At 72.7% G+C, this 49,419-nt stretch carries 49 protein-coding genes and 2 pseudogenes; 31 read left to right on the top strand and 20 right to left on the bottom strand.

Features of this window, described 5'->3' with window-relative positions; translation table 11 throughout:
• Window positions 1-73 precede the first annotated feature (73 nt).
• Both ACNAW0_RS20815 and ACNAW0_RS20810 read right to left on the bottom strand, forming a co-directional pair.
• On the bottom strand, window positions 74-748 hold the full coding sequence (locus tag ACNAW0_RS20815; protein ID WP_416289609.1) for a response regulator: 675 nt from the start codon (window positions 746-748) through the stop codon (window positions 74-76).
• Window positions 745-2,403, bottom strand: coding sequence for an ATP-binding protein (locus ACNAW0_RS20810; protein ID WP_416289608.1), 1,659 nt, complete (start codon window positions 2,401-2,403; stop codon window positions 745-747). Before ACNAW0_RS20810 ends, ACNAW0_RS20815 begins: the two co-directional genes overlap by 4 nt.
• Window positions 2,404-2,502: 99 nt before the next feature.
• Here ACNAW0_RS20810 and ACNAW0_RS20805 point away from each other — a divergent pair, with 99 nt between their 5' ends.
• Genes ACNAW0_RS20805 through ACNAW0_RS20785 form a run of 5 tightly spaced genes read left to right on the top strand, consistent with a single transcriptional unit; the run spans window position 2,503 to window position 7,302 of the window.
• Window positions 2,503-3,510 (top strand): Bug family tripartite tricarboxylate transporter substrate binding protein, encoded by a 1,008-nt coding sequence (locus ACNAW0_RS20805; RefSeq protein ID WP_416289606.1) that lies wholly within the window; start codon window positions 2,503-2,505, stop codon window positions 3,508-3,510.
• A complete protein-coding gene (locus ACNAW0_RS20800; RefSeq protein ID WP_416289605.1) occupies window positions 3,507-4,229 on the top strand; it encodes a tripartite tricarboxylate transporter TctB family protein in 723 nt (240 codons plus the stop codon). The genes ACNAW0_RS20805 and ACNAW0_RS20800 overlap by 4 nt, the downstream gene beginning before the upstream one ends.
• On the top strand, window positions 4,229-5,731 hold the full coding sequence (locus tag ACNAW0_RS20795) for a tripartite tricarboxylate transporter permease (RefSeq protein WP_416289604.1): 1,503 nt from the start codon (window positions 4,229-4,231) through the stop codon (window positions 5,729-5,731). Before ACNAW0_RS20800 ends, ACNAW0_RS20795 begins: the two co-directional genes overlap by 1 nt.
• The gene (locus ACNAW0_RS20790) at window positions 5,728-6,120 is read left to right on the top strand and encodes a universal stress protein (protein ID WP_416289603.1); all 393 of its coding nucleotides are present in this window, start codon (window positions 5,728-5,730) and stop codon (window positions 6,118-6,120) included. The genes ACNAW0_RS20795 and ACNAW0_RS20790 overlap by 4 nt, the downstream gene beginning before the upstream one ends.
• Before the next feature lie 15 nt (window positions 6,121-6,135).
• Window positions 6,136-7,302, top strand: a complete 1,167-nt coding sequence (locus ACNAW0_RS20785; protein WP_416289602.1) for an MFS transporter — start codon at window positions 6,136-6,138, stop codon at window positions 7,300-7,302.
• A gap of 48 nt (window positions 7,303-7,350) precedes the next feature.
• On the opposite strand, the gene ACNAW0_RS20780 is transcribed toward ACNAW0_RS20785, so the two are convergent.
• Both ACNAW0_RS20780 and ACNAW0_RS20775 read right to left on the bottom strand, forming a co-directional pair.
• Window positions 7,351-7,506 carry a hypothetical protein gene (locus ACNAW0_RS20780; protein WP_416289600.1) on the bottom strand — a complete coding sequence of 52 codons (156 nt, stop codon included), beginning with the start codon at window positions 7,504-7,506 and terminating at the stop codon, window positions 7,351-7,353.
• A 37-nt stretch (window positions 7,507-7,543) separates the two neighbouring features.
• Window positions 7,544-8,353, bottom strand: a complete 810-nt coding sequence (locus ACNAW0_RS20775) for a hypothetical protein (RefSeq protein WP_416289599.1) — start codon at window positions 8,351-8,353, stop codon at window positions 7,544-7,546.
• Between the two features lie 74 nt (window positions 8,354-8,427).
• On the opposite strand from ACNAW0_RS20775, the gene ACNAW0_RS20770 reads away from it, so the two are divergent.
• A complete protein-coding gene (locus tag ACNAW0_RS20770; protein ID WP_416289598.1) occupies window positions 8,428-9,372 on the top strand; it encodes a Ppx/GppA phosphatase family protein in 945 nt (314 codons plus the stop codon).
• Between the two features lie 76 nt (window positions 9,373-9,448).
• Entirely contained in the window at window positions 9,449-10,255 is an 807-nt protein-coding gene (locus tag ACNAW0_RS20765; RefSeq protein WP_416289597.1) for a sugar phosphate isomerase/epimerase family protein, read from the top strand.
• Window positions 10,256-10,301: 46 nt separating this feature from the next.
• Here ACNAW0_RS20765 and ACNAW0_RS20760 read toward each other — a convergent pair whose 3' ends face one another.
• From ACNAW0_RS20760 to ACNAW0_RS20750, 3 genes are read right to left on the bottom strand one after another with little or no spacing between them, the layout of a single operon-like run.
• A complete protein-coding gene (locus ACNAW0_RS20760) occupies window positions 10,302-10,877 on the bottom strand; it encodes a CGNR zinc finger domain-containing protein (RefSeq protein WP_416289596.1) in 576 nt (191 codons plus the stop codon).
• A gap of 19 nt (window positions 10,878-10,896) precedes the next feature.
• Entirely contained in the window at window positions 10,897-12,063 is a 1,167-nt protein-coding gene (locus ACNAW0_RS20755; RefSeq protein ID WP_416289595.1) for a glutathionylspermidine synthase family protein, read from the bottom strand.
• A 1-nt stretch (window position 12,064) separates the two neighbouring features.
• Window positions 12,065-12,322 (bottom strand): hypothetical protein, encoded by a 258-nt coding sequence (locus tag ACNAW0_RS20750; RefSeq protein ID WP_416289594.1) that lies wholly within the window; start codon window positions 12,320-12,322, stop codon window positions 12,065-12,067.
• Between the two features lie 155 nt (window positions 12,323-12,477).
• On the opposite strand from ACNAW0_RS20750, the gene ACNAW0_RS20745 reads away from it, so the two are divergent.
• On the top strand, window positions 12,478-13,398 hold the full coding sequence (locus ACNAW0_RS20745; protein ID WP_416289593.1) for a proline dehydrogenase family protein: 921 nt from the start codon (window positions 12,478-12,480) through the stop codon (window positions 13,396-13,398).
• 1 nt (window position 13,399) lies between these two features.
• Here the strand turns inward: ACNAW0_RS20745 and ACNAW0_RS20740 are convergent.
• Window positions 13,400-13,561, bottom strand: a pseudogene (locus ACNAW0_RS20740) (VOC family protein); the annotation flags it as partial.
• A gap of 40 nt (window positions 13,562-13,601) precedes the next feature.
• On the opposite strand from ACNAW0_RS20740, the gene ACNAW0_RS20735 reads away from it, so the two are divergent.
• From ACNAW0_RS20735 to ACNAW0_RS20700, 8 genes are all read left to right on the top strand, one after another.
• The gene (locus ACNAW0_RS20735; protein WP_416289592.1) at window positions 13,602-14,960 is read left to right on the top strand and encodes a hypothetical protein; all 1,359 of its coding nucleotides are present in this window, start codon (window positions 13,602-13,604) and stop codon (window positions 14,958-14,960) included.
• 48 nt (window positions 14,961-15,008) lie between these two features.
• Window positions 15,009-16,400 carry an efflux RND transporter periplasmic adaptor subunit gene (locus tag ACNAW0_RS20730; protein ID WP_416289591.1) on the top strand — a complete coding sequence of 464 codons (1,392 nt, stop codon included), beginning with the start codon at window positions 15,009-15,011 and terminating at the stop codon, window positions 16,398-16,400.
• Window positions 16,397-17,212 (top strand): ABC transporter ATP-binding protein, encoded by an 816-nt coding sequence (locus ACNAW0_RS20725; RefSeq protein ID WP_416289590.1) that lies wholly within the window; start codon window positions 16,397-16,399, stop codon window positions 17,210-17,212. Before ACNAW0_RS20730 ends, ACNAW0_RS20725 begins: the two co-directional genes overlap by 4 nt.
• Entirely contained in the window at window positions 17,209-18,393 is a 1,185-nt protein-coding gene (locus ACNAW0_RS20720) for an ABC transporter permease (RefSeq protein ID WP_416289589.1), read from the top strand. The genes ACNAW0_RS20725 and ACNAW0_RS20720 overlap by 4 nt, the downstream gene beginning before the upstream one ends.
• A gap of 235 nt (window positions 18,394-18,628) precedes the next feature.
• Entirely contained in the window at window positions 18,629-18,838 is a 210-nt protein-coding gene (locus ACNAW0_RS20715; protein WP_089005106.1) for a helix-turn-helix domain-containing protein, read from the top strand.
• A 220-nt stretch (window positions 18,839-19,058) separates the two neighbouring features.
• Window positions 19,059-19,160 (top strand): 30S ribosomal protein bS22, encoded by a 102-nt coding sequence (locus tag ACNAW0_RS20710; RefSeq protein WP_007465623.1) that lies wholly within the window; start codon window positions 19,059-19,061, stop codon window positions 19,158-19,160.
• 120 nt (window positions 19,161-19,280) lie between these two features.
• On the top strand, window positions 19,281-20,354 hold the full coding sequence (locus ACNAW0_RS20705) for an NAD-dependent epimerase/dehydratase family protein (protein ID WP_416289588.1): 1,074 nt from the start codon (window positions 19,281-19,283) through the stop codon (window positions 20,352-20,354).
• A gap of 230 nt (window positions 20,355-20,584) precedes the next feature.
• On the top strand, window positions 20,585-21,466 hold the full coding sequence (locus tag ACNAW0_RS20700) for a lysophospholipid acyltransferase family protein (RefSeq protein ID WP_416289613.1): 882 nt from the start codon (window positions 20,585-20,587) through the stop codon (window positions 21,464-21,466).
• A 161-nt stretch (window positions 21,467-21,627) separates the two neighbouring features.
• Here ACNAW0_RS20700 and ACNAW0_RS20695 read toward each other — a convergent pair whose 3' ends face one another.
• The 3 genes from ACNAW0_RS20695 to ACNAW0_RS20685 all read right to left on the bottom strand — a co-directional run bounded on the left by ACNAW0_RS20695 (window position 21,628) and on the right by ACNAW0_RS20685 (window position 24,792).
• Window positions 21,628-22,509, bottom strand: a complete 882-nt coding sequence (locus tag ACNAW0_RS20695) for an HAD family hydrolase (RefSeq protein WP_416289587.1) — start codon at window positions 22,507-22,509, stop codon at window positions 21,628-21,630.
• 103 nt (window positions 22,510-22,612) lie between these two features.
• A complete protein-coding gene (locus tag ACNAW0_RS20690) occupies window positions 22,613-23,482 on the bottom strand; it encodes a DUF5667 domain-containing protein (RefSeq protein WP_416289612.1) in 870 nt (289 codons plus the stop codon).
• A 293-nt stretch (window positions 23,483-23,775) separates the two neighbouring features.
• The gene (locus ACNAW0_RS20685) at window positions 23,776-24,792 is read right to left on the bottom strand and encodes an ECF subfamily RNA polymerase sigma factor, BldN family (protein ID WP_416289586.1); all 1,017 of its coding nucleotides are present in this window, start codon (window positions 24,790-24,792) and stop codon (window positions 23,776-23,778) included.
• 545 nt (window positions 24,793-25,337) lie between these two features.
• Here ACNAW0_RS20685 and ACNAW0_RS20680 point away from each other — a divergent pair.
• Together ACNAW0_RS20680 and ACNAW0_RS20675 are read left to right on the top strand one after the other, a co-directional pair.
• Window positions 25,338-25,595: a glutaredoxin family protein gene (locus ACNAW0_RS20680; RefSeq protein ID WP_416289585.1), complete on the top strand. Its 258-nt coding sequence runs from the start codon at window positions 25,338-25,340 to the stop codon at window positions 25,593-25,595.
• A 20-nt stretch (window positions 25,596-25,615) separates the two neighbouring features.
• Window positions 25,616-26,266 carry an HAD family hydrolase gene (locus tag ACNAW0_RS20675; RefSeq protein ID WP_416289584.1) on the top strand — a complete coding sequence of 217 codons (651 nt, stop codon included), beginning with the start codon at window positions 25,616-25,618 and terminating at the stop codon, window positions 26,264-26,266.
• A gap of 47 nt (window positions 26,267-26,313) precedes the next feature.
• On the opposite strand, the pseudogene ACNAW0_RS20670 reads toward ACNAW0_RS20675, so the two are convergent.
• Together ACNAW0_RS20670 and ACNAW0_RS20665 are read right to left on the bottom strand one after the other, a co-directional pair.
• Window positions 26,314-26,974 (bottom strand): annotated as a pseudogene (locus ACNAW0_RS20670) (response regulator transcription factor).
• Between the two features lie 51 nt (window positions 26,975-27,025).
• Window positions 27,026-28,330 carry a sensor histidine kinase gene (locus tag ACNAW0_RS20665; RefSeq protein WP_416289583.1) on the bottom strand — a complete coding sequence of 435 codons (1,305 nt, stop codon included), beginning with the start codon at window positions 28,328-28,330 and terminating at the stop codon, window positions 27,026-27,028.
• Between the two features lie 376 nt (window positions 28,331-28,706).
• Between ACNAW0_RS20665 and ACNAW0_RS20660 the strand changes: the two genes are divergently transcribed.
• The 5 genes from ACNAW0_RS20660 to hemB are packed head-to-tail and all read left to right on the top strand — an operon-like array spanning window position 28,707 to window position 34,437.
• On the top strand, window positions 28,707-29,477 hold the full coding sequence (locus ACNAW0_RS20660) for a redox-sensing transcriptional repressor Rex (RefSeq protein WP_416289582.1): 771 nt from the start codon (window positions 28,707-28,709) through the stop codon (window positions 29,475-29,477).
• Window positions 29,474-30,868, top strand: a complete 1,395-nt coding sequence (locus tag ACNAW0_RS20655; RefSeq protein ID WP_416289581.1) for a glutamyl-tRNA reductase — start codon at window positions 29,474-29,476, stop codon at window positions 30,866-30,868. The genes ACNAW0_RS20660 and ACNAW0_RS20655 overlap by 4 nt, the downstream gene beginning before the upstream one ends.
• On the top strand, window positions 30,865-31,860 hold the full coding sequence (gene hemC, locus ACNAW0_RS20650; RefSeq protein WP_416289580.1) for a hydroxymethylbilane synthase: 996 nt from the start codon (window positions 30,865-30,867) through the stop codon (window positions 31,858-31,860). The genes ACNAW0_RS20655 and hemC overlap by 4 nt, the downstream gene beginning before the upstream one ends.
• Window positions 31,857-33,437, top strand: coding sequence for a uroporphyrinogen-III synthase (locus tag ACNAW0_RS20645; protein WP_416289579.1), 1,581 nt, complete (start codon window positions 31,857-31,859; stop codon window positions 33,435-33,437). The genes hemC and ACNAW0_RS20645 overlap by 4 nt, the downstream gene beginning before the upstream one ends.
• Before the next feature lie 16 nt (window positions 33,438-33,453).
• Complete coding sequence (gene hemB, locus ACNAW0_RS20640; RefSeq protein WP_416289578.1) at window positions 33,454-34,437, top strand: porphobilinogen synthase; 984 nt, start codon at window positions 33,454-33,456, stop codon at window positions 34,435-34,437.
• Between the two features lie 70 nt (window positions 34,438-34,507).
• On the opposite strand, the gene ACNAW0_RS20635 is transcribed toward hemB, so the two are convergent.
• Together ACNAW0_RS20635 and ACNAW0_RS20630 are read right to left on the bottom strand one after the other, a co-directional pair.
• A complete protein-coding gene (locus ACNAW0_RS20635) occupies window positions 34,508-35,515 on the bottom strand; it encodes a GNAT family N-acetyltransferase (RefSeq protein ID WP_416289611.1) in 1,008 nt (335 codons plus the stop codon).
• A gap of 72 nt (window positions 35,516-35,587) precedes the next feature.
• On the bottom strand, window positions 35,588-36,670 hold the full coding sequence (locus tag ACNAW0_RS20630; RefSeq protein ID WP_416289610.1) for a lytic transglycosylase domain-containing protein: 1,083 nt from the start codon (window positions 36,668-36,670) through the stop codon (window positions 35,588-35,590).
• Window positions 36,671-36,726: 56 nt separating this feature from the next.
• Between ACNAW0_RS20630 and ACNAW0_RS20625 the strand changes: the two genes are divergently transcribed.
• The gene (locus ACNAW0_RS20625) at window positions 36,727-36,945 is read left to right on the top strand and encodes an FmdB family zinc ribbon protein (protein WP_416289577.1); all 219 of its coding nucleotides are present in this window, start codon (window positions 36,727-36,729) and stop codon (window positions 36,943-36,945) included.
• A 154-nt stretch (window positions 36,946-37,099) separates the two neighbouring features.
• Window positions 37,100-39,856, top strand: coding sequence for an ATP-binding protein (locus tag ACNAW0_RS20620; RefSeq protein WP_416289576.1), 2,757 nt, complete (start codon window positions 37,100-37,102; stop codon window positions 39,854-39,856).
• Here the strand turns inward: ACNAW0_RS20620 and ACNAW0_RS20615 are convergent.
• The 3 genes from ACNAW0_RS20615 to ACNAW0_RS20605 form a co-directional block, all read right to left on the bottom strand.
• Complete coding sequence (locus ACNAW0_RS20615) at window positions 39,787-41,442, bottom strand: glycoside hydrolase family 10 protein (protein WP_416289575.1); 1,656 nt, start codon at window positions 41,440-41,442, stop codon at window positions 39,787-39,789. The genes ACNAW0_RS20620 and ACNAW0_RS20615 overlap by 70 nt on opposite strands.
• Before the next feature lie 270 nt (window positions 41,443-41,712).
• Window positions 41,713-42,438: a methyltransferase domain-containing protein gene (locus ACNAW0_RS20610; protein ID WP_416289574.1), complete on the bottom strand. Its 726-nt coding sequence runs from the start codon at window positions 42,436-42,438 to the stop codon at window positions 41,713-41,715.
• Between the two features lie 106 nt (window positions 42,439-42,544).
• On the bottom strand, window positions 42,545-44,182 hold the full coding sequence (locus tag ACNAW0_RS20605) for an ABC-F family ATP-binding cassette domain-containing protein (RefSeq protein WP_416289572.1): 1,638 nt from the start codon (window positions 44,180-44,182) through the stop codon (window positions 42,545-42,547).
• A gap of 89 nt (window positions 44,183-44,271) precedes the next feature.
• Here ACNAW0_RS20605 and ACNAW0_RS20600 point away from each other — a divergent pair, with 89 nt between their 5' ends.
• From ACNAW0_RS20600 to ACNAW0_RS20590, 3 genes are all read left to right on the top strand, one after another.
• Window positions 44,272-45,042, top strand: a complete 771-nt coding sequence (locus ACNAW0_RS20600) for an ROK family protein (protein WP_416289571.1) — start codon at window positions 44,272-44,274, stop codon at window positions 45,040-45,042.
• A gap of 91 nt (window positions 45,043-45,133) precedes the next feature.
• Window positions 45,134-45,505, top strand: a complete 372-nt coding sequence (locus ACNAW0_RS20595; RefSeq protein ID WP_416289570.1) for a tetratricopeptide repeat protein — start codon at window positions 45,134-45,136, stop codon at window positions 45,503-45,505.
• Complete coding sequence (locus ACNAW0_RS20590; RefSeq protein WP_416289569.1) at window positions 45,502-45,756, top strand: Smr/MutS family protein; 255 nt, start codon at window positions 45,502-45,504, stop codon at window positions 45,754-45,756. Before ACNAW0_RS20595 ends, ACNAW0_RS20590 begins: the two co-directional genes overlap by 4 nt.
• 238 nt (window positions 45,757-45,994) lie before the next feature.
• Here the strand turns inward: ACNAW0_RS20590 and ACNAW0_RS20585 are convergent, their stop codons facing one another.
• Window positions 45,995-46,336, bottom strand: a complete 342-nt coding sequence (locus tag ACNAW0_RS20585) for a hypothetical protein (protein ID WP_416289568.1) — start codon at window positions 46,334-46,336, stop codon at window positions 45,995-45,997.
• 561 nt (window positions 46,337-46,897) lie between these two features.
• A complete protein-coding gene (locus ACNAW0_RS20580; RefSeq protein WP_416289567.1) occupies window positions 46,898-47,581 on the bottom strand; it encodes a hypothetical protein in 684 nt (227 codons plus the stop codon).
• 217 nt (window positions 47,582-47,798) lie between these two features.
• On the opposite strand from ACNAW0_RS20580, the gene ACNAW0_RS20575 reads away from it, so the two are divergent.
• From ACNAW0_RS20575 to ACNAW0_RS20565, 3 genes are all read left to right on the top strand, one after another.
• Window positions 47,799-48,398 carry a TetR/AcrR family transcriptional regulator gene (locus tag ACNAW0_RS20575; protein WP_416289566.1) on the top strand — a complete coding sequence of 200 codons (600 nt, stop codon included), beginning with the start codon at window positions 47,799-47,801 and terminating at the stop codon, window positions 48,396-48,398.
• A complete protein-coding gene (locus ACNAW0_RS20570) occupies window positions 48,395-48,865 on the top strand; it encodes a methyltransferase family protein (protein ID WP_416289565.1) in 471 nt (156 codons plus the stop codon). Before ACNAW0_RS20575 ends, ACNAW0_RS20570 begins: the two co-directional genes overlap by 4 nt.
• A gap of 268 nt (window positions 48,866-49,133) precedes the next feature.
• Window positions 49,134-49,419, top strand: a 286-nt coding sequence (locus ACNAW0_RS20565) for a hypothetical protein (RefSeq protein ID WP_416289564.1), incomplete at its 3' end; no start/stop codon positions are given.

Below are 49,419 nucleotides of genomic sequence, written 5' to 3'. Positions count from 1 at the left end.
CTGAAACGCTGGCCGGCACCCCACCACGGGTGCCGGCCAGCGGCGTCTCCAGACCAGCCCAGACAGAAGCAGGTCACGCCACCCAGGCGTACCGCCGCTCGGGCCGGCCGGCCGCGCCGTAGCGCAGGCTCACCTCGGCACGTCCCGTACCCGAGAAGTGCTCGAGGTAGCGACGGGCGCTGACCCGGGAGATGCCCACCCGGTCGGCGCACTCGCTGGCTGACAGGGTGCCGTCGTGCTCGCGCAGGGCGCGTTCCACCAGCTCGGCGGTCTCCGGGCTGAGCCCGCGCGGCAGGGCCGGGGCGACGGCCAGCGAGCCGCTGCGGGAGAGTACCCGGTCGACGTCGGCCTGGTCGGCGACCACCGCCGCACGCAGCGCGGCGCGGCGGGCGGCGTACTGCTCCAGCCGGGCACGCAGCTCGTCGAAGCCGAACGGTTTGAGCAGGTAGTTGACCGCACCGTAGCGGACCGCCCGGCGGACCGTCTCGGCCTCCCGGGCGGCGCTGATCACCAGGATGTCGCAGTCGTGTCGGGCGGCCCGGAGCCGGGTCACCACGTCCAGGCCGAACATGTCGGGCAGGTAGAGGTCGAGCAGGACCAGGTGGGGCCGAAGCTCGTCGACCGCGGCTACGGCCTGCTCGCCGGTGCTGGCGGTGCCGACCACCCGGAAGCCGTCGATCCGCTCGACGAAACCGCGGTGGATCCGGGCCACCATGAAGTCGTCGTCGACGACGAGCACGTCGATCATCGCGCTCCCTCCAACACGCTGGGCAGCACCGAGATCCGCGCGGTGAACATCGCGCCCTCTTCGGTGTTTGCCACCGCGACCTCGCCGCCGCGACGGTGGCAGACCAGGCGGGTGAGCGCCAGGCCGATGCCCCGCTCGCCGCCCTGGGCCGCCTTGGTGGTGAAGCCGTGGGTGAAGACCTCCTGTGCCAGCTCCGGCGCGACCCCGGGGCCGCTGTCGCGTACGACGATCTCCACCGAGGCGGCGTCCTGGCGCAGCTCGACCTCCACCCAGGCGGGGCGCTCCGCCGGGTCGCCGGCCGCCTCCCGGCCGCCCGCCACCGCCTCGAGCGCGTTGTCCACCAGGTTGCCGAGCACCGTGGCGACGTCCGCCGACAGCTCCGCCGACATCCGGTCCAGCCCGGTCCGCTCGGAGATCCGCAGCTCCACCCGGCGTTCCGCGGCCACCGCCGACTTCGCCATGAGCAGCGCCGCGATCGCCGTGTCGTGGATCCGGCTGGTGACCGTCAGGTCGAGCGACGCCCGGTGCCGGCTGAGCGCGTCCACGTACCGGACCACCTCGTCGTACTCGCCGATCTGTATCAGCCCGGAGATGGTGTGCAACTGGTTGGCGAACTCGTGGGTCTGGGCTCGCAGCAAGTCGGTGGTGCTACGGAACGAGCCGAGCTCCTGCTCCAGCCGGGCCAGCTCGGTACGGTCCCGCAGGGTGGTGACCGAGCCGAGCCGACGGCCGTCCTTGCGGACCGTCATCCGGTTCATCACCAGCACCCGGCCGCGCCGGACCACCACCTGGTCCCGGGCCTCCGGGCCGCTGCCGGTGCCGGCCAGCACGTCCCGCAGCCGGCCGTTGATCCGCAGCTCGCGGAGGCTGCGGCCGAGGCAGTCCTCGGGCAGGTCGAGCAGCCGCCGGCCCACCGCGTTGACCAGGGTGACGCGCTGCTGCGGGTCCAGCGCGATGACCCCCTCGGCGATGCCGTGCAGCAGTGCCTCCCGGTGCTCGGCCAGCCCGGCGATCTCCCGGGGCTCCAGGCCGAGGGTCTGCCGCTTGATCCGGCGGGCGAGCAGCCACGATCCGATCACCCCCAGGCCGCTGGCGATGCCGAGGTAGGTGAAGAGGTACGACGAGGCTCCGACCAGTCGCTGCGACCAGGTCGGCGATGCCTCGCCGACGACCACCACGCCCAGGTACCGTCCGAGGTTCTCCCCCTTCCGGTCTCCGAGCACCGGCACCTGGGCCACCAGCTCCTGCGACCCGTCGACCTCCAGCTCGCCGAACCAGCTCCGGCCCTGCGCCACCTGGGGATCGCCGAGTAACACCGGGCTGCCGACCAGGGTCGGGTCCGTCGAGCTGACCACCCGGCCGCGGTCGTTCGCCACGGTCACGGTGGTCACCCCGGACCGGATCCGCGTGTTCTGCAGCAGCGGGGCGATCGCCTCGCCGGGCGCGGGCTGGTTGAGCCAACCCCGGAGCAGGGCATTGCTGGCCAGCTCCTCGCCGAGGGCGGCGACCCGGCGACCCTCGACGCGGTTGAAGGTGGCCGCGGACTGGGCCAGCGAGACGGCAGCCACCGCCACCAGCACCACGACGATGATCGCGAGCTGGAGCACGAGCAGCTGCCCGGCGAGCGTACGCCGCCGGGACGTGACCGCGACCACAAAGACCTCAACTTCCGCTGGTGACACAACGCAGACAGACGACCTGCTCGGAGGCCACCATCTTGCCGCCGGACTCATTCGAAACGGAAGAGAAACATGATGGCAAATAGGAGAAACCTGCTGGTCATGGGCGTGGCCGCCGCCACAGCGCTCGCCCTGGGCGCCTGCGGTGCCACCGCCGACAAGGGTGGGGCCGGCTCCGGCGCCGACGGCAAGCCGGTCACCGGACTGCGGATCATGGTCCCGAACAGCCCCGGCGGCGGGTACGACACCACGGCCCGCACCGCCGCGAAGGTGATGGAGGACGCCAAGATCGCCACCGGCGTGCAGGTGTTCAACCTGCCCGGCGCGGGCGGCACGGTCGGCCTCCAGCGGACCGTGAACGAGAAGGGCAACGGCAAGCTCGCCATGCAGATGGGGCTGGGCGTGGTCGGTGCCTCGTACACCTCCAAGTCGGCGGCGACGCTGACCCAGACCACCCCGCTGGCCAAGATGATCGAAGAGGCCGGCGCGATCGTGGTGCCGAAGGACTCCCCGTACAAGAACATCAACGATCTGGTCGCGGCCTGGAAGGCCGACCCCAAGAAGATCGCGGTCGGTGGCGGCTCGTCGCCCGGCGGCCCGGACCACCTGCTGCCCATGCAGCTCGCCAAGGCCGTCGGCATCGACCCGCGCCAGGTCAACTTCGTCTCGTACGACGGCGGCGGCGAGCTGCTGCCGGCCCTGCTCGGCGGCAAGGTGGCCTTCGGCGCCAGCGGCTTCGGCGAATTCCTCAAGCAGGTCGAGGCCGGCCAGATCCGGGTCCTCGCGGTGACCAGCGAGGCGCCGATCGAGGTGCTCAAGGACGTGCCGACGCTGAAGTCCTCCGGCATCGACCTGGTCTTCACCAACTGGCGGGGCATCGTCGCGCCGCCCGGGATCAGCGACGCGGACAAGAAGGTCTGGATCGACGTGCTGACGAAGATGCACGAGTCGGAGGAGTGGAAGGCCGAGCTGAAGAAGCGTGGCTGGACCGACGCGTTCGTCACCGGTGACGAGTTCGGCACGTTCCTGACCGAGCAGGACAAGGCGGTTGCCGACATCCTCAAGCAGCTCGGGTTGGCATGACCGACAGGACGACCCGACCGGACCGGGGCGGCGACCAGCCGCCCCGGCCGGCCGCATCAATCGTGCCGGACCAGGCGGCGCCGCCGGACCGGGAGATGGGCGGCCTGCCCCCCGTGCCCGCGCCGGCCGCGGAGCCGCCGCCTGCCGCTACGGCGGGGCAGCGCGCCGGAGCGGTGGCACCCGCAGGCGACGTGCCGGACGGTGACGGGCCGGCGGTCGAGAGCCCAACGCCCAGGCGGGACCGGGCGCAGTACGGGATGTGCGCGTTCCTGGCCCTGGTCGGCGCGCTGGTCATCTTCGACGCGACCACGCGCATCGGGCGGGCGATCAACAGCGCGGACCCGATCGGCCCGAAGCCGGTGCCGATCCTGCTCGGCGTGCTGCTGCTCATCGTCGCCGCGGTCTACGCGGTGGACGTGGCCCGCGGCGGCGCCGGTGAGCCGGAGGCCGGCGAGGACGTCGACCTGAGCACCCGGATCGACTGGCGTACCGTGCTGCTGCTGATCGGGGCGTTCCTGGTCAACGCGGTGCTGATCGACCGGCTCGGCTGGGTGATCAGCGGGACGATCCTCTTCTGGGGTTCGGCGTACGCGCTCGGCAACCGCCACTACTTCCGGAACCTGCTGATCTCCGTCGCGCTGTCGCTGATCACGTTCTACGCCTTCGCCATCGGGCTCGGTGTCAACCTGCCCGCCGGCGTACTGCAAGGGATCCTGTGATGGAAAACCTGGGCAACCTGCTCGACGGGTTCGGTCATGTGCTGACCCCGATGAACCTGCTGATCGCGCTGCTCGGCGTGACCATCGGCACCGCGGTCGGTGTCCTGCCCGGCATCGGCCCGGCGATGACGGTGGCGCTGCTGCTGCCGGTCACCTACAGCATGGGGCCGACCTCGGCGCTCATCATGTTCGCCGGCATCTTCTACGGCGGCATGTACGGCGGCTCGACCACCTCGATCCTGCTCAACACCCCCGGCGAATCGTCCTCGGTGGTGACCGCCATCGAGGGCAACAAGATGGCCAAGGCCGGGCGCGCCGCCCAGGCGCTGGCCACCGCCGCGATCGGCTCGTTCGTCGCCGGCACCATCGCCACGTTGCTGCTGGTGGTGGTCACCCCGCCGGTGGTGTCGTTCGCGGTCAGCCTCGGCGCGCCCGACTACTTCGCGGTGATGCTGCTCGCGTTCGTGGCGGTCACCGCAGTGCTCGGCGCGTCCCGGGTACGCGGCTTCGCCTCGCTGCTGCTCGGCCTGACCATCGGCGTGATCGGGGTCGATCAGACCGGTCAGCAGCGGCTCACCTTCGGGATCCCGCAGCTCATCGACGGCATCGACGTGGTCGTGGTGGCGGTCGGCATCTTCGCCGTCGGCGAGGCGCTCTGGATCGCCGCCCACCTGCGCCGCAAGTCCGGTGAGGTGATCCCGGTCGGCCAGCCCTGGATGGGCCGGGAGGACTGGAAGCGGTCCTGGAAGCCCTGGCTGCGCGGCACCGCGTTCGGTTTCCCGTTCGGTGCGGTGCCGGCGGGTGGGGCGGAGATCCCCACCTTCCTGTCGTACATCACCGAGAAGAAGCTCTCCAAGCACAAGGGGGAGTTCGGCCGGGGCGCGATCGAGGGCGTCGCCGGGCCGGAGGCGGCCAACAACGCCTCGGCCGCCGGCACCCTGGTGCCGATGCTGGCGATCGGCCTGCCCACCAACGCCACCGCCGCGGTGATGCTGGCCGCCTTCGAGCAGTTCGGCATCCAGCCCGGGCCGTTGCTCTTCGAGCAGGAGTCCACGCTGGTCTGGACGCTGATCGCCAGCCTCTTCATCGGCAACCTGCTGCTGCTGGTGCTCAACCTGCCGCTCGCCCCGGCCTGGGCGCGCCTGCTGCGGATCCCGCGCCCGTACCTGTACGCCGGGATCATCTTCTTCGCCTCGATGGGCGCGTACGCGGTCAACGCCCAGCCGTTCGACCTGTTCCTGTTGCTCGCCCTGGGCCTGCTCGGCTTCGGCATGCGCCGCTTCGGCCTGCCGATCCTGCCGCTGATCGTCGGCATCATCCTCGGCCCGCGCGCCGAGCTGCAGGGCCGGCGGGCGCTGCAGCTCTCCGGCGGCGAGCTGCACGGCCTGATCGGCGGCTGGGTGTCCTGGGTGATCTACGCCGCCGTCCTGGTGGTGCTGCTCTGGCCGCTGATCGGTCGGTTCGTGGTCCGGCCGCTGCGGGGAAGGTTGGTGACCGGATGACCATCCTGGTGGGTTACGTGCCCTCGCCACTCGGCGAGGCGGCCCTGCGGGCCGCGATCGAGCAGGCGCGGTTCCGCGACGAGCCGCTGCTGGTGGTGAACACCTCGCGCGGCGACGCGTACGCCGACCCGCGCCTCGCCCAGGAGGCCGACCTGGACCGGGTGGTCCGCGAACTGGTCGCCGCCGGGGTACCGCACAACGTGCGGCAGCTCATGCGGGGGCGGGACGCGGCCGAGGAGATCGTCGAGATCGTCGAGGCGGAGGACGTGTCGCTGGTGGTGATCGGCATTCGGCACCGCACCCCGGTCGGCAAGCTGATCATGGGATCGACCGCGCAGGAGATCCTGCTCCGGGTGCCCTGCCCGGTGCTCGCGGTGAAGGCCGGCTGAGTGGCGCCCGGGGGCTTGACGGCTCCCGGGCGCGCCCAGACCACCCTGCTGCTCACGCACACCATCGTGGTGCAGGCGGTCACCTTCATGCTCCGGCCGGCGTCCGCGTACCGGGCGCTGGAGCTGGACGTGCCGGGGGCCTGGCTGGGCGTGCTCGGGGCCAGCTTCGCCGTCGTACCGCTGGTGCTGGCCGTGCCCAGCGGGCACGCGGTCGACCGGTTCGGCGAGCGCCGGATCGCGCTCGCCGGGTCGGCCCTGCTCGCCGCCGCCGGCTTCGGCTTCGTGCTGCTCGCCGGCTCGGTGGCCGGCCTGGTGGTGGCCAGCATGCTGCTCGGTACCGCGCACCTCTGCGCGGTGGTGGCCCAGCAGGCACTGGTCGCCAACCGCACCCCGGCGCACCGGTACGACGCGGCGTTCGGCTACTACACCTTCGCCGCCTCGTTGGGCCAGGCGCTCGGTCCGGCCCTGATCGTGGTCTTCGGCGGCGACCGTGCCATCCCGGACACCCGGGGCATCTTCCTCGGCGCCACCGTGCTCGCGGTGCCGCTGCTCGCCGCCGCGGCGCTGCTGCGCCCGTCCGGGCATCACCGGCGGGCGACCGGGCCGGCGGCGGGCGGGATGCGGGAACTGCTCCGCCAGCCCGGGCTGGTCCGCGCCCTCACGGTGAGCTGCGTCGTCCTCGCGGCGGTCGACATCACCCTGGTCTACCTGCCCGCGCTCGGGGCGGAACGCGGCATCGCGGCCGGTTCGATCGGCGTCCTGCTCGGCGTACGGGCCGTCGCCTCGATGGCGTCCCGGCTGCTGCTCGGCCGGTTGGTCGCGGCGATCGGCCGGCGGGCGCTGCTCATCGGCACCGTGGCGCTCTCCGCCGCCGGGCTCGGCCTGCTGCTGCCGCCGCTGCCGTTCTGGGTGATGGCGGTGGTGGTCACCGTCGCCGGCCTCGGGCTCGGCGCGGGCCAGCCGCTGACCATGTCGTTCCTGGCCGAGGTGGCCTCGCCGGGGCTGCGCGGCCGGGCGATGTCGCTGCGGCTGACCGGCAACCGGCTCGGGCAGGTGCTCATCCCCAGCGCCGCCGGCGTGTTGGCGGCGGGAGCCGGCGCTGCCGGCGTCCTCGCCTGCACCGCCGCGGGCCTGGCCGGCGCGGCCATGGCCGCCACCGGCCTGCACCGCCACCGGCCCTGATTGAGCGAAGAGGACAACCATGAAGACTGCTGATCTCGCCTCGGCCCGTCACCTCATCAGCCCGGCGAGCAGTGGCGCGTGCCGTTCGATGATCTCGTCAGTGACCCCGTCCCACCGCTCGGCGTACTGATCGGCCGCCGACTCCTCGGCGTCATCCGTCCGGGGCGGCACGTCCTCGTGCGCGAAGTCCGGCTGTTGCACCATGCGGCGACGGTAGCAACGGCACCCGGATCTTTGCGGCTTATTCCTCGCTGGCCGGGTGGGGGGCGACCTGGCCCTGGCGCAGGCGGGCGGCGCACAGCTCGGCCAGCTTCGCGTACGCGGGCGCGCCGATCAGCGCGGCCAGCTCCGGGGCGTACGAGACGTACATCGGCTCGGCACCGACGTGCGCGTCCGTGGAGGAGGTGCACCACCAGTCGAGGTCGTGCCCGCCCGCGCCCCAGCCGCGCCGGTCGAACTCGGCCAGCGTGGAGATCAGCACCTTGGTGTTGTCCGGCCGCTTGTGCCAGTCCTGGTCCCGGCGGATCGGCAGCTGCCAGCAGACGTCCGGCTTGTGCTCCAGCGGGTGCACCCCGTCGCGCAGCGCCTGGGCGTGCAACGCGCAGCCACCCCCGCCGGGGAAGTCGGCGTCGTTGAGGAAGACGCACGGCGAGTCGGTGTCCCGGGTGGCCGTACGCCGGGCCGGGTTCTTGCCGTCGACGGTGTCGTTCTCGGTCCAGTTCTTGAAGCCCTTGCGGAAGTGCTGCCAGGTCTCCGGGGTGAGCCGCTTGACCGCGGCGCGGACCCGCTTCTCGTCGTCGGAGTCGGTGAAGAACGCCCCGTGCGAGCAGCAGCCGTCCGCGGCGCGGCCGGCGATGATGCCGTGGCAGCCCTTGCCGAAGATGCAGGTCCACCGGGAGAGCAGCCAGGTCAGGTCGGCGCGGATCACGTGTTTCTCGTCCGCCGGGTCGACGAACTCGATCCACTCCCGGGGGAAGTCCAGCTCCACTTCCCGGCTGCGCGGGTCGTCGGGGTCGTCTACCAGCACATGAAGCTCGATCTGGCCTGTCACCCGGACCAGCGTACGCGGGGTGAGCTGGCCTGGCCGGCGAGCCGACGAAACGTGTTGGCCCTAGGCTCGCCAGCATGCGACTGGGTGTCCTCGACGTCGGTTCCAACACGGTGCACCTGCTGGTGGTCGACGCCCACCACGGCGCCCACCCCTGGCCCGCGCACTCGGAGAAGGTGGTGCTCCGGTTGGCCGAGCAGATCGGCCCGGGCGGCGCGCTCACCGAGGCGGGAGCGGACGGCCTGGTCAAGGCTGTCGGCATGGCCCGCACGGCGGCGGACGGGCTGGATGTTGAGGATCTGCTCGCGTTCGCCACCAGCGCGGTCCGCGACGCCACCAACGCCGGCGAGGTGCTGGCCCGGGTCCGCGCCGAGACCGGCGTACGCCTGGAGGTGCTCTCCGGCGCGGACGAGGCGCGGATGACCTTCCTCGCGGTGCGGAGGTGGTTCGGTTGGTCCGCCGGCCGGCTGCTGGTCGTGGACATCGGCGGCGGCTCGCTGGAGCTGGCCGCCGGCATCGACGAGGACCCGGAGGTGGCGATCTCGCTGCCGCTGGGCGCCGGTCGGCTGAGCCGCGAGTGGCTACGGGTCGACCCGGCCGGCACCGTGCCGCCGTCCGCCGAGGCCGTCGACGAACTGCGGGAGTACGTCGACACGCTGCTCGAGCCGGCGGCGAAACAGCTCGCCGAGGTGGGCTGGGAGCGTCCGGTGGCCACCTCGAAGACGTTCCGGATGCTGGCCCGGCTGGCCGGCGCGGCGCCCTCCGGGGCGGGTCTGTGGGCCCCGCGCAGCCTGACCCGGACCGGGCTGCGGCAGGTGCTCGGCTTCATCCGGCACATCCCGCCTGGGCAGCTGCACGAGTTGGAGGGGGTGAGCACCGGGCGGGCCCACCAGCTGCTAGCCGGTGCGGTGGTGGCCGACGCGCTGATGCGCCGGCTCGATGTGGACCGCCTGGACATCTGCCCGTGGGCGCTGCGGGAGGGGGTCATCCTCTGCCGGCTTGATCAGCTCGCGCCGATGTGATCACGAGAGGTCGGTCTGGGCGCTTTGCGGCTGCTCGTCCCAATGCCCGGTGACGGGGGCGGCTACCCTGAGGGGTGTGACTACCCGCGTCCCGGTGCTCCTGTCCAGTTCCTCGGTCTTCCCAGAGCGGACCGCGGCGGCGTTCCAGATGGCCTCGGCGCTCGGGTACGACGGCGTCGAGGTGATGGTCTGGACCGACGTGGTGAGCCAGGACCCGGGCGCGTTGCGCGGCCTGGCCGACCACTACGGCGTCCCGGTCCTCTCGGTGCACGCGCCCTGCCTGCTGGTCACCCAGCGGGTGTGGAGCTCCGACCCGTGGGAGCGGCTGCGCAAGGCCGCCGAGCTGGCCGAGACGTTGGAGGCCCCGACGGTGGTGGTGCACCCGCCGTTCACCTGGCAGCGGGACTACGCGCGCAACTTCGCCGAGGGCCTTGACCAGATCGCCGGCCAGTTCGGCGGGCTGCGTTTCGCGGTGGAGAACATGTACCCGGTGCGGATGGCCGGCCGGCAGTTCGTCCCGTACGTGCCCGGCTGGGATCCGACCGACACCGGCTACGCCTCGTACACGCTGGACCTGTCGCACTGCGCGGCCTCGCACACCGACGCGCTGGCGATGGCCGACCGGATGGGGTCCGCCCTGGCGCACGTGCACCTGGGCGACGGCACCGGCGAGGGGCGCGACGAGCACCTGGTGCCCGGGCGCGGCGGCCAGCCCTGCGCGGAGCTGCTCCGTTCGCTGGCCGGCCGGGGCTTCACCGGCTCGGTCGCGGTGGAGGTGACCACCCGGGGCGCGAAGAGCCGCGCGGTCCGCGAGGCTGACCTCCGCGAGGCCCTTGAGTTCGCCCGCGCCAACCTCACCGCCCCCTCCCCGGTCGACGCCTGACCGCGCCGGCCCCCGCCCGCCGGCTCCAGCGGGCGAGGCGGGGTGGTCAGCTGACCGGCGTGAGGGGTTCGGGCTGGGCGGGGACCGGGAGTTGGTCGCCGACCGCGGCGCGCTTTCGGGCCCGGTGCGCGGCCACGTGGGAGCGGGTGGCGCAGCGCTCCGAGCAGAACCGCCGACAGCAGTTCGAGGACGTGTCCAGGTAGACGTTGCCGCAGCGCTCGTCGGCGCAGACGCCGAACCGGGCGCTGCCGTACTCGCAGAGCCAGACCGACAGGCCCCAGACCGCGCCGGCCAGGTATTCCGACGAGACCGAGGCGCCCCGGCTGGTCACGTGCATGTGCCAGTCGCTGGAGTCGTGGCCGGAGATGCGCGGCTGCACCGGGAACGCCTCCAGCAGCGCGTTCAGCTCCGCCACGGCCTCGGCGTCCCGCCCCGAGGTGCCGTACTCGAAGACGTCGCGCAGGCGCTTCTGCGCTCGCCGGAAGATTGCCAGGTCCCGGTCCGCGACCTCTTCGCGCATCCAGGCGTTGTCGTCGGGAATGAGGGCCCGCAGGTCGTCGAGGTCGTCCAGGCGGGCGTTGACGAGGTCAACGCCGGTCCGGGCGTACGCGTCGAAGTTCACGACACCAACGGTAGACGACTCACGCGCTCCGCGGCGCGTCGATGTAGTGGGGGAGAAACCGCGCATAACCGTCCGTGATGAGGCTCGCGCTCTCCCGTACACCGGCGCCGGCGGATTCGCCGTCGATGATCCAACTGCCCAGCACCATGTGGTGCCCGGCGAATTCGGGCAACGCCCGGAACTCCTGGTAACAGAAGCCCTCGTCGCCATAACTCCCCGGATTGGCGATCTCGGTGCCAGCGGTGACGATACGTACCGAAGCTCCCTCCCGGCCGAGCAGTGGCTTCGCCACGTACTCGGTCATCCCGCGCGGCGAGTCCAGGTACGCCGGCAGCAGGTAGTCGTGGCCCGGGTACAGCTCCCAGAGCATCGCCAGCAGCGCCTTGTTCGACAGCAGCAGTTTCCAGGCCGGCTCGATCCAGGTCGTCGGGGTGCCCGGTGCCAGCGCCGGCGGCCCGTACGGCTCGGCCAGCATCCACTCCCAGGGATAGAGCTTGAAGCAGGTGTTGATCGGCCGGTCCGCGGCGTCCACGAAGCGCCGCCCGTCCCAGCCGATTTCCTGGATCGGCATGAGGGTGACGTCCAGCCCGGCCTGACGGGCCGTCTCGGCCAGATAGCCGGCGGTGATCTGGTCCTCGCCCGACTCCTCCTCGTCGGACCAGACCACGTGCACCCGCCGGTCATGCAGGCCGGCGTCGATCTTCGCCCACGCCCCGACCAGTCGCTCGTGCAGGCTGTTCCACTGGTCCGCCGCGGGCCGGGTGTGCTCCAGCCAGTACCACTGCACGATGCTCGCCTCGACCAGCGCGGTCGGGGTGTCGGCGTTGTACTCCAGCAGCTTCGGCGGCCAGCTGCCGTCGTACCAGAGGTCGAAGCGGCCGTAGAGGGTCGGCGGGGCCTCGCGCAGCGACCGGGCAACCGCCTCGGCGGCCCAGGCGGGGATGCCGAACTCGGCGTACCGGTTGCGGGCCACCACGTGCTCGGCGGCGGCCACCGCCATCCGGTGCAGTTCCTCGGTCGCCTCCTCCAGCCGGAGCACCTCGTCCAGCTCGAAGGCGTACGCGGCGGTCTCGTCCCAGTACGACATCACCCCGCCGTCGGGCAGCTCGGTGTCGACGTACACCAGGCCCTGGGAGCGGATGGTGGCGTCCCAGTCGGGGCGCTCGGTGCTCGCCTCGCGCCGCACATCAGCCGCCGCACGAGGCGAGGTGGGTGCCGAAGCCGCCCCGTTCGGGCAGCGCGGCGACCGGCGCGGGCTTGTCCCGGGCGGCGGCCGGACCGGGAACCCGGAGGGCCAGCGCGACCGTGTCGCCGCCGCCCCCGGCCGCGCCACGGGCACAGTCGTCATCATCGTTGTTGCAGGCGGTGAGGGTGAGCGCCAGCGCGGTCAGCGCGCCGAGCTGCACGGTGGCCGACCGGAACCGGCGTCGAGGGTGTCGTTCCACGTGCTCGTTGTAGCCCATCCGCGCCAGCCACCCGGCTGCAAGGAGGAGGCGTTCGTGAGCCGCTATGGGTTCTTCCTTTTCCCTTGTACGGGATGGAGCGTGACGTTGGCCGCCGCGCCCGGCGTGGGTCGGCGGACGGGCGTTACGCTCGGCCCATGCTCCGTTCCGTCATCCTCGCCGCCGCCCGGTCATCCCAGGTCGAGCGGCTCGTCGCGACGGCCCCGTTCACCCGGGACGTCGTCCGCCGGTTCGTCGCCGGCACCGGCACCGACGACGCGCTGCGCGCGACCCGCGAGCTCGTCGCCGACGGCCTCGTGGTCACCCTTGACAACCTCGGTGAGGACACCGTCACCCCGGAGCAGGCGAACGCCACCCGGGACGAATACCTCAAGCTGCTGCGGCTGCTCGCCGCCGCGGGGCTCACCCCGGCCGCCGAGGTCAGCGTGAAGCTCTCCGCGCTCGGCCAGATGTTCGACGAGCAGCTCGCGTACGACAACGCGCGGGCGATCTGCGCGGCGGCGGACGCGGCGGGCAGCACGGTGACCCTGGACATGGAGGACCACACCACCACCGACTCGACGCTGGACATCCTGGCCAAGCTGCGCAAGGACCACCCGTCGACCGGCGCGGTGCTCCAGGCGTACCTGCGGCGTACCGAGTCGGACTGCCGGGAGTTGACCGGTGCCGGATCCCGGGTACGGCTCTGCAAGGGCGCGTACAAGGAGCCGGAGTCCGTGGCGTTCCAGTCCGCCGTTGAGGTGGACAAGTCGTACGTGCGCTGCATGAACGTGCTGATGTCCGGCGACGGCCACCCGATGCTGGCCACCCACGACCCGCGCCTGATCGCCATCGGCGAGGACCGGGCCCGCTGGTTCGACCGCGACCCGGACCGCTTCGAGTTCCAGATGCTGTACGGCATCCGCCCGGAGGAGCAGAAGCGGCTGGTCGGCGAGGGGTACACGGTGCGCACCTACGTCCCCTACGGCGACCAGTGGTACGGCTACCTGATGCGCCGCCTGGCCGAGCGCCCGGCCAACCTGATGTTCTTCGGCCGCGCGCTCGTCTCCAAGAAGTGACTCAGCCGTTCGACCAGGCCCGGGTGCTCAGCACCAGGCGGTAGCCGTCCGGGTCGGCGAACGTCACCCCCCAGCGGTCCCAGTACGGGCCGGCGGAGACCCTGGTCCCGCCGGCCCGTTCCAGTCTGTCGACCAGGTCGTCGTCGACCGGCCCGTCCAGGTGGGCTCTGGCCGGATCACCCGATTGGTCGTACCCTTCGCCGGTGACCGACGGTGACGAGCAGGCCCCCGGCCCGGCGGGAAGCAGCCGAGAACAACCGGCCCGCCCACCCGCAGCCGACGAGCCCGCCGCGCCGAGCGGCGCAGCGTCGCGTCCCCGCCGGCGTTGGCCGCTCTGGACCGCGCTGGCACTGGTGCTCGCGCTGGTGGCGTGCGGTGTTCCCGGCGTACTCCTGCTCGGGTTGGTGGGGGATGCGGCCGGGCGGCCGGCGGCGGGCCGGAAGGACGACGCGGCCACGGCGGCGGCGCGGCGCCTCGGCGCGCGGATGACGGCGCAGCTCGACCGCCAGGCCACCGCGCTGCTCGGCGGCGACCCGGCCGGCTTCCTCGCCGTCGCCGAGCCGGCCGCCCGCCCCGCCCTCACCCGCCGGTACACCGCGCTGCGGGCGCTCCGGGTCACGGTATGGCGGCCGGAGGCGGACGACGTGCCGACGGCGGTGGACGGGCGACCGGGGGAGTGGCGGCTGACGGTGACCGTCGGTTACTGCTTCGTGGTGCCGGACTGCACGCCGAGCACGGTGGCGATGGGCACCCGGTGGCGGCTGGTCGGGGCGGAGCCCCGGCTGGTCGCCGTCGAGGAGTCCCGGGTGACGTCGGCCGGGGCCCGGCCCTGGGAGGTGAGCAACCTGGCCGTGGCGGTGGGGAAGCGGACCCTCGTGGCCACCACGCCCGCGCTGCGGGCCAAGCTTCCCGGGCTGCTCGCCCAGGCCGACGCCGCCGCCCAGGTCGCCGACCGGTACGCGGTCACCGGCACCCCGCCGGACCGCTACCTCGTCTTCTACGCCGGGCAGGCCGAGTGGCAGCGCTGGTACGGCGGCGGCCGACCGAAGTGGACGGCCGGGTACGCGGTCGACGTCGGCGGCGGACACTACGACGTGGTGCTGAACGCGCGGAGCGTCACCCCGAGCGGAGTGGACGAGCTGCTCCGGCACGAGCTGACCCACGCCGCGTCGCTGCCCGACGGGGGCTATTCCGACCGGTCCAACTGGTGGCTGGTGGAGGGGCTGGCCGAGTACGCGGGCGCGGACGGCCAGCCGATGAACCGCTACGAGGGCCTGGCCGAGGTGCGGAAGCTCGTCCGCGGGGGATGGGACGGCCGGCTCGACTCCCTGACGCCCGCCGACGACGCGGCCGACGACCGGGTCGGCGGCGCCTACGGCGTCGGCTACCTGGCCGTACGCCACCTGGTCGACCGGTACGGCGAGCAGCGGATGCTCGACTTCTTCCGGACCGTGGTGCACGAGCACCGGTCCCTGGACGACGCCGCCGACCAGGTGTTCGGCGACCCCTGGCCCGCTCTGCACGACGACTGCGTCGACTACCTCCGCGCGGTCGCCGGCTGAACAGGCGGCCCGTTACCGTCGGGTCGGTCGTGGTCGACGGGTCGTAGCATGGGCCGGGTGGCCCGCCCCCACCCGCCGCGACTGCCCGCGGCCACCCGCCCCCGCCTGCTCACCGCGTTCCTCGCCGTCGTCGCCCTGACCGGCACCACCGCCGCCTCCTGCGCGGACGACAAGTCTGGTGTCACCCTGGCCCAGGTGGGCCGCTCCGAAGTCGTGGAGGTGATCGACGCGCCGGCCACCGTGAGCGCCCGGGCCGCCGCCACCCTCACCGCGCCCGCCGACGGCACGCTGGCCAGCCTGCGGGTCCAGCCCGGTCAGCGGGTCGCCCGAGGTCAGGTGCTCGCCGTGATCGACTCGCCGTCCGCGCAGGACCGGCTGAAGCAGGCCCGCGAAGCGCTGCGCGCGGCCAAGCGGGCCGGCCGGGGCGTCGGCGTGGGCGACCTGAGCGGGCACCGGCGCGGCACGGACCAGGCCGCCGCCGAGGCGTTCGACGCCGCGCGCCAGGCCGCCGGGAAGATCGCCGACCCCCAGTTGCGGTCCGCGCTGCTGCTCCAGGTCGATTCGGCGCAGCAGCAGTACGAGTCCGCCGCCCGCGCCGCCGACCGGGCGGTCGCCGCCGTGCAGCGCGGGGTGGCCGGGCTGAACAGCGCTGTCGGCGCGCTGTCGACCGCGCAGCGCCTCCAGGCACAGCAGGCGTACGACCTGGCGAAGGCGACCGTCGACGCGTTGACCCTGCGCGCCCCGATCGCCGGGGTGGTGCAGCCGGGCGGCACCCGAACCGCCCCGACCGACCTCACGAACCTGCTCGGCGCGGCGGGCGGCGGCGCGGCGGGACTCGGCCCGTCGGCCCTCGGTGCCGGCGCACAGGGCGGCCCGCCGCCCGGGGTGGACGACGCGGTGCCGGCGGGCGGCCGGGTCACCGCCGGTACCCCCGTGCTCACCATCGTGGACCTCGGCGAACTCGGCCTGCTCGCCGAGGTCGACGAGACCGACGTGCTGCTGGTCCGGGTCGGCCTGCCCGCCTCGGTGGAGCTGGACGCGGTGACCGGCGCGAGCTACGACGCCACGGTCCGCTCGGTGGACGTGCTGCCCACCAGCTCCGCCCGCGGCGGCGTCACCTATCGGGTCCGCCTCAGCCTCGGCACCGGGCGGCTGGGCGAGGGCGAACCCGCCCCGGCTCCCCGCCCCGGCATGAACGCCGTGGTCCACCTCCGGGTACGCGAGGCCGCCGACGCGGTGGCCGTACCCGCCACGGCGCTCTTCTCCGCCGACGGCCGGGACGCGGTGTGGGTCCTGCGGGACGGGAAGGTCGACCGGGTGCCGGTGACGGTCGGCGTGCAGGGCCAGGACCTGGTGCAGATCGTCAGCGGGGTGCAGGCCGGCGACCGGATCGTGGTGCGCGGCACCGACCGGGTCCGCGACGGGCAGGAACTGAAATGATCCTGCCGGCCGGGGTGCCGGCGATCGAGGCGGTCGACGTGTCCCGGACGTACGAGCTGGACGGCGTGTCCGTGCCCGCCCTGCGCGGCGTGTCGCTCACCATCGCCCCCGGCGAGCACGTGGCGGTGATCGGGCCCTCCGGCTCGGGCAAGTCCACCCTGATGCACCTGCTCGGCGGGCTGGACCGGCCGACCGGCGGCCGGCTGGTGATCGGCGGCCGGGACGTGGCCACGCTCACCGCGCCCGAGCTGGCGACGCTGCGCAACGCGACCATCGGCTTCGTCTTCCAGGCGTTCCACCTGCTGCCCCGGACGTCCGCGGTGGACAACGTCGCGCTGCCGCTGGTCTACCGGGGGATCGGGGCACGGCAGCGGCGGGAACACGCGGCGGCGATGCTCGGCCGGGTCGGGCTCGGGCACCGGCTCGACCACCGGCCCAACCAGCTCTCCGGCGGTGAGCAGCAGCGGGTGGCCATCGCCCGTGCCCTGGTCACCGACCCGGCGGTGCTGCTCGCCGACGAGCCCACCGGCAACCTGGACACCGCCACCGGCGAGGCGGTGCTGGAGCTGCTCGAACGGCTGAACGCCGAGTCCGGGGTGGCCCTGGTGATGGTGACCCACGACCAGGATGTGGCGGCCCGGGCACGCCGGCGGATCGCCGTACGCGACGGCCTGATCTGGTCCGACACCGATCATGATCGACCGCTGTCCGGCGCTGTGGGTGGACCTGCGACACTGGACGACGCTCCCAGCGCGGGGCCCCGGTCCGCGTACGTCAGCGGCCCGGGGTGCCCGTCCGGGGGCGGGTCGTGAGGATCACCGAGGCCTGGCGGGTGGCGTCGGACGCGCTGCGGGCCAACCGGATGCGCAGCGCGCTGACCATGCTCGGGGTGATCATCGGGGTTGCCTCGGTGGTACTGCTGGTGGCCATCGGCACCGGCACCAAGCAGAAGGTCGAGCAGCAGGTGGAGGGCCTCGGCTCCAACCTGCTCCTGGTGGTCCCCGGGAAGCTCGAGGTCGGCACCGCCCCGGTGGTCTCCCCGCTGGATCTGAAGGACGTGGACGCGGTCTCCCGGGTGGTGGGCGACCCGGGACGGGTGGCCGTCACCGTCACCTCCGGCGCGACCGTCCGCGCCGGCACCCGCTCCGACTTCAGCACCGTCCAGGGCGTGCTGGAGACCACCCCGGCGGTCTTCACCCGCTCGCTGGCCCGGGGCCGCTACCTCAGCGGGGCCGACGTGGACACCAGCCGGCGGGTCGCGGTGCTCGGGGCGTCCGTGGCCCGGGCGCTCTTCCCCGACCGGGACCCGCTCGGCCAGCAGCTCGCCCTGTCCGGGGTCCGGTTCCGGGTGGTCGGAGTCTTCGCCCCGCTCGGCCAGAGCCTCGGCGTGGACCGGGACGACGAGGTGCACATACCGGTCACCGCCGCCCAGCGGCTCTGGGGCACCCAGCGGATCGACGGCATCGCGGTCAAGGCTCCCGACCGGGAGGGGATCGAGCAACTCGGTGAGCGGATCGTCGCGGAGCTGTCCCGCCGGCACCCGGACACCGAGTTCAGCGCCGTGACCCAGCAGCAGATCCTCGGCGTGCTCGGCGACATCCTCGGGGTGCTCACCGGCGTACTGGCCGCGATCGCCGGCATCTCGCTGCTGGTCGGCGGGGTGGGGGTCTCCAACATCATGCTCGTGTCGGTACGCGAGCGGACCCGCGAGATCGGCCTGCGCAAGGCGGTTGGCGCCCGGCCCCGGGACATCGGGGTGCAGTTCCTGCTGGAGGCGGTGCTGCTCACCTCGCTCGGCGGGCTGACCGGGATGGCGCTCGGGGTGGGTACCGCGCTGCTGGTCGACGCGGTCTCGCCGATCCCGGCCGCGATCACCTGGTGGTCGCTGGCGCTTGCCTTCGGCGTCTCGGCCGCGGTCGGCATCGTCTTCGGGGTGGTCCCGGCGCAGCGGGCCGGTCGGCTCGACCCAGTGGTGGCGCTGCGGGCCGAGTGACGCACCGACCGGCCGCTGTGCGGGCACGCACCCGGAACCGGACGTGGCGCCCTTACGGGTGGAAAACGCCAGGTCAACAGCGGGGAAACGGTGGCCGATCCATGATCAAACGCAAGAAGGGATCGCGCCGGTCACAGCCGCCCCGCTACCGTACTGGTAACACGCGCGTCGCTCGTCGCGACGGGAGCAACCCGCCCGGCGGCACGCGCCGGGCATGGGATTGGGTTGGTGAGCCATGGCCGGGTCGCAGTCCGACGGTCGACTGTCGGATGTCAGGTTCTTGACCGTCGCCGAGGTGGCGACGGTGATGCGGGTGTCCAAGATGACGGTCTATCGCCTCGTGCACAGCGGTGAGTTGACCGCGGTACGGGTCGGCCGATCGTTCCGGGTGCCTGAGCACGCCGTGCACGAGTACCTGCGGGGCGCGTTTCAGGAGACCGCCTGACACGCCGCCGGCCAGGCCGTCGAGTGCGACGTAACGGGCATCGACGGGGGCGCGTTGGTCCTGCTGACACGCTCCCGCTACCCTGGACCCCGATCGTGACCGCACGCCGGTGCGCCCTGCCCGCCACGCTGGTCCGGTCCGTTGTCCGCAAGCGGTCACCGGCGCCACCCGCGGTGGTGTCACCTGGTCCGCCCCGCACGTTGCATCGAAAGGCTGTCGTATGGGCTCGGTGGTCAAGAAGCGCCGCAAGCGCATGGCTAAGAAGAAGCACCGCAAGCTGCTGCGCAAGACCCGCGTCCAGCGTCGCCGTCTCGGCAAGTGACCGGGGCCGGGCTCCGGCCCGGCACCCGGCATCACTTGCCAACTGTCGACCCTCGGAGGCACAGGTGATCAGGCCGTGGACGTCCCGGCTCGATCCCGCTTGCCGGGCAAGGCGCACGACATGACCCCCGGTGGCACCTCCGGTGCTCCGGGGGTTGTCGTCGTGACCGGGGTCGGCCGCTACCTCGGCGCGCACGTCGCCGCCCGCCTCGCCGCCGACCCGCGCATCGAGCGCGTCATCGGGGTCGACCCGGCGGCGCCCGTCCCCGAGTTCACCGATCTGCTCGACGGGATCGAGCGGGTCCGCCTCGACGTCGACTCGCTCGGCGGCCTGCTCATCGACCTCGACGTCGACGCGGTGGTGCACCTGGCGCTGGTCACCGCACCCGACCCGCAGCACGGCGGCCGGGCGGCGATGAAGGAACAGAACGTCATCGGCACCATGCAGCTGCTCGCCGCCTGCCAGCGGGCGCCGCGGCTGCGCAAGCTGGTGGTCCGGTCCTCGACCGCCGCGTACGGGGTGTCGTTCCGCGACCCTGCCGTCTTCACCGAGGAGACCGAGCCGCGCGAGGTGCCGCGCGGCGGTTTCGGCCGGGACATCCTCGACATCGAGGGGTACGTCCGCGGGTTCCGCCGCCGCCGGCCCGACGTCACCGCGACCGTGCTGCGCTTCGCGCCGTTCATCGGCTCCACCGCGGACACCACGCTGACCCGCTACTTCTCGCAGCCGGTGGTGCCCACCGTCTTCGGGCGCGACCCGCGGCTCCAGTTCGTCCACTTCGACGACGCCCTGGAGGTGTTGCACCGCTCGGTCGCCGAGGAGCATCCGGGGACGTACAACGTCGCCGGTCCGGGGGTGCTCTCGCTGTCGCAGGCGATCCGTCGGGCGGGCCGGGTGGCCGTACCGGTGCTGGAGCCGGGGCTTTCCGGAGCCGTCGCCATCGCCCGCAGCCTGGGCTTCGGCCGCTACGGGTTGGACCAGGTCGACCTCTTCGTGCACGGCCGGGTGGTGGACACCACCAGCCTCGAGCGGGAGTTCGACTTCACGCCCCGCTCGACCGCCGCTGCCTTCGACGACTTCATCCGTGCCCACCACGGCGGCGTGGTGGTGACCCGGGACCACCTCGCCGCCGCCGAGCAGTTGGTGCTGCAGGGCATCCGGCAGGTCCGGTCCGCCGTACGGGAGCGGTCGTGAGCGGGGCCGACGAGCGGGGCGTGGCCCGTTACGACGTACCACTGACCGTGCCGGGGCCGGACGCGGAGCCGGCGCGGCGCAACGGACACCGGCGCACCTCGGCGGCCGCCGCCGACCCGGCGCCGACCGACGAGCCGGACACCTCCGCTGACGAGCCGGCAGCGGAGCCGGGGACAGAACCGGTGGCGGAGCCGGGGACAGAGCCGGCAGCGGTGCCGGAGGCCGGCGTCGTGGTCGCGCCGCCCGCGCCAGCGGTGGTGGACCGGCCCGGGGACCACTGGGACCGCAAGGTCGCCAAGGGTCTCGCCTTCCTGCGGCGGCGGCTCGCCGGCGACTACGAGGTGGACGAGTTCGGCTTCGACCCGGACCTGACCGACGCGGTCTTCCACCCGCTGATCCGGCTGCTCTACCGGGACTGGTTCCGCACCGAGGTCAGCGGCGTGGAGCACGTGCCGGACTCCGGGCCCGGCCTGGTGGTCGGCAACCACTCCGGCGCGGTGGCGTTGGACGCGCTGGTGCTGTCCACCGTGCTGCACGACCAGCACCCGGCGCACCGCTACCTGCGGCTGCTCGGCGCCGACCTGGTCTTCCGGATGCCGGTGGTCTCCGAGATCGCCCGCAAGACCGGCGGCACGGTGGCCTGCAACACGGACGCGGAACGACTGCTCGGCAACGGTGAGCTGGTCGGCGTCTTCCCGGAGGGGTTCAAGGGGGTCGGCAAGCTCTACGCCGACCGCTACAAGCTCCAGCGGTTCGGTCGGGGTGGCTTCGTCTCGGCGGCCCTGCGTACCGGCACGCCGATCGTGCCGGTGGCGATCGTCGGTGGCGAGGAGATCTATCCGATACTCGCCGACATCAAGCCGCTCGCCCGGCTGCTCAAGCTGCCCTACTTCCCGATCACGCCGACGTTCCCCTGGCTCGGGCCGCTGGGCATGGTGCCGCTGCCCAGCAAGTGGCTGATCGAGTTCTGCCCACCGATCCCCACCGCGCACCTGCGCGACTCGGCGGACGACCCGCTGGTCGTGTTCAACCTCGCCGACCAGGTGCGGGAGACCATCCAGCAGACCCTGCACAAGCTGCTCGAACGCCGCCCCGACCCGTTCGGCCCCTGACCAACCCGATACGGCACGGGCTGCGCCCACGTCGGCCCAAGGTCCGCGCAACATCGGGGAACCTGCTGGGAACCTGCTGCCTCCTGCGGCCGGGGAAGCAGCAGGTTCCCCGAAGTTGTCGCCTCCCACGAGGCAGGGCGGCGGTCGAGGAGGCGCGGCGGTCAGCCGGCGCGGTGGCGGCGGCGGTGCAGGGCCAGGCCGGCGGTGACCGCGCCGGCGAGCAGCCCGGCGACGGCGGTCGACGGTACGGCGATCCGGACCACCCGGCGCCCGGTGCGGAAATCGTGGATTCCCCAGCCGCGTCGGCGGGCCTGCCGCAGCAGCGCCGGATCGGGGTTGACCGCCACCGGGTGACCCACGACGGAGAGCATCGGCAGGTCGTTGGCAGAGTCGCTGTAGGCGGCGCAGCGGCCCAGGTCCAGCCCCTCGAACGCGGCGAGCTGGGCCACCGCCTCGGCCTTGGCCGGGCCGTGCATGAGGTCGCCGGCCAGCCGGCCGGTGTACGCCCCGTCGACCACCTCGGCGACGGTACCGATCGCCCCGGTCAGCCCGAGCCGGGCCGCGATCACCCGACCGATCTCCACCGGGGCGGCGCTGACCAGCCACACCCGCTCACCCGCGTCCAGGTGCCGCTGCGCCAGCCTGCGGGTGCCGGCCCAGATCCGCGGGGCCATCAGCTCGTCGAAGATCTCCTCGGCGAGCCGCTCCACGTCCTCGACCCGCCAGCCGTTGATGAAGGCGAGCGCGGCCTCCTTGGCCTGCGACATGTCGCCGGCGTCCTCGGTGGCGAACAGCCGGAACCTGGCCTGCTGCCAGGCGAACCGGGCCAGGTCGCCGGTGGTGAAGTACTTCCGGGCGGCCAGCCCCCGGGCGAACCAGTAGATCGACGCGCCCTGCATCATCGTGTTGTCCACGTCGAAGAAGGCGGCGGTGGTGGTGGGACCGGGTGCCGAGGCCGCCACCGTCGCCTCCGGAGTCTCCGACCAGCCGGCGGTGTGGCCGCGAGCGTCGGTGCTGGCCGTCACCTTCCGGGTCCGGGCCATGCGACCTCCTCCCTCGACGACCGCGTGCCTCCCCCACCGGCGAGCCTATCCGGTGGTGTGCGACGGGCGGCTGTCCGCGCGGCCGGAAGTGCGCCGTGGACGGTCAGCGGTCGGCGGGGCAGGCGTCCGGGGTCGGGCCGAGAGCATCGCTGGCCACCGGTGCCGGCAGTCCACACGCGATCGCGGCGCGGATCCCGGCAGCGCGGCTCGCCACGTCGTCGAGAAGGGCCAGTGACCGGTGGGTGCGGTCCCGCTCGACGTGGTCGGCCCGGTCGAGCAGCCCGCTGACCGCCCGCCGCTGGCCGGTGAGGAACCCGTCGATCGCGTTCAGTCCGGCCGGATCAGAGCGCTGGGTGGCCACAGTGGTCAGCAGGCGTACGCCCCGCCGGATGTCGGCGTCCATGTCGTCCAGGACGACGCTGAAGCCGATCCGGTCGCCGCGCACGGTGGCCGCCTCGTCGAGCCGGGTACGGGCGAAGTCGAGGAAGAGCTGACCCCGGCTGAGGTCGGAACTGGCCAGGGCGAGCTGGGCTCGCTCGGTGGAGCGCTTCATGCCATAGAGGGCATCGCCGGGCAGCGCGTTCTCGCTGGCGGCGGAGATGCCGGAGAGAGCGATCGCCCCGGCGGCCACCCCGACCAGGATCGCGCCCCGGGCACGGGCGCGTCGACCGGTCACGGCCGGCAGCAGCGATCCGCGTATGCCGGTGCCCGTCGCGGCGGTCTCCGGCTTGGCCGGGGCACCGACGCCCTCCCGCTCTGCGGTGGCGATCAGCATCGCGCGTAGCCCGGTGCGGAATTCCGCGTCGACCTCGACGGCCGGCCGGTCGGCGGCGAGTTGCTGGCCCACCGCGACGAGCGCGGCGAGTTCGTCGTCGGCCCGGGAACGGACGTGGTGCCGTCGGCCGCCGTTGGCCTCGTCGAGGAGCTGTGCGAAGCGCTCGGCACGCCGACGGGAGAAGAGGTTGCTGTCCACCGCGGGCACCCCCTCTCGCTGGTCGACGGCCGCCTCGGCCGTCGTCTTCACCAGCGACCGGTGGCAGCGTGACGTGACGGTCGACCGAGGACGGCCCACCATTCCCGCCGGACCGGGTGGCCCGGGGGACGCCGGGACAACCACTGGTCGCACCCGGAGAAACGGGCCGCGCCGGTCGCCGGTTACGGGGGCCGCGGCGGCGAATCACGAAGGGTGATCGTCGTCACTGGCGTCGAGGGGCACGCGTGGGCGGCCCCCGCAGGCCGCCATGCGGGGGTTCGGGAGGTTGCTGGTCAGGGCTGGAAGCCGTCGGGCAGCAACCGGGCCAGGGCCCGGACCGCCCGATACTGCAACGCCTTGATGGCGCCCTCGTTCTTGCCCATCGCGCGGGCCGTCTCGGCCACCGAGAAGCCCTGGAGGAAGCGGAGCACGATGCATTCCTGCTGCTCCGGGTTGAGCTTCTTCACCGCGGTGAGCAGCGCGACGTTGGTGATGTGCTCGACCACCGCCGCCTCCGGGCTGCCCTCGGGCCCCCGGTCCTCGCGGTCGGCGTCGAGCACGTCGCCGGTGGTGACCTCCAGCCGGTACCGCCCCGACTTGAAGTGGTCGGCGACCAGGTTGCGGGCGATGGTGACCAGCCAGGCGCCCAGATCCCTCCCCTGCCACGTGAAGCTGCCGATTCGCTTGAGCGCCCGGAGGAAGGTGTCGGAGGTGAGGTCCTCGGCGAGCTGGCGGTTGCCGACCCGGAAGTAGACGAAACGGAAGACCGTGTCGACGTACCGGTCGTAGATCAGGCCGAACGCCTCGGCCTCGCCGGCCTGCGCCCGTTCGACCAGCGCCCACACCTCTGTCGCGGGGTCGGACGGATCGGGGCGGCTCGGGTAGCCCGTGGTCGGGGTCGCGGCGGCGGGCACCGCCGGCAGGATGGCCGTGTCGGCGGCGGGCACCGCCGGCAGCACGGCGGTCTCGGCGGCGGGCACCGCTGGCAGTACGGCGGTCTCACCGGCCGACAGGTCGGTGGCCGCCGGGCTGTCGCCGACGCGCCGGCCCTGCGTCGGCATGGCCGGCCGGGACGGGGTGCCCAGGCGGCTGGCGGCGGGCTTCGCGTTGCCGCCGGGCACCACCGGTCGCGGCGGCGCCTCGTTGTGGTACGTGCGGTTGCGGACCCGCCGGGCCGCCCCCTCACCCCGCACCGCGAGGCCCGACGTCCCCTCGCCGGAGGCGCGGGACTCCACCCGCTCGTTGACCGGTGTTCGCTGGGTCGGGCCGGTCACACCGGCCGGTCGTTCCGCGTAACCGAAGGTGGTCACCGGGCCTCCCCGATCCACATGGGGCACGGCGGCACCGGCCGTCGCGGCGTCGCGGCGGGACCGCGTACGCCCGGGCCGGGCAGGGCCGTTCCGGGGCGTGCCGACGCGCGGCAGATCCCCTTGAGGTGCTGGTCCAATGCGCTCACAGGCACGGGGGCCTCCTCGGGCTGAGGGGTGTCGACTCACTGCAAATGGGGTGAGCCGACCCGAGTGATGATAGGGGCCAACGTCACCCTCGCGTGGCAAGTCCGTTACACAGAGCGGAAGTATTTCCCGTCCCGTCGCACCGATGGCGGACCGGTTGTCCGTCGTGTGTGGTTGACTTTCGCATCGCGACCGGTCCCGAATGGAACTCCTGGTCAATGCGATTTCCGTACTGCCCTCGGGCGTGTCGCCGTGGGCCGGCAAGGTTTCGGGCGCGGCCGGGCGGCCGGCGTGCCGGTGACGGCGGAGGAGCTGCTCGGACACTGTGGGCGTAGCCTGGCCCCGCCCGGCGGCAGCACCGGCACCGGCGCCGCCGACCCAGATCCGCACGGAGGTTCCCCATGTCCAGCAGTGACGCCCGGCTCGCCCTGATCACCCGGCCCGGCTGCCATCTGTGTGAGGACGCGAAGGTGGCGCTCGACCGGGTGGTGGCGGTCACCGGCGATCGCTGGCTCGAGAAGGACGTCACGGACGACATCGAGCTGGAGCGCGAGTACGGCGACCGGTTGCCGGTGGTGCTGCTCGACGGCAAGGAACACGGCTACTGGCGGGTCGAGGAGGATCGCCTGCTGCGGGACCTGACCACCCCGCAGCTCTGACCGGCCCTTATCGTGCAGCGATGACTTCGACGCGCGGCCACCTGGTGTGGGACTGGAACGGCACCCTGCTCGACGACCTCGACCTGGTGGTGCGGGCCACCAACGTCGCCTTCGCCAGCGCCGGCGGTCCGGTGGTCACCGCCGAAGAGCACCGGGTACGGTTCCGCCGGCCGATCGCCGCCTACTACGCCGAGATGCTGGGCCGGGCGATCGACGAGGAGGCGTTCGGCCGGCTCGACCGGGTCTTCCACGACGCGTACCGGGCCGGGCTGACCAGTTGCGCCCTCGCAGCCGACGCGGCCGACGCGATCGCCGCCTGGCCGGGCAGCCAGTCGCTGCTGTCCATGTGGTTCCACGACGAGCTGGTGCCGACGGTCCAGACCTACGGGCTGACCCCGCACTTCACCCGGGTGGACGGGCTGCGCGCCGCGGTGGGCGGCGGGCGCAAGGCCGAGTGGCTGGAGAAGCACCTGGCCGAGCTGGGGCTCGGCGGCCACGAGGTGGTGCTGATCGGCGACTCGCTGGACGACGCCGACGCGGCGCTCTCGGTCGGCGCCCGCTGCGTCCTCTACACCGGCGGCCTCTCCGACCCCGCCCGCCTCCGCGCCAGCAGCCACCCCGTGGCCGACACCCTCACCGACGCGGTCACCCTCGCCCGCACCCTCCCCTGACCTGGGGTTCTCCGCAGGGCCGGGCGGCCCGGGCGTGCGGGAGGGGGTTAGGCGCGGAGGTGGGTCAGGACGGCCAGGACGCGGCGGTGGTGGGTCGTGGCGTCCTGGGGGAGGTTGAGCTTGGTGAAGATGTTGCGGACGTGCTTCTCGACCGCGCCGTCGCTGACCACCAGGATCCGGGCGATCGCGGTGTTGGAACGGCCCTCGGCCATCAGGGCGAGCACCTCCCGCTCGCGTGGGGTCAGCGCGGCAAGGGGGGTCCTCACGCCGGCGCCGGACCAGCAGCTGGCCGATCACCTCCGGGTCGAGCACCGTCCCGCCGCTGGCCACCCGGTTCAGCGCGGCCAGGAACTCGTCGATCGCGGCCACCCGGTCCTTCAGCAGGTAGCCGATCCCGCCTCCGCCGGCCCCGCCGGTGGTGGCCAGCAGGTCGTCCGCGTACGACACCTCGACGTACTGGGAGAGCACCAGAACCGGCGTACGCGGCACCCGCTGGCGGGCCTCCACGGCCGCCCGTAGCCCCTCGTCGGTGTGCGAGGGCGGCATCCGCACGTCCACCACCGACACGTCCGGCCGGTGCGTCACCACCGCCTCGACCAGGGCGTCCCCGTCGCCGACGGCCGCCACCACCTCGTGTCCCGACTCGGTCAGCAGCCGCACCAGCCCCTCCCGGAGCAGTACGGCGTCGTCCGCGATCACCACCCGCATGGGTCCGGTGTCTACCACGTCCTCCGCCATCGGCCCGCCCTCCGGTCGCCGTCAGCGGGGCAGTTCGGCGCGGATCACGGTGGGGCCGCCGGCCGGGCTGGCCACGTCGAGCGCGCCGCCGGCGGCCCGGACCCGGTCGGCGATGCCGCTCAGGCCGTGCCCCTTGGCCAGGTGGGCGCCGCCCACCCCGTCGTCGCCCACACTGATCTCCAGCCGGCCGACCCGGCGGGTCACCTCCACCCGGCAGGCGGTGGCCCGGCTGTGTTTCGCGACGTTGGTCAGCGCCTCGGCCACCACGAAGTACGCGGTGGTCTCCACCGCCGGCTCCAGCCGTCCCTCGGGCGTCCCCAGGTCGTCGTCGACCAGCAGTTCGGTGGGAACCAGCGCGCGGGCGGCGAGGGCGGCCAGGGCGCTCGGCAGGCCCCGGTCGACCAGGATCGGTGGGGCGATGCCCCGGGACAGGGCGCGCAGCTCGTCGAGGGTTTCCCGGGTCTGGGCGACCGCTTCGTCCAGGGTCCGCCGGGCCGCCTCGGGGTCGACGGCGAGCTGCTGGCGGGCTCGGCTGAGGTCCATGGCGAGGCGGACCAGCCGCTGCTGGGGGCCGTCGTGGATGTCCCGCTCCAGCCGGCGCAGGGCGGACGCCTCGGCGGAGGCGGCGGCCCGCTTCTGCTCCTCCAGCGTGATGATGCGGTGGCGCATCTCGGCCACCCCGGTCAGCAGGGAGCGGGCCAGACCGGCCTGGATCCGGGCGCAGCCCCGGGCCACCAGCGGCAGGGTGAACAGGCAGAACACCCCGAACGAGGTGTTCAGCGCGATCCGTGGGACGGGCCCCACGCCCATCCCGAGCAGCTCGCTGAGGTCCTGCTGGCCGGGGCCGTGCGGGATCGCCCAGTCGTACGTGAAGTAGAGGGTGCCGCCGACGGCGACCGCCCACCAGACCAGCAACACCACGAAGGTGGGCAGCGACACGAGCAGCTTGACGAAGGCGTGCAGCAGGTCGAGCCAGGACTGCGGGTCGCGCATCGGCGTCAGGATCCGGCGCCAGTAACCGGCTTTCGGCCCGGGCGCCAGGTAGACGGGGCGGACCCGGGGTTGGCGGAGCACGGCGGGCAGCCGGAGCCGTTCGAGATCGGCCAGGGCGCGGACCGCGTACAGGGTGCCGGCGAGCACGGGCAGGCCGAGTGTGGTGACCAGCAGTCCGGCGGTGAGTGCGATCCCCGCCACCGCCACCACGAAGCCGACCAGCGCCAGTGGCAGGCCGAAGAGCACGTATCCGGAGTCGCGGAGCAGCTGCCCGGTGAAGCTCGGTGCCGGTGCGGTGGAAGTGGTGCCGGTGGCCAGGGGTGCGGCGGTCATGTTCCGAGGCTATGGGTCGTCGTGCGCCCGACCCATCCCGTGGACAGGCCTCTTCGGGTGGGGTTTTCCCTACCTCGCGGGCGTCGTCTTCCGTGACACACTTCGACAAGGCGCGTGCGATTGGTCAGAGAAGTCGGGATTGAGCAATAATCACCGAGCGGCGCCGATGGTGCGCGGTTATCGATCTTGTGGAATGGAGGGGCAGGTGAAGGCGCGTCGCGGGCCAGCAAGATCGCGATTTGTGCACCTCTTCACAAGCGCCTACTCTGTAGTTCCGACGCGCCCTGCTAGCACAGCCGGCAACATCGGTCGCCAGCGGGAGTCCCGGAACGGCCGGCCACCGACGCTGGTCGAGGATCGCACCGCACGGAGTCTCATGAGTCAGCACCGTCACCCAGGCGCGCCCGGCCGCGCCGGTGCCGTACCGGCGCTCCCGGACCTGCCCGAGGCGACCGTCGCGCGGCTCCCGGAATACCTCCGGGCCCTGCACGCCCTCGCCGAGGCCGGCGACGAGACGGTCTCCAGCGAGGGGCTGGCCAACGCCGCCGGGGTCAACTCGGCGAAGCTCCGCAAGGACCTCTCTCACCTCGGCTCCTACGGGACCAGGGGCGTCGGCTACGACGTCGCCCTGCTGATCGACCAGATCGAGTCGGTGCTGGGCCTCACCCAGTGCCGGTCGGTCGCCCTGGTCGGCGTGGGTAACCTCGGTCACGCCCTGGCCGGCTACGACGGCTTCGCCAGCCGCGGCTTCCGGATCGCCGCGCTCTTCGACGCGAATCCGTCCCGGATCGGCGAGGAGATCAACGGGCTGGTCGTCCGGCACATCGACGAACTGCCCCGGGCGGCCGTCGACGAGTCGATCTCGATAGGTCTGATCGCCACCCCGGCGTCGGCCGCCCAGGCGGTGGCCGACCAACTCGTCGCGGTCGGCGTGACGAGCATCCTCAACTTCGCTCCGTGCGTACTCTCGGTTCCGGAGGGGGTCGACGTGCGCAAGGTCGACCTCGCGATCGAGCTGCAGATCCTGTCCTTCCACGAGCACCGCAAGGCGTCGCTCACCGCGCTCCCCGCCACCGGCGGGTCCGCCCTCACCGCCCTGCCCGGCGGGCTCGCGGCCACCGACACCCAGGAGGCGATCGGCACGTGAAACTGCTCGCCGTCGGCGCGTCCTACCGCACCGCCCCGGTCGCCACGCTGGAGCGGCTGACCGTCCCGCCCGCCGACCTCACCCGTACCCTGGGCCGGCTGGTCGCCCAGCCGTACGTCGCCGAGGCCGTGCTCGTCTCCACCTGCAACCGGGTGGAGGTTTACACGGTCGTGTCCGGTTTCCACGGTGGCCTCGGCGACATCTGCGCCGTCCTGGCCGAGCAGGCCGGCTGCCCGCCGGCGGCGCTCGCCAACCACCTCTATGTGCACTACGACGCCGCCGCCGTCGACCATGTCTTCCGGGTCGCCGCCGGACTGGACTCGATGGTGGTCGGCGAGGCCCAGATCCTCGGCCAGCTCCGGGACGCGTACCACCACGCCAGCGGTGCCGACTCCGCGGGCCGGCTGCTGCACGAGCTCATGCAGCAGGCGCTGCGGGTGGGCAAGCGCGCGCACGCCGAGACCAACATCGACCGGGCCGGTCAGAGCGTGGTCACAGCCGCCCTCGACCTGGCCGCCGAGCTGCTCGACGGCGAGCTGGCCGGTCGACCCGCCATGGTGGTGGGCGCCGGCGCGATGGGCTCACTCGGCGTGGCCACCCTCTCCCGGCTGGGTGCCGGGCCGCTCAGCGTCACCAACCGCGGCGCCGACCGGGCCATCCGGCTGGCCGAATCGTACGGCGCGAACGCCGTGCCGATGACCGAGCTGGTCGACGCGCTCTCCACAGTGGACATCGTAGTGGCCGCCACCGCGGCCCCGGAACCGGTCCTCACCCGCGACGTGGTGACCCGGGCGCTGGCCCGGCGGGACGCCGGCCGGGGCCCGGTGGTCCTGCTCGACCTGGCCGTCCCGCGCGACGTCGGGGAGGGGGTCGCCGAGCTGCCCGGCGTCGAGGTGATCGACATCGACCGGATGGCCGCGATCCTCGCCGGCGGTCCCGCCGCCGCCGACACCGTCGAGGTGACCCGGATCGTCGCCGGCGAGGTCGACGCGTTCCTCAGCTGGCTGCGCGGCGCCGACGTGGCGCCCACCGTGGCCGCCCTGCGCGGGCGCGCCGACGACGTCGTCACGGCCGAGCTGAGCCGGCTGGCCCAGCGCCGCCCCGACCTCACCGACGACCAGCGCGCCGAGGTCGCCCGCACCGTGCACCGGGTGGTGCAGCGCCTGCTGCACCAGCCGACCGTACGGGTCCGCCAGCTCGCCGCCGAGCCCGGCGGCGACCAGTACGCGGCCCTGCTGCGCGAGCTGTTCGACCTGGAGGTGCCGCAGACCTCCCCGGTCGACACCGTGCTCGACGTGGTGGAGACCGACTCGGCCGGCCGGCCGTCGTTCGAGGTCGCGGACGTGCCGGTGGCCGACTCCGACATTCCGTCCAGCGGAGGTGCCCGATGACCGCCCCCCTGCGCCTCGGCACCCGGGGCAGCGCCCTGGCGATGGCCCAGTCCGGCCACGTCGCCGATGCCCTCACCAAGGCCACCGGCCGTGAGGTCGAGCTGGTCGAGGTGGTGACCGCGGGGGACCGTTCCTCCGCCCCGGTGCACCGGCTCGGCGTCGGCGTCTTCGTCTCCGCGCTGCGGGACGCGTTGACCGCCGGCGCCATCGACTTCGCCGTCCACTCGTACAAGGACCTGCCCACCGCGGCCGCCCCCGGCCTGCACATCGCGGCGGTGCCGCCGCGGCAGGACCCGCGCGACGCGCTGGTCGCCCGGGACGGCCGTACGCTCGCCGAGCTGCCGCCCGGCGCCCGGGTCGGCACCGGTGCGCTGCGCCGCATCGCCCAGCTGCACGCGCTCGGGATGCAGCTGGAGGTCGCCCCGATCAGGGGCAACGTGGACACCCGCCTCGGCCGGGCCCTCGGCCCGGACGCCGACCTCGACGCCGTCGTTCTGGCCCGGGCCGGGCTCGCCCGCCTCGGCCGGACCGACGTGATCACCGAGACGCTCGATCCGATGCTGATGCTGCCCGCGCCCGCGCAGGGCGCGCTGGCGGTGGAGTGCCGGATCGACGACCAGGACATGGTCGAGCTGCTCGCCTTGCTCGACCACGCATCGTCCCGCGCCGCGGTCACCGCGGAGCGGGCACTACTGGCCACCCTGGAGGCCGGGTGCAGCGCGCCCGTCGCCGCCTACGGCGTCGTCGCCGAAGGCGAGCCAACCGGCTCAAGCGGCGAGGGCGATGTTGTGCAGGAGATCTACCTGCGCGGGGCGGTGATCAGCCCGGACGGTACCCGTGACCTCCGGCTGTCCCGCACCGGAACGCCCGCCGACGCGGCGGAGATCGGCAAGGCGCTCGCCGCCGAACTCCTCGAACTCGGCGCCGACTCGATCCTCGGCCAAGAAGGACACACCGGCCCGGGGACCCAGCAATTTGGGAGCACAGAATGACCCGCACCCGTAAGCCCGTAGGCCGTGTCGCGTTCGTCGGGGCCGGTCCCGGCGACCCGGGCCTGCTGACCCGCCGGGCGCACGACGCCCTGGTCGACGCCGACCAGGTGGTGTACGACCGGGGGATCCCCGAGTCGCTGCTCGAGCACGTCCGCGCCCAGGCCAAGTCCGACGCCCAGTTCAGCCCGGCCGAGGGTGTACCGGGGGACGTGGCGAAGGTGCTGATCTCCGCGGCCCGCTCCGGGCAGAACGCGGTGCACCTGGTCGCCGGTGACCCGTTCGGCCACGAGTCGGTGGTCAAGGAGGTGCAGGCGGTGGCGCGTACCGCCGCGCACTTCGAGGTGGTCCCGGGCGTCGGCCAGGCCGAGGGGGTGGCCACCTACGCGGGCGTGCCGCTGCCCGGGGTGCGGACCGCCGCCGACGTCGAGGACGTCACCACGCTGGACTTCGACGCGCTGGCCGCGGCCGTCGGCCGGGGCTCGCTGGCCCTGGCCGTGGACGCCGGCGACCTGGCCGCGATCCGGGACGGCCTGCTGTCCGCCGGGTTGGACGGCGCCACCGGCGTCGGGGTGACCGGCGACGGCACCGGCGAGACGCAGTACACGACCACGTCGACCGTGGACTCCTTCGTCGCGGCGGCACTCGGTTTCACCGGCCGGGTCGTGCTCACCATCGGGGTGGGCGTTTCCGAGCGCGGCAAGCTGAGCTGGTGGGAGAACCGGCCGCTGTACGGCTGGAAGGTGCTCGTACCCCGGACCAAGGAGCAGGCCGGCGTGATGAGCGCCCGGCTGCGGGCGTACGGGGCGATCCCGTGCGAGGTGCCGACCATCGCGGTCGAGCCGCCGCGTACCCCCGCCCAGATGGAGCGGGCGATCAAGGGCCTGGTCGACGGCCGCTACGCCTGGGTGATCTTCACCTCGGTGAACGCGGTGCGGGCCGTCTGGGAGAAGTTCGCCGAGCACGGCCTGGACGCCCGCCACTTCGGCGGCGTCAAGATCGCCTGCATCGGCGAGGCCACCGCGAACGCCGTCCGGGCGTTCGGCATCCAGCCGGAGCTGGTGCCCTCGGGCGAGCAGACCTCGGAGGGCCTGCTGGCGGAGTTCTCGCCGCACGACGAGATCCTCGACCCGGTCGGCCGGGTGCTGCTGCCGCGCGCCGACATCGCCACCGAGACCCTGGCCGCCGGGCTCACCGAACGGGGCTGGGAGGTCGACGACGTGACCGCGTACCGGACCGTCCGGGCCGCCCCGCCGCCGGCCGAGATCCGGGACGCGATCAAGTCCGGCGGGTTCGACGCGGTGCTCTTCACGTCCTCCTCGACCGTGCGTAATCTCGTCGGTATCGCCGGGAAGCCGCACGCGCGTACCGTCGTCGCCGTCATCGGGCCCAAGACCGCGGAGACGGCGACGGAGTTCGGCCTGCGGGTCGACGTGCAGCCGGCCCACGCGTCGGTGCCCGACCTGGTGGAGGCGCTCGCCGCCTACGCCGTCGAGCTGCGCGAGAAGCTGGCCGCCATGCCGGCCAAGCAGCGCCGCGGCTCGAAGGTGCAGGGGCCCACCGCCCTGAGGTTCCGGTAGTCGTAGGGAGATTCCCATGCCGTACCCCGAGATCCGGCCCCGCCGGCTGCGCCGCAACGCGGCCGTGCGGCGGCTGGTCTCCGAGACCCGCGTCGACCCGGCCGATCTGGTCCTGCCGATGTTCGTCAAGGAGGGGCTGACCGAGCCGCGGGCCGTCGCGTCGCTCCCGGGCGTGCTCCAGCACTCCCGGGACTCGTTGCGCAAGGCCGCCGCCGAGGCGGTCGAGGCCGGGGTCGGCGGGCTCATGCTCTTCGGCGTGCCGGCGACGCGGGACGAGTCCGGGTCAGGGGGCCTCGACCCGGACGGCATCCTCAACGTCGCGATCCGGGACGTCGTCGCCGAGGTGGGCGACGCCACCGTGGTGATGAGCGACCTGTGCCTGGACGAGTTCACCTCGCACGGGCACTGCGGGCTGCTCACCCCGGACGGCGCGGTGGACAACGACGCAACGCTGGAGGCGTACGCCCGGATGGCGGTCGCCCAGGCCGACGCCGGGGTCGGCGTGGTCGGCCCGTCCGGGATGATGGACGGCCAGGTCGGCGTGGTCCGCCGGGCACTGGACGCCGCCGGCCACCAGGACGTGGCGGTGCTCGCGTACGCGGTGAAGTACGCCTCGGCGTTCTTCGGCCCGTTCCGGGACGCGGTGGAGTCGGCGTTGGAGGGGGACCGGCGCGCCTACCAGCAGGACCCGGCGAACCTGCGGGAGTCCCTGCGCGAGGTCGAGCTGGACGTCGCCGAGGGCGCCGACATGGTGATGGTCAAGCCGGGGCTGCCGTACCTCGACGTGGTGTCGGCGGTCCGGGCCGCGGTGGACGTCCCGGTCGCCGCCTACCAGGTCTCCGGCGAGTACGCGATGGTCGAGGCGGCCGCCGCCAACGGCTGGATCGACCGGGAGCGGGTGATGCTGGAGACGCTCACCTCGATCCGCCGCGCCGGCGCGCAGATCATCCTCACCTACTGGGCGGCCGAGGCGGCCCAGTTGCTCCGCCGGCGTTACTGAGCCATGACGTTCCCGGGCCCTCGGCGGTCGCCGCGTGGCCCCCGGGTCCGCGCCTGTTGGGGCGAGCCGGTCAGCGCGGGGGATCGAGGCGGTGGACCAGCTCGGCGACGTCGACGCTGTATTCGCACCACTCCCGGTCGGGTCGGTAGCCCAGCTCCGCGTTGACCTTGAGCATGGCCTCGTTGGCCTGCGCGTTCCAGGTCTGCACCTCGGCCAGCTCCGGCTCGGCCGAGCGCAGCTCCAGCAGCATCCGTGCCTTGATCGCCCGGTCGATGCCGTAGCCGCGATGGTCGCGGACGACGATGGTGTCGTACTGGTCGGCCCGGGTCAGGTGCTGCGCCGGCACTACCACCTCGGTCAGCCCGGCCACCTCGCCGCTCTGCTCGTGCAGGGTCAACACGATGTACGGCTTCATGCCCCGCCGGTGCAGCGTGTCCAGGCTGTCCCGCAGCCGCTGCGGATCGTACGAGCTGGGCCGCAGCTCGCCGTCGTCGACGTCGCGTACCTCGGCCTTGGCCCGCGCGTACGCCTCGATCAGGTCGTCCGGCGGGCCGCCCGGGCAGAACTCCAGGTGGTAACCGGCACCCACGCCGGTGGCCATCTCGGCCAGCGCCGGCCAGTCCACCGCGTTCAGGTCGAGCACGCTGCGGGTCTCGACGTATTCTCGGGTGAAGCCGAGCGACTCGTAGAACGCGACGGCCGGAGTGCCGCCCACCACCTCCACGCCGATCGACTGGAAGCCCTCGTCCCAGACCCGGCGAGCGGACACCCGGACCAGCTCGCGGCCGAGGCCGGTGCGCCGGGCCGCCGGGTGCACCAGCACCTCCAGCACCCCGATTCCGCCGAGGAGCAGCACGTTGACGTGCCCCAGGATCATGCCGTCCGGGGCCGGCTCGGCCTGGGCGATCCAGGAGATCCGCCGCTCACCGGACATCACCTCGGAGAGGTATTCCCGCAGCGAGTTCTCCCGCCAGGGCGGATCTTGCGGCAGGTCGGCCGCCAGCACCGCGTTGAGCGTGTCCAGCAGCGACGCGATCTCAGCGGACGACGCGTTCCGAGGGTCCCACTCGCGCACCATCACCCGTCTAGCTTGCCGGCAACGGCTGCCCGGGGGAAGGGTTCGGTGCTCGAATGTATGCGACCGGTCACGTCACGTACCGCTTCGGCGGCCGTACTCGTCCGCTTTGTTGAAGACGTCCTGGGCGTATCGGCGCACGTCGTTGTAGGAGAGGATGGCGCTCCACCAGTCACCCGGAACGGTCAGGTTCCGGCCGCCCTTGCAGAGGTACTGGCCGGCGGCCAGGGCCGCGTCGTTGATGTTGTGGGGATTCCGCACGCCGTCGTTGTCGGCGTCCGCGCCGATCTCCTGCCACGTGCTCGGGATGAACTGCATCGGCCCGATCGCCCGGTCGTAGACGGTGTCGCCGTCGAGCCGGCCCTGGTCCGTGTCGAGGACCCGCAGGCGGCCGCCCTGCCCGTCGAGCGGATCGCCGCGGATCTCCGGTGCGGCGACGCCGTCCGGCCGCAGGGTGGCGCCGTTGGCCGAACCGTGCCCGGACTCGACGTACCCGATCGCGGCGAGCGTGGTCCAGCTGAGCTGGCAGCTCCGGTGCGTCTCGCGGAGCACCAGCTCGGCGTAGCCGTACGCCTGCACGGCGACCAGCGGGATGCCGGTCTTCTGGCTGACCTCCGTTGCCCATCCGGCCAGCGCGTCGGCGGGCCGGCCGGCCGGCCCCACGACCGGTCCGGTCGGTTGCCCGGCGTCCGGCGGCGGCGTCCCGGTCGCCAGGTCGGTCGCCCCCGGTATCCCGGTGGGGGTGTCGGTCGCCCCGGGCGTCGCGCCGTCCGCGGGCACGGCGCCGGTCGGTTCGGTGGCGTCGAGGGCCGCCGGACGCTGCCTGCCGACGGTCTCCGGCACCAGCACCGCTCCGGCCGCCGCGGTGGCCGCGACCAGGGCGAGCAGGAAGAGGCCGCCGACGGTGGTCCGGCCGCTCGGGCGGCGTAACCAGCCCCGGGTGGCCCGGGGTGCGGCGACGCCGGGCTGCGGGGCCGCCGTGGTCGTGGCCGCCTCCGATGTGGCCGCTGCCGGCTCCGGGGCGGTCGCGACGCCGCCGGCCGGGGCGGGTTCGGCGGCCGGACGGGGGCGGGGGACCGGCGCCGGCCCGGCACCGCCGTCGGGCGGCGCGGCCATTCGTAGGGGCCGAACCGTCGATTGTTCCTTGCCGTCCACCACCCGTCGAGTATCACCCATGCCTGTCGTCGCGTCCGGCCCGGCCGTACCCTGGTGGCATGCCCCGGTACGAGTTCCGCTGCCGCGCCTGCGGCGACACCTTCGAGGTCAACCGGCCGATGGCCGAGGCCAGCCAGCCGGCGTCCTGCCCGCAGGGGCACATCGACACCGTGAAGTTGCTCTCCACCGTCGCGCTCACCGGTCGGGGCGGCGGTCCGGCCGGTGGGGCGTCCGCCCCGGCCGGAGGCGGCTGCTGCGGCGGCGCCTGCGGCTGCTGACGTCTCCGGCGATTTCTCTCGCCGGTCGTAATGCCTTGCCGCAGGTGTGAACTTTTGCCACCTTGAGTCGGAATTTGCCCGGCCGTTCTCACGATGCGTGACGGCGTGACCATAGGGCAACATGAAGGCGACGTCAGGGGCGGAGGTTCCACGCATGTCGCCACGGATCCACCTCCCGAGCGGATGGGTGACCTTCGTCTTCACCGACATCGAGGGCTCCACGCGGCTGGCCCAGCTGCTCGGTCCGGGTTACCGCCCGGTGCTGCGGGAACACCGCCGCCTGCTGCGTGACACGTTGGCCGGCACCGGCGGGGCGGAGCTGCTGACCGAGGGCGACTCCTTCTTCCTCGCCTTCCCCGACGCGACCGCGGCGCTCGCCGCCTGTCTGACCGCTCAACGCGCGCTGGCCAACCACGACTGGCCGACGCCCGAGGCCACGCCCCGGGTCCGGATGGGCCTGCACACCGGCTACGCCGAACCCGGCGACGGCGAGTACGCCAGCCCCGAGGTGCACCGGGCGGCCCGAGTGGCCGCCGCCGCCCACGGTGGACAGGTGCTCTGCTCGGCGGCGACAGCGCGGCACGCCGACCCGCTGCCGGACGGGGCGTCCCTGTTGGACCTCGGGCTGCACCGGCTGCGCGGCTTCGACGACCGGGATCGGCTGTTCCAGCTGGTGGCACCCGGCCTGGAGCGGCGTTTCCCGCGACCGCGTACCGCCGACGCGGTGGCGCACAACCTGCCCACCCAGGTCACCTCGTTCGTCGGGCGGACGGTGGAACGGGCCGAGCTGAAGCGGCTGATCGAGACGTACCGCCTGGTGACCGTGCTGGGCGCGGGCGGCACCGGCAAGACGCGGCTGGCGGTCGAGCTGGCCACCGGGATCGTCGAGGCGTACCCGGACGGGGTGTGGTTCGTCGACATCGCCGCGGTGACCGATCCGGGCCTGGTCGCCTTCGAGATCGCCGCGGTGCTCGGGCTCCGCCCGGAGCCCGGCCGACCGATGACGGACACGCTGGTCGAGTACGCGGCCACCCGCCGGATGCTGATCGTGCTGGACACCTGCGACGCCCAGCCGGCCGCCTCGGCCGCGGCGATCTCCCGACTGCTGGCCGGCGCCCGGGACGTCCGGGTGATCGCCACCAGCCGGGAGTCGTTCGGCCTGCCCGGCGAGGTGGTGTGGCGGATTCCGCCGCTCTCGGACGATCCACGCCCGGACGGGGGAGAGAGCGACGCGGTGGCGCTGCTGCTGGAGCGGACCGCGGCGGCCCGGGGCGGCCGGCCGCCGGACCCGGCCGAGCAGGCCGACCTGCACCGGGTGGTCCGCCGGCTGGACGGGTTGCCGCTGGCCCTCGAGCTGGCCGCGGCCCGGCTGCGGGTGCTTTCGGCCGGGCAGCTCGCCGAGCGCCTCGATGACATGCTGGACACGCTGGACGCTGGGCGGGACGAGCCGGAGCCGGTACGCCGGTCGGCCCACGAACGGCACCTGACCATGCAGGCCACGGTCACCTGGTCGTACCGGACGCTGGGGGCGCGCCCGGCCCGGCTGCTGCGCTGGCTGGCGGTCTTCGCCGGGCCGGTGGACCTGACGGCGGTGCAGTGGCTGCTCGACGACGATCCGCTCGACCCGCTCTCCGTGCTGGTGGACAAGTCGATGGTGCTGGCCGAGCCGCACGCCTCGGGCAGCACCTACCGGATGCTCGACCCGATCCGGGCGTACGCGGCCCGTCGGTTGATCGAGGCCGGCGAGGAGCGGACCGTCCGGGACCGACACGTCGCCTGGTCCCAGCACGCCCTGGACCGCGCCCGTCTGGGCCCGGACGGCCGACCGGTCACCCTGTCCCTGTACGCGCTCGACCCGCTCGCCGGGGAACTGCGGGCCGCCCTGCGCTGGTGTGCCACCGGCGGCAGCGCCCGTCCGGGGCTCCGGCTGGCCGGCGGGCTCGACCAGTGGTGGCGGGAGCGGGGGCTGGCCCGGGAGGGGCGGCTCTGGCTGTTCCGGTTGTACGGACGGATCGCCGAGAACGGCGAGACGATCCCGGAGGCGGAGCTGGCGGCGGCGTACCACATGCACTCGTTGCACGCCGGCGCGGACGGTGAGTTCGCCGAGGAGCTGCGCTACTCGCAGCGGGCCGAGGCGGCCGCCCGGGAGGCCGGCGACCTCGGCCTGCTCGCCCGGGTGCTGGCCGGCCGGGCCGCACCGCTGATCGACATGGGACAGTTCGCCGAGGCGGAGCGGGTCTGCCGCGAGGTGATCGACTGGTCGTACGCGCAGGACGTGGTCTCCGACGCGGTGCTCGCCCTGTACAACCTGGCCGAGCTGCTCTGGCGCCGGGGCGCGCTGGACGAGGCGGCCGAACTGCTCGGCGCGGCCCGGCCGGTCGAGGCGGCCCAGCCGGTCGAGCGGGGCCGCCGCTCGGTGGACATGCTGCTCGGCATGGTGGCGCTGGCCCGGGGCGACCTGGTGGCCGCGCACGAGCATCTGCTGGTGGCGCTGCGCTCCCGGATGAGCCACGGCTACCTGGGCGGGGCCTGCGACACGGTGAACGCGATCGCGGTGCGGTCCGCGCTGGATGGGGGCGGGGTGACCGCGGCCCGGCTGTTCGGCGCGGCCCAGGCCACCCGGGCGGACCTGCGGGCCACCCCCGGCATCTACGGCCCGTACTGGCAGGAGCGGCAGGCGGAGCTGCGCCGGGAGCTGGGCGACGCCGCGTTCGAGGCGGCGTACGGCGAGGGCGGCGAGCTGGCTCTGGAGGAGGCTGCGGCGCTGGCCCTCGGCGTCGAGCGCGTCGTGCGAGACGGAGGCCCCCGGTCGCCGGAGCGGCCGGGGGCATCCGAGGTACATCAGCGCACGAAGCGCGCCGGGCTGGCCGGGCTCTCGTTCCAGACCCGGTCGAGGGCGGTCACGTGGTAGGTGTACGCCGTCCCGTCCGTCGCGTCGGTGTCCACCCAGGACTGGATGTCGCCATCGGCGCCGCGCACGGTGCCGACCAGGTGGGCCGCGTCGGCGAAGCCGCACGAGTCGACGTGGCCGTTGCCGTCGAACCGGTAGATCGCGTACGCGGTGGCGGTGCCGAACGGACCCTTGCCGTTCGCCGGCTGCCGCCAGGTCAGCCGTACGCCACCGTCACGCCGCTCGGCGCCGGTCACGACCGGGGCGAGCAGCCGCTGTGCCGGGAGGTGGGACATCGTCGGCACCAGCGCCGGGCGGGAGTAGTGCTCGGCGGCGTAGATGTCGGTGGCGCCGAGCCGGTTCCCCCGCACCTGCACCGCGGAGAAGTGCACGTTGCCGAGCACCTCCGGGTACGACCGGTTCAGCGTCAGGTGGTCCGACAGCTCGCGCGGGTTCATCCAGAACGACCCGTACGCCGAATCACCGCTCTTGTAGTCGGCCTGGCCGATGTATAGCTGCACGTTGGTGCCGCGCACCTGCTCGGCCCACCAGGGCACCAGCCGGGCGTAGTCGGCCGCCGGGTACTGGCCGATGTACCAGTAGAGCTGCGGCACCACGTAGTCGATCCACTCCTCCTTGATCCACTTCCGGGTGTCGGCGGAGATGATGTCGTACGACTGCGAGCCGGTGGTGTCCGAGCCGGTCGGGTCGGCCGACTTGTTGCGCCAGATGCCGAACGGGCTGACCCCGAACTTCACCCACGGCTTGACCGCCTTGATCTTGGCGTTCATCTCCTGGACCAGCAGGTTGATGTTGTCCCGCCGCCAGTCGGCCCGGTCGGTGAAGCCCCGGTTGTACTGCGCGAAGGTGGCGTCGTCGGGGTACTGGTACGTGCCGCTCGGATACGGGTAGAAGTAGTCGTCGAAGTGCACGCCGTCGATGTCGTACCGGTTGACCGCGTCCATCATCGCGGTCTCGACGAACTCGCGGACCTCGGGGACGCCGGGGTTGTAGTAGAGCCGGCTGCCGGCCACCCCGGCCGGTGGGTACGCGAACACCCAGTCCGGGTGCTGCCGGGCCGGGTGGTTGGGCGCGAGCTTCGACAGGTCCGCGCCGGCGCCCGGGGCCGGCATCGAGACCCGGTACGGGTTGAGCCAGGCGTGGAACTCCAGGTTCCGCTTGTGCGACTCCTCGACGAGGAAGGCCAGCGGGTCCCAGCCCGGGTCCTTGCCGCGTACCCCGGTCAGGTACTCCGACCACGGCTCGTACGGCGACGGCCAGAACGCGTCGGCGGTCGGGCGGACCTGGACCACGACGGCGTTGTGGTTGAGCCGCTGGGCCAGGTCCAGCCAGCCCAGGTACTCCGCCTTCTGCTTGGCGACCTGGTCCGGCGCGGTCTGGGACGCCTTGCTGGGCCAGTCGATGTTGGTCACCGACGCGATCCACATGGCCCGGAACTGCCGCTTGGTGGTGGCCGGGTCGGTGGCGCAGGTGGTCGAGGATTCGGTGGTGGTGTCGGTGTCCGCGGCGCGCGCGGGGGTGCTGGCGGCGAGTGCGCCGAGCAGCGCCACGGCCAGCCCGGCGGCGCTGAGCCGAGTTGCCTTCATGCGGTGCGGTCCCTTCGTTGGGCTGCCGGGAGGTGACGGGCGGCGGCGGACATCCCGGGCACCTCCGTAAAGATTCGCCGCAGAGCGTTCGCCGCCGGTAGGAAACTTTCATCAATCACCAGGCGGGCGCAAGACCTCCGAACCGATCGATACGTAGGTTGGACCGAACGCCCGAGGGTGAACTGACGCACCTGGCGTTGTGTGACCTCCACCCCACGAAGGGTGAGCGGCAGGTCCGCCGGGACCTGCCGCTCGCCGCGCCCTTGACGGTCAGTCGAAGAAGCGGGCCAGATGGTACGGGGGTGGGGGCGGGGCGTCGGGTGGCAGCGGGGTGAGGTCGGCGAAGATCGAGGCGCCGTCGCAGCCGACGTGCAGCGGATACCAGCGCGGGGTGCCGGGCGGGCGCTGACCGCAGATGCCCTTGAAGGTCTGCACGTCCAGCAGCCGTACGTGGGTCGGGTCGGCGACCGCGTTCACGTGCCGCCACCAGGGGCTCATCACGTGGAGCACGCCCCCCGGCCGCAGCGCCCGGTGGCACTCGTCGAACAGCGGCAGGAAGTCGATCAGGTGCTCCATGATGTGCACCGCGAAGAACACGTCCACCGAATCGTCGGCGAGCGGCAGCGAACCGGACAGGTCGGCCACCGCGTTCACCCCTGGCGCGGGGTAGATGTCCAGCCCCAGGTTGCCCGGCCACTGCTTGGTCCCCCCGCAGCCCAGGTCCACCACCACGGGTGCCCGGCCCGCGACGGTGACCCGGCACCAGACGCCGAGCACCCCGGCGAGGCGGCCCACCAGGTCCCGGACGAGCCGTAGCTCGGCCGGGTCGGCGACCTCGCCGCTCAGGTGGGCGACGCCCCGGTCGAAGCGCACCTCCACGGCCAGCGGGCGCAGCCGCTCGTCGTGCCGGACCAGGTCGGCCCACGCCTCGGCGAGGAACCCGTCGACCATCCTGAGCCGCTCGCCCGAGGGTGGGGACTGCGCCATCGTCACCATGCGCCACCTCCGGGCGCGCGATACCCGTATCGTCGCCCGGTATGCCTCGATCTCGGCGATTTCGCCTTTCGTGCGGCCTCCACCGGTTGCGACGCCGCTCCCCGGATCAGTCTTCGGCGATCCGTCCGGCGTCCACCCGCAGTCGCCGGTTGACGCTCACCGCCTCCAGCATCCGCCGGTCGTGGGTCACCAACAGCAGGGTGCCCGGGTACGTGGCCAGGGCTGATTCCAACTGCTCGATCGCCGGCAGGTCCAGGTGGTTGGTCGGCTCGTCCAGCACCAGCAGGTTCACGCCGCGTCCCTGTAGCAGGGCCAGGGCGGCCCGGGTCCGCTCGCCGGGAGAAAGGGTCGCCGCCGGCCGCAGCACGTGGTCCGCGCGCAGGCCGAACTTGGCCAGCAACGTCCGCACGTCCGCCGGGCTCATTTCCGGTACGGCGGCGCCGAAGACGTCCAGCAGGGGCTGGTCGCCGAGGAAGAGCCCCCGGGCCTGGTCGACCTCGCCCACCACCACGCCCGGGCCGAGCGCCGCGTGGCCCTCGTCGAGCGGCAGTCGGCCCAGCAGCGCGGCGAGCAGGGTGCTCTTGCCGGAGCCGTTCGCCCCGGTGATCGCCACCCGGTCGGCCCAGTCGATCTGGAGATCCACCGGACCGAGGGTGAAGCCGCCCCGACGTACGACGGCACCCCGCAGCGAGGCCACCACCGCGCCGGCGCGGGGTGCGGCGGCGATCTCCATCCGCAGCTCCCACTCCTTGCGGGGCTCCTCGACCACCTCCAGCCGTTCGATCAGCCGCTCGGTCTGCTTGGCCTTCGCCGCCTGCTTCTCCGAGGTCTGACCGCGGAAGTACTTCACGTGCTTGTCCGGGTCGGTTGCCTTGCGGCGGGCGTTGCGCACGCCCTTCTCCATCCAGGCCCGCTGCATCCGGGCCCGCGCCTCCAGCTCGGTCCGGGTATCGGCGTACTCCTCGTACTCCTCGCGGGCGTGCCGGCGGGCCACCTCCCGCTCCTCCAGGTACGCCGCGTAGCCGCCGCCGTAGTGCCGGACCTGCCGCTGGTGCAGGTCCAGCTCCAGCACCCGGGTCACCGTCCGGGTGAGGAACTCCCGGTCGTGGCTGACCAGCACCGTTCCGGCGCGCAGCCCGGTGACGAACTTCTCCAGCCGGTCCAGCCCGGCCAGGTCCAGGTCGTTGGTGGGCTCGTCGAGCAGGAAGACGTCGTACCGGCTGAGCAGCAGGGAGGCCAGCCCCGCCCGGGCCGCCTGCCCGCCGGAGAGGCCGGTCATCGGGTGCTCCAGGTCGACGCCCAGGCCCAGCTCGGCGGCCACCTGCTCGGCCCGCTCGTCGAGGTCCGCGCCACCGAGGTCGAGCCAGCGCTCCAGAGCGACGGCGTACGCGTCGTCGGCCCCCGCGACGCCGGCGGTGAGCGCCTCGGTGGCCGCGTCCAGCGCCGCCTGCGCCTCCGCCACCCCGGTACGCCGGGCCAGGAAGTCCCGGACCGTCTCGCCCGGCCGGCGCTCCGGCTCCTGCGGCAGGTAGCCGACGGTGGCGGTGGGCGGGTTCAACGCCACCGAGCCCTGCTCCCGCGGCTGCAGCCCGGCGAGCGTACGCAGCAGCGTCGACTTGCCGGCGCCGTTCACCCCGACCAGCCCGACCACATCGCCGGGGGCGACGACCAGGTCCAGGTCGGCGAAGAGCAACGAGCCACCGTGGCCGGCGGTGAGGTCCTTGGCGATCATTGTGGCGCTCATGAGGTGATCGAGCCTACCGCCGGGGCGGCCCGGGACCGATTCGATTACCGGTGCGCTGGAGGCGACCGCGTTGAGAGACACTCACTGCCGTGGTGACCACTCTGGCGATCGACTGTGGTGGCGGCGGGATCAAGGCCTCCGTGCTGGACGCCGCCGGCACGATGCGGGCCCGCCCGGTGCGGGTGCCGACGCCGTACCCGCTGCCCCCGTCGTTCTTCGTCAAGACGCTGCTGGAGCTGGCCGGCCGGCTGCCGGTGGCGGACCGACTCACGGTCGGGATGCCGGGCATGATCCGGCACGGTGTGGTGGTGGCCACCCCGCACTACGTCACCCGGTCCGGCCCACGCAGCAAGATCGATCCGCAGCTGGTGGCCGAGTGGTCCGGGTACGACGCGCGCAGCGCGCTGGCCGAGGCGTTCGGGATCCCGGCGCTGGTGCTCAACGACGCCGAGGTGCACGGCGCGGGCGTGGTCGCCGGGACCGGGTGCGAGCTGGTGCTGACCCTCGGCACCGGGCTGGGCAGTGCGCTCTTCGACGGCGGAGTGCTCGCCCCGCACCTGGAGCTGTCGCACGCGCCGGTGCGCTGGAACACCACCTATGACACGTACATCGGGGAGGTGGAGCGCCGTCGCCTCGGCGACGCGTTCTGGTCCCGGCGGATCCGGCAGATGGTGGAGGGACTGCGGCCGGTCTTCCGCTGGGACCGGCTCTATCTGGGCGGGGGCAACTCGCGGCTGATCCGGCGGGAGCAGTTGGCCCGGATGGGCGACGACGTGGTGGTCGTCCCGAACACGGCCGGCATCGTCGGCGGGGTCCGAGCCTGGGAGCTGGTGGGCGGCCGCTACGACCCGACCTCCTGAGGCGCAACTTCCCATGCAGGAACACTCGCGGTACGGCGGTTGTTGTGCCAGCGTCTGACAAAGGGCGGCGCGACACTGGGAGGTGGGTCGAGTGGATCTTCTGGCGGAGTACCGGCGGGCGACCATGTTCTTCGAAGCGGGTGACCCGACCGGGGCGGCCCGGCTGCTCGAGCCGATCGTCGAGGCGGAGCCCGGCAACTCCTCGGTACGGCAGCTGCTGGCCCGGGCGTACTTCCAGTCGGCCCAGCTCACCCGGGCCGAGGAGCAGCTGCGGGAGCTGATCGACCGGGATCCGAGCGACCACTACGCGCACCACGTGCTGGGCCGCACCCTGGAACGGCTGAACCGGCCCGTCGACGCGCTGCGGTACCTGCGCATCGCGGCGGCTATGTACTCGACCAACGCCGACTACACCGCGGCGCTGCACCGCGTGGAGGCCAAGGTCAACGGGGGCCGGGCGTGAAGCTCAAGCTCGATCTCCACGAGATCTACAACAGGGGCTACGAGATCGACCGCGCCCTGCGCGACATCATGAACGAGGCGGTGGCGAAGAAGGCGACCCTGGTGGAGATCATCCCCGGCAAGGGCTCCGGCCAGCTCAAGAAGAAGGTGCTGCGCTTCCTCGACCAGAAGGACGTCAAGCAGCTCTACCACCGGGTCGAGAAGGACTCGAAGAACTTCGGCCGCCTCTTCGTCCACTTCCGCTGGAAATAGTGATGGCATGGCCCCTGACCTGCACTTTAGGTCGCTTACCGGGCCGCTGAACCATGATCATGCCGTCTCCAGGCCGTCGCCGGCTTCCGGGCCGTCGGCGGCCGGCTGGTCCTCGCCGCCGCGCGGATCGTCGGCGTCCAGACGCCCTGGTTGAACATTGAGCGGGTCAGCGCCGACCGGCGGGCAATCCTCAGCATGGCGTTCAACCGAGCAGCTACCGAGCCCCTCACACGGCTCGTCAACGGTTGGTTTCTTGTTTCATCCTGGCCCAGGCGATGAGCCCGATGAGGGCAGGCACGATAGCGGGAATTGAGGCAACGGCAGCAGCGGCAAGGCTTCGCTCGCCGAGCTTCGGGTTGCCACGCCGATGGGCAACGATGGCGATTACGGCGAGGGCAGCAGCCAGCACCATAAGACTGCCGTGCACGAAACCCCACAGATTGTGGTGGCTGGAGACCAAGACGTCATTGACGTAGACGGACTTGCCGGTTGGGTACAGCCCCGTGGACGCCAAGGCGGTTAGGCCTGTCGCGGCGACCAGGGCGCTGGTGATCTTGGAGAGCTTCGGGGCGCTCGGCATGGCCGCAGGATAGCTGCCGTCCGCTACGACGGTCTGGTTACTCTGCCCGGTGCAACGGGCGTTGTCGAGATTTCAGGGCCGGCTTTTGATCGGCCACCGCCCCTCTGTCGCCCAGTCGTGCTGCCTCCGTGACCTCGGAATGCATAACCTCCGGTCTATGCGATCCCGTGCGGCTGTGGTGACGGCGATGTTCTTGACCGTGCTGCTGGGCCTGTCCGTGCTTCTCGGCTGCCTCTTCAGCTTGGTGGCCTTCGCGCCCTCGGAACCATGTCGGACGAATCCATCGACTCATTCCAACGGGCGTTGCTCGCAGTCAGCGTCGCCCTGGTGGTGCCGATCGAGCGGGTGAGTTCCTGTTGATGTGCGCCATGCTGAACCCGCCGGGCCAGCAGCCGCCATCAAATTGCCTGCAGCTGGCCGTCTCGCTGACAAGGCGCATGCGGCCATGGCCACGGCGTTCGCTGCCGTCCTGGACGTCCACGGTCTCCCCCTGATCCGTCCGCTGTTGTTCGCCGACGGCCGGCTGTTCTAGTTGTCGGTCTACGGAATCGGAATCGGCAGCTAGGAGAAGAAGAGCCTGGCCAAGGTGGGCCAGACGGTCCAGAACACCGGGGTCGGACCCTCGTACCCGCCGAGCACGAGCACTGACAGGATGATCGCTGCGCCGGGGAGCAGGACAACCGCGGCCGGTACGGCCACGCGTAGCAGCATCGGACGGTGCCGGCTCCTCAGTACGTGGAAGGCGAATGCGCCGGCCAGCGCGCCGAGGAGGGCACCGATCAGCGTGCCGGCAGCGACCCCGGCGGGCGTCGCCCGGTAGAAGGTCACCACCGGACCGCCCGCGTCGTGGGTGTATTCCGCCACCAGGTTCCCGCGCTCGGCGCTCCAACTGGCGCACGGGTATCCCGGCAGGCCGCGAAAGTGCTGCCAACCATGCGTCGCCGCATTGGCGCGGGTGGCCCGGCCCGGCCCGCAGTCGATGACCTCGGGGGCGTACTCGCGCAGCGGCTCGTAGTTGACCTCTACGAAGCCGGGGCCGTAGCTCTCGTCACCGAGGCGTGATCCGTACTCATAGTCGCGCCGGTCCGTCTCGCCGTCAGGAGTGACCCCCGGAATGATCTCCTGCGCCAGGACCAGTGCCTCAGCATTGCTCGGCAGTGGGGCCGGGTTGCGACCGCCGATCCACGAGCCGACGGTGGCGCCAAGAATGGCCAGGAGCAAAGCCCCGAGCAACACAACTCGCACTCCGACCCACCCTTTGGGGTTGTCCATCGCCGCACCGCCTCCTCGACCGGGGGGAAGGATAGCTGTCCCTCGATAACTTCGCCCGCGCGGTGCCGTCCGTTGCCGTCGCCCACTCAGCACGGAAGGCAGTACCAAGCTCACCTTCCTCGGCCATACGGGAGTAGCGGCGCGACATCCCCGGTTGCGGACCTGTCGGAACTCATATTATGCTCGTAATATGAGTCAGCGGCAGCTTCAGAAGGCCCAAACCCGCCAGCGAATCGTGCGGTCCGCGGTGGACCTGCTCAAGCGTCGCGGGCTGGCCGACGCCAGCGTCTCCGAGGTCATGTCCGGGGCTGGCTTGACCGTCGGCGGCTTTTACGCCCATTTCCCGTCGAAAGATGTCCTCGCTGAGGAGGCCGTGCGGGAGGCATTGGCCGAGCGGCGCCGCTTGTTTCTCGAGCGGCCCGATCGGGACGGTTGGCGGCCACGTCTGGAATCCGCGCTGAGCGAGTACTTTTCCCAGCGGCATCGAGATGACCGAGGTGGGGGATGCCCGATGCCGGCGGCCTCCATCGATGCGGCCAAAAGCCGAACAGCCGCAACCGTTCTCGCCGAAGAGTTGGCCAGGATGGCCGAGGCATTTGAGACGGGACGCGATCTGGCGAGCCCCAGGGCACCGCGCGACGCGGCGCTGGGAAGTCTCGCATTGATGGTGGGGGGCATGATCGTTGCCCGCGCCGTCGAAGGGACCCCCCTCTCCGACGAGATCCTGGCGGCTGCCACACGCTTTGGTGCCGCAGCGCTGCACCAGCTCAAGGAGGCTGAAGAAGCATGAGCACACAGGATTGGCTGAGCAACCGGCGTGGGGAGTGGTACGTGGTGGCCCAGGCGGTGGTGATGACCGCCGCGCTGTTCGCCCCAATACTCGACGGGCGGCTCGGCACGGGCATCGCCCTCGCCGCCGGGGCGGCACTCAGCATCGCCGGGTTGGCCATCGTGGTGATCGGATCGATCCGATTGGGACGCAACCTGTCGCCCTTCCCGAAGCCAAGGGATGACGGTGGGCTGGTACGGGAAGGGATATTCTCGCTGGTCCGGCACCCGATCTACAGCGGGTTCATCTTCCTCACCCTCGGCTGGAGCCTGGTGTGGACCAGCCTCGCAGGGCTCATCGGCGCGCTGATCCTGCTGGCGCTCTTCGACATCAAGGCCCGACGCGAGGAACGGTGGCTGGAAACGAAATTCGCGGAGTACGCCGAATACCGGCGCCGGGTGAAGAAGCTTATCCCGTTCGTCTACTAAGGCTCACGATGTTGGTTATGAATCCTCAGTAGACGTAGAATTCCCGGGTGGGATTTCTCCGGCTGTGGAAGGCCGCGAAGCGTTTGGGTGGATTCCAGCCGGTGGCGCTGTATCTGTGGCCTGGTGCGGGGAAGATTCCGGTGGCGTGGGGTGGCCGGTGAGTCGGAAGCTACCTCTGACCGAAGGTGGGGCCTCACGTACGGCGTGTGCCCGCGCGCTGCTGCGTACTGGGGCGGACGAGGAGACCGGCGTCGTTCTGTCCCGGTCGATGCTGGCGGAGCGGGTGGGCTGGTGTGCTGATCTGGTGGCGGGCATGGTGGGCGCCCTGATCAGCGAGCACTGGAACAGTGTGGATGTGGGGGTGTTGGCTTCCGGGCAGGATGCGGGTGGGCGGAGGCTGCCGTCGAACGCGTGGATGGCGTTGCATCGCCTGGGCTGGACCACGGCCGTGCCTGCGGGTGTGCGGGTTAATGACCGGATCGTGCGGATGGCCCAAGAACAGGCAGGGCGTGCCCTGCGCTCGGTGAAGTGGCGCGCTGACCTGACCGCCGGGA

The sequence above is a fragment of the Micromonospora sp. SL1-18 genome (assembly GCF_047921505.1).
Classification (GTDB): Bacteria; Actinomycetota; Actinomycetes; order Mycobacteriales; family Micromonosporaceae; genus Micromonospora.
Note: the sequence above shows the minus strand (reverse complement) of the source record. Positions and strands in the feature narration are given on the sequence as shown.

Coding starts and splice junctions, on each gene's coding strand:
- ACNAW0_RS20815 (WP_416289609.1), bottom strand. CDS start 748: ATGATCGACGTGCTCGTCGTCGACGACGACTTCATGGTGGCCCGGATC.
- ACNAW0_RS20805 (WP_416289606.1), top strand. CDS start 2,503: ATGGCAAATAGGAGAAACCTGCTGGTCATGGGCGTGGCCGCCGCCACA.
- ACNAW0_RS20800 (WP_416289605.1), top strand. CDS start 3,507: ATGACCGACAGGACGACCCGACCGGACCGGGGCGGCGACCAGCCGCCC.
- ACNAW0_RS20795 (WP_416289604.1), top strand. CDS start 4,229: ATGGAAAACCTGGGCAACCTGCTCGACGGGTTCGGTCATGTGCTGACC.
- ACNAW0_RS20790 (WP_416289603.1), top strand. CDS start 5,728: ATGACCATCCTGGTGGGTTACGTGCCCTCGCCACTCGGCGAGGCGGCC.
- ACNAW0_RS20780 (WP_416289600.1), bottom strand. CDS start 7,506: ATGGTGCAACAGCCGGACTTCGCGCACGAGGACGTGCCGCCCCGGACG.
- ACNAW0_RS20770 (WP_416289598.1), top strand. CDS start 8,428: ATGCGACTGGGTGTCCTCGACGTCGGTTCCAACACGGTGCACCTGCTG.
- ACNAW0_RS20745 (WP_416289593.1), top strand. CDS start 12,478: ATGCTCCGTTCCGTCATCCTCGCCGCCGCCCGGTCATCCCAGGTCGAG.
- ACNAW0_RS20730 (WP_416289591.1), top strand. CDS start 15,009: ATGGGCCGGGTGGCCCGCCCCCACCCGCCGCGACTGCCCGCGGCCACC.
- ACNAW0_RS20725 (WP_416289590.1), top strand. CDS start 16,397: ATGATCCTGCCGGCCGGGGTGCCGGCGATCGAGGCGGTCGACGTGTCC.
- ACNAW0_RS20715 (WP_089005106.1), top strand. CDS start 18,629: ATGGCCGGGTCGCAGTCCGACGGTCGACTGTCGGATGTCAGGTTCTTG.
- ACNAW0_RS20710 (WP_007465623.1), top strand. CDS start 19,059: ATGGGCTCGGTGGTCAAGAAGCGCCGCAAGCGCATGGCTAAGAAGAAG.
- ACNAW0_RS20705 (WP_416289588.1), top strand. CDS start 19,281: ATGACCCCCGGTGGCACCTCCGGTGCTCCGGGGGTTGTCGTCGTGACC.
- ACNAW0_RS20695 (WP_416289587.1), bottom strand. CDS start 22,509: ATGGCCCGGACCCGGAAGGTGACGGCCAGCACCGACGCTCGCGGCCAC.
- ACNAW0_RS20680 (WP_416289585.1), top strand. CDS start 25,338: ATGTCCAGCAGTGACGCCCGGCTCGCCCTGATCACCCGGCCCGGCTGC.
- ACNAW0_RS20675 (WP_416289584.1), top strand. CDS start 25,616: ATGACTTCGACGCGCGGCCACCTGGTGTGGGACTGGAACGGCACCCTG.
- ACNAW0_RS20665 (WP_416289583.1), bottom strand. CDS start 28,330: ATGACCGCCGCACCCCTGGCCACCGGCACCACTTCCACCGCACCGGCA.
- ACNAW0_RS20660 (WP_416289582.1), top strand. CDS start 28,707: ATGAGTCAGCACCGTCACCCAGGCGCGCCCGGCCGCGCCGGTGCCGTA.
- hemC (WP_416289580.1), top strand. CDS start 30,865: ATGACCGCCCCCCTGCGCCTCGGCACCCGGGGCAGCGCCCTGGCGATG.
- ACNAW0_RS20645 (WP_416289579.1), top strand. CDS start 31,857: ATGACCCGCACCCGTAAGCCCGTAGGCCGTGTCGCGTTCGTCGGGGCC.
- hemB (WP_416289578.1), top strand. CDS start 33,454: ATGCCGTACCCCGAGATCCGGCCCCGCCGGCTGCGCCGCAACGCGGCC.
- ACNAW0_RS20635 (WP_416289611.1), bottom strand. CDS start 35,515: ATGGTGCGCGAGTGGGACCCTCGGAACGCGTCGTCCGCTGAGATCGCG.
- ACNAW0_RS20625 (WP_416289577.1), top strand. CDS start 36,727: ATGCCCCGGTACGAGTTCCGCTGCCGCGCCTGCGGCGACACCTTCGAG.
- ACNAW0_RS20620 (WP_416289576.1), top strand. CDS start 37,100: ATGTCGCCACGGATCCACCTCCCGAGCGGATGGGTGACCTTCGTCTTC.
- ACNAW0_RS20615 (WP_416289575.1), bottom strand. CDS start 41,442: ATGAAGGCAACTCGGCTCAGCGCCGCCGGGCTGGCCGTGGCGCTGCTC.
- ACNAW0_RS20610 (WP_416289574.1), bottom strand. CDS start 42,438: ATGGTGACGATGGCGCAGTCCCCACCCTCGGGCGAGCGGCTCAGGATG.
- ACNAW0_RS20605 (WP_416289572.1), bottom strand. CDS start 44,182: ATGAGCGCCACAATGATCGCCAAGGACCTCACCGCCGGCCACGGTGGC.
- ACNAW0_RS20585 (WP_416289568.1), bottom strand. CDS start 46,336: ATGCCGAGCGCCCCGAAGCTCTCCAAGATCACCAGCGCCCTGGTCGCC.
- ACNAW0_RS20575 (WP_416289566.1), top strand. CDS start 47,799: ATGAGTCAGCGGCAGCTTCAGAAGGCCCAAACCCGCCAGCGAATCGTG.
- ACNAW0_RS20570 (WP_416289565.1), top strand. CDS start 48,395: ATGAGCACACAGGATTGGCTGAGCAACCGGCGTGGGGAGTGGTACGTG.